The organism is Xanthomonas sp. MLO165, assembly GCF_018831305.1.
Classification (GTDB): domain Bacteria; phylum Pseudomonadota; class Gammaproteobacteria; order Xanthomonadales; family Xanthomonadaceae; genus Xanthomonas; species Xanthomonas arboricola.
The window spans coordinates 4,428,104-4,485,774 of the sequence record NZ_CP029263.1; the positions used below are offsets into that span (position 1 = coordinate 4,428,104).

Here is a 57,671-nt window from a genome sequence, read left to right on the forward strand (position 1 = left end):
GCTGCTGACGGATGATCGGGTCGATCTGGTCGATCACGCCGCGGTAGTGAGTTTCCAGCTGGTCGTCGGCGATCTTGTTGCCCTTGAGCGCACGGATCACCTGTACATAATCGCTGCCCTGCACGCCCTTGGCCTTGGCCACCAGCGGCGCGAGCTGACGCATCGCCGAGCGGGTTTCCATGAATTCCAGCTGCGCGCGCTGGATCAGCTGCTGCGGGGCGATATCGATGCCGACCTGCTTGAGCTGGAAGGCATACAGCGGTTCGGGCAGGCGGGTGTCCTTGCGTGCCTTCGGCAATACTGTGGTGCGGGTCCAGTTGGCGTAATCCTTCAACTGGGTGGACATCGCCTTGAGCGCTTCGTCACCGCCGGCGATCTTGTACTTGGCGAACAACTCGCCGATGCCGGCGACGTAGGTGTCCACGTTCGCTAGCGCCTGCTCCACTTCGCGCTGGGTGGGCTGCAGCAAGGTGGTGTTGCCAAGCTGCTCTTCGTAGCGCTGGCGGGCCAGTGTGGTGGTCGGCGTGCTGCCCGGCACCAGGCCGACGTAACGCTTGAGGCGATCCAGTGCCTTGGCGCGGCGCTCGGGCACGGTCTGGTCAGACAACAATCCGTTGAGGCCACTGAAGACCAGCTGCGGCGCATCGTTCCACGGCAACAGATAGCGCTCGTTGAGTTCGCTGCCTTCGATGTTCTGCTCGGCCGCAGCGATCATGATCTGCAGGTCCTGGCGCACATTGACGTCGCGCTCGGTGGCCAGCTTGGCCTGCAACGCGGCGCGTGCCTTGTTCATCGCATCGCGGTAGCGCGCGGCGTTGTTTGGCCCCAGGTCGATGACCTGGTCGTCGTAGCCGGGCACGCCGAAGAAGCTGGCGTATTCGGGCTGGAATGGCGCCTGCGCGTTCAGCAGGATCTGTGCATAGCCGTTGCTGGTCTGCACCCAGGCCGGCGTGGCAGGTTGGGCCTGCGCGGCTTTACCGGTCTGTGCCTGCAATGGCAGCGAAGCACCGAGCGCCAGCGCAATGGCGAGAACGAGTGGTTTCATGGGGCGGATCCGCAAGTTGAGTAGCGCGACCCTACCCATCCGCGGCGGCTGCGGCAATGCGTCTTAGGTCATGGTCGGCAGGAGTGCGGCGGCGCTTGCGGGTCGGCTACCAGGTTGATTGGATCGGCGGTCTGCTGGCGAATGTCAGCATTTGCTGGCGCCATCGCCCGTGCTTGCGGCTGGCGTCCGCCTGGCGCCGGCTTCCCTCGCCGCGCGGCCCGTGCAGGTCCACGCTACAAGGGGCATCTCCTGCCCGACCGCTCTGGTGAATGTCGCCGATGCCAGGCATCGGCGGTCGTTTACCACTGCAGTTCCGTCTCCCCGGCACCGATTGCCGGCCGCTCAGGGCATCAGGCAGCGCTGGATGAATGCCTCCGCGGTCTTGTAGCGATGCAAGGCAGTGCTGCCGGACAAGCCGTGCTTGGCGCCGGGATAGGTCATCAGCTCGAAGGCGGTGCCACGCGCCTGCAACGCGCTCATCAGCGCGGTGGAGTTGGTGAACAGCACGTTGTCGTCGGCCATGCCGTGGATCAGCAGCAGCTTGGCGCGCAGGCCGTCCAGATGGGTGGCGATGCGTGCGTCGCGGTAGCCGGCGGCGTTGCCGGCCGGCAGGTCCATGTACCGCTCGGTGTAATGAGTGTCGTACAGCCCCCAATCGGTGACCGGTGCACCGGCCACGCCGCAGGCATAGGCCTCACTGTGTTTGGCCAGCAGCATCAGCGTCATGTAGCCGCCGTTGGACCAGCCCTGCACGCCGATGCGGGTGGGATCGACCCAGCGCTGCGCCTTGAGCCAGGCCACGCCTTGCAGCTGGTCGTCCACTTCCACCGTGCCCTGCTTGCCGTACAGCGCGCCACCGAAGGCACGGCCACGCCGCGGGGTGCCGCGGTTATCCAGCGAGAACACCACGTAACCACGTTGCGCAAGATATTGATCGAACAGCGCATCGCCACGGCTTGGCCAGGCGTCGAGCACGGTCTGCGCGGCGGGGCCGCCATACACGTACACCATCACCGGATAGCGCTTGGCCGGGTCGAAGTCGTCCGGTTTGATCAGGCGATACTGCAGCGGCGTGGTGCCGTCGGCGGCGGTGAGCGTGCCGAATTCCACCGGGCGCTGCGCGTCACGGTATCTGGCATACGGGTGCTGCGGATCGGCCAGATCGTTCTTCAACAGTGTGGCGATTTTTTCGCCATTGGCGCGAAACAGCTCGATCTGCGGCGGTGTGGAGGTGTTGGACCAGCTGTCGACATACACGCTGGCGTTGTTGGCGAAGCTGGCGGCGTGCGTGCCGTGGGGTGTCGAACGTTGTTCGATCGCACCGCCGGCCAGCGGCACGGCGTAGATGTGGGCCTGGGTCGGCGACTCCTTGCTGGCGGAAAAATACACCGTGCCGGCTTGCTCATCGACGGCGAGCAGTGCATCGACCACCCAGGCGCCGGAGGTCAGCGGCGTGAGCGTGCAGCCATCTTCCGATGCCACGTACAGATGCTCGTAGCCGCTGCGCTCGGAGTTCCAGATGAAGCGACCGTCCTTGAGAAAACGCAGATCGTTGTGGAGCGGCACCCAGGTCGGCGAGGTCTCGGTGATCAGCACGCGCTGCTTGCCGCTGGCCAGCGTGGCTTCGATCAACTCGAGGGTTTTCTGGTCGCGCGACTGGAGCTGGAAGGTCAGCCGCTGCGCATCGCGCCAATCCACCCGTGCCAGATAGATATCGGGATTGCTGCCCAGCTCGATCCAGCGCGGCGCGGCGTTGGCGCGCGGTGCGATCACACCCAGCCGCACGGCCACGTTGGGCTGGCCAGCCTGCGGATAGCGCTGGCTGATGACCTCGGTATGGTCGGCATAGACCTCCGGGCGCTTTTGCACCGGCACGCCGGATTCGTCGATACGCGCGAAGGCGATCGCCGAGTCGTCCGGCGCCCACCAATAGCCGGTGTGGCGATCCATTTCCTCGTCGGCGACGAACTCGGCCACACCGTTGCCGATGGTCTCGCTGCCGTCGCTGGTGAGCTGCAGCTGCTTGCCGCTGACCAGGTCGATCACCCACAGGTTGCGCTCGCGCACGAAGCTGACGAAGCCGCCCTTGGGCGAGAGCTTGGCGTCGGTGGCGAAGCCTTCGCCGTGGGTGAGCTTGCGCACTGCCGCCGCGCCGGTCTTGCGCAGGTCGTACAGATACAGCTCGCCACCGAGCGGGAACAACAGTGCATGTGCGTCCGGCGCCCATTGGTAATCGACGATGCCGGCGAAGGCAGCGATGCGTTGGCGCTCGCGGCGGGCCTTTTCAACATCGCTGAGCGTTTCGGTGCCGGGCAGCACGATTTTGGAATCCACCAGCAGCCGGGTCTGACCGCTGGCGATGTCGTACTCCCACAGATCCAGCTGATTGCGGTCGCTGTCCTTGCCGCGCAGGAAGCTCACGCGCGAGCCGTCGGGGGCGACCTTGGGTTTCATCAGCGTCGGGCCGGACAACGGCAATGGGCCGGTGATGGCGTCGAGGGTGAGTTTTTCGGCGTGGGCGGTGGTGATCGTGCTGAGCATGAGGGCAAGGGCGGCGAACAGGGCGCGCATCGAAGATCCTGTCTTGAGATAGCACACAGGATGCGGGCGTGTGGGGTGTTTGAGAAGCGCGGCGATGCTGCGCGTGCGCGATGAAGGGCTGCGCGCGGTTCTGCGCGTGTGCTGCAGCATGGTGCTGGGTTGTTGTCGCTCAGTTTTTTAGCGAGCAGAGGTGCGTTTGGGCTGATGGTCGCAATTGGCGGGCTGCGGATGGCACATGCGCGTTTCGTGGTGCGCAGGTTACGGGGGGCGGTGGGTCTGGCTCCACTTGCGTACCTTCACCCCAACCCCTCTCCCGGGGGAGAGGAACTCGGGCGCCGTGTGGAACTGCTGTGCGTGCCGCGCTGTTGCTACTGCGCCCTCAGCGCTTGCCGAACAGATGCTTGCGCTCTTCCTCGCTCAGCGGCTTGCCGGCGTTGGGGTTGACCTGCTCCTTGAGCGCATACGCACGTTGCGTGGCCGGGCGCGCGGCGATGGCGTCGTGCCAGCGCTTCAGATGCGGGAGCTCGGCGTAATCGGGGCGGATGTCGGCGTAGACCTCGATCCACGGATAGCTGGCCATGTCGGCGATGCCGTACTCGGGGCCGGCCAGGAATGCCTGCTCGGCCAGGCGCTTGTCGAGCACGCCATGCAGGCGACGCACCTCGGCGTTGTAGCGTTCGATCGCGTAGGGAATCTTTTCCGGCGCGTAGACGTTGAAGTGGCCCATCTGGCCGCTCATCGGCCCCAGCCCACCCATCTGCCAGAACAGCCATTCCAGCGCGGCGATGCGGCCACGCGCATCGCGCGGCAGGAAACGGCTGGTCTTCTCGGCCAGATACAGCAGGATGGCGCCGGATTCGAACACGCTCTGCGCCGGGCCGCCGTCGGCCGGTGCGTGGTCGACGATCGCGGGCATCTTGTTGTTGGGCGAAATCTGCAGGAAGGCCGGCTCGAACTGCTCACCCTTGCCGATGTTGACCGGCTTGAGCGTGTAGTCCAGCCCGGCCTCTTCCAGGAACAAGGTGACCTTGTGGCCGTTGGGGGTGGGCCAGTAGTACAGGTCGATCATCGTGCGCTCCAGTTCGGCAAGGGGTGGCACGCAGCGCGCGCCTTGGCGATCGATGGTACGACCAAGCCCGCGACCGGTGCGTGCGCGTGCGGTGGTGCTGGCTGGAACGATGTGTGACGCGATTGGCTCGTGGCCGATGCTGCAGTGCAAATTGACTTGGTTAAGCCTGCGCTCACAAATGCACGATTGTGTCATCGACCTTCGCCTGTCCTCTCTGGGGCCGGCTATCTTCATTTGGGGAAGAAATCATTGTGAGAGAGCCACGCACCCTGCCGCGCACGCGGCGTCTGACGTCTGCCCTGCTGTTTGCCCTGTCGACGCCGCTGGCCGCGCAGACCGCGCCGGCACCGCAGTCCGCATCCACCGTCCCCGGCGCGAGCCAGGCCGATCCCGCCACGCTCGATGCGGTGCAGGTCACCGGTATCCGCGGCAGCCTGACCTCGTCGATGAACGTCAAGCGCGATGCGCAAGGCATCGTTGACGGCATCGTGGCCGAGGACATCGGCAAGTTCCCCGATACCAATCTGGCCGAGTCGCTGCAACGTATCAGCGGCGTGTCGATCGACCGTTCGCTGGGCGAAGGCTCGCGCGTCACCGTGCGCGGCGTCGGCCCGGACTTCAACCTGGTGCTGTTGAACGGCCGGCAGATGCCGGGCGCCAGCATCGAGGAATCAAACGCCTCCAATTCGCGCGCGTTCGACTTCGCCAACCTGGCGTCGGAGTCGATCTCCGGCATCGAGGTGTTCAAGACCAGCCGCGCCAGCACGCCCACTGGCGGCATCGGTGCGACCATCAACATCAAGACCAGCCGGCCGCTGGACAACCCGGGCCTGCATGCCAACGTCGGCCTCAAGGGCGTGCACGACAGCTCCAACGAGAATCTGCCCGGACGCCTGCAGGGCGATGCGCTGACCCCGGAAATCTCCGGCATTTTCAGCAACACCTCGGCCGATGGACGCTTCGGCGTATCGCTGAGCGGCAGCTACCAGGAACGTGACTTCGGCTATAGCCAGGTCGGCGTGCCCAACGGCTGGCGTTCGTTCCGCGGCGATTCCACCGCCTACGGCACCATCCCGCAGCCGGGTACACCGGGCTCGGAAAACATCGTCAACCGCCCCGGCCCGAATGACATCTATTCGGTGCCGCAGAACCTCAACTACCGCGTGGTCGGCGTCGAGCGCCAGCGCACCAACGGCCAGTTGACGCTGCAGTACAAGCCGCTGGACAACGTCACCACCACGCTGGATTACACCTATTCGGAAAACAAGATCCAGCAGCAGCGCAACGAGATGTCGGTGTGGTTCAACTATGGGCCGTCGGCCAGCGCCTGGACCAATGGCCCGGTCGCCGGGCCGGTGAGCTATTCGGAAATCGTCAATCCGGCCACCAGCGATCTGGCCACCGCCGGCTCCAATGCGGCCACGCGCAACCAGAACAAGTCGCTGGGCTTTAACGTGGATTGGGCGGTGAACGACCAGTTCAAGCTCAACTTCGACATCCACCGCTCCACCGCAGAAGCCGGTGCGGACAGCCCGTTCGGTTCCAGCAATTCGCTGGGCGTGTCCGGCTTTTACCGCGGCACCTCGGTGGTGGATTTCAGCAAGGATTTCCCGGTGTTGCAGCAGCAGCTGGGCTTTGGCCTGACCGGGCTGGATCCGTCGCGCACCTTGGTCACCGGCTCGGCGTTCCGCAACAGCTACATGAAGTCGGAGATCGACCAGGCCCAGGTCAACGGCGACTTCACCTTCGAAAATTATTCGCAGTTGAAGTTCGGTATCGGCAGCACCGAGGTCAAGAACCGCTCGGCATTCTCCAACGTGCAGCGCGACACCTGGGGCGGTGCCGGCACCGCGGCCGATTATCCGGACGATCTGTGGATCCCCAGTTCGTTTGCGCAGTACTTCGATGCGATCGACGGCAGTGGCAATCCGGCACAGTTCAACCAGCTGTTCCTGTTCGACTTCGAACGTGCCCGCCAGGCGGCCGCGCAGGTGGCCGGCGACGATGCGCTATACCGCACCTCGCCGGTGTTCACCACCGACCGCCGCGTGACCGAAAAATCCAAGAACGCCTACCTGCAGTGGAACAACAGCTGGGACGATCTGCGCGTGCCGATCAGCCTGGCCGCCGGTGTGCGTTACGAAGAAACCAAGGTGGAGGCGCAGGCACTGGTGCCGGTGGCGGTGGGCATCGACTGGGTCGCCAACAACGAGTTGCCGATCCGCCTGGCCGACTCGGCGTTCGCCAGCGGCAGCGGCAAATACGAATACTGGCTGCCCAGCCTGGACCTGAGCTTCAAGCTCACCGAGGATCTGGTGCTGCGCGGCAGCTACGGCGAAACCATCGGCCGGCCCGGCTGGGGCGATATCCAGGGCGGGCAGACGCTCAACCAGATCGCGCGCCTGGAAGGCGGCACCGGCCAGGAAGGCAATCCCGGCCTGAAGCCGCTGCTTTCGCACAACATCGATTTTTCGCTGGAGTGGTACTACAGCGATGCCAGCTACGCCTCGGTGGGCTTCTTCCGCAAGAACATCGACAACTACATCGGCGTGACCACGCGCAACGACACCTCGCTGGGCCTGAATACGCCAGTGGGTGGTGCGTACTGGAACGAAGCGCTGGGCAACGGCTGCGCCTCGGCCGACCTGACCTGCATCCGCAACTACATCTTCCGCAACCGCGGCGGTGCGCCGGGTGTGGCGCGCGGGCCGGACGACTCCAACGGCAACGCCACCGGCGTGATCAGCGGGCAGCCGGGCGATCCGGTGGCCAACTTCGCCATCACCGCGCCGGCCAACCAGCGCTCGGCCTCGCTGGACGGTTGGGAATTCAACCTGCAGCACATGTTCGGCGACAGCGGCTTCGGCGTGTCGGCCAACTACACCAAGGTCGACTCCGGCCTGACTTACGACAACTACGTGATCGGCGAGCAATTCGCGCTGGAAGGGCTGAGCGACTCGGCCAACGTGGTCGGCTTCTACGACAGGGACAAGTGGCAGGTGCGTGCGGCCTACAACTGGCGCGACGAGTTCCTGGCTGCACGTTTCGACGGCAGCGGCCAGCCCAACCCGGTCTACACCGAAGCCTATGGCCAGCTGGACCTGAGCATCGGCTACCAGTGGACCGAGAACCTGTCGCTGAGCCTGGAGGCGATCAACCTCACCGACGAGGTGCAGCGCCAGCACGGCCGTCACCCGAACCAGATCATCTACGCCACCCAGACCGGCCCGCGCTACATGCTGGGCGTGCGTTACAAGTTCTGGTGATGCAGCGCGTTAGTCATGCAGTGATGTTCTTTTAAGCGTTCCCGGCAGCGAGTCTGCCGGGGCGTTTCGCACGGCGCTCTCGTGGCGTTTCCCGGATGTGTCGCATCCGGGACTTGCCATGCCGAAGCAACTGTCCAAGCATGGGCCACGCGCCCCGCGTGATGTGTCTTTCCCCCCATGACCAATGCCGTGTTGTTGAACAACCTCGATCACCGCGACCTGCGCGTGATCACCGTGCACGGCGCCGCCTACGGCGACGACGTGATGTCGGCCGCGACCTTTCCGCAGGAGTTCCGCCAACTGCAGGCGCAGTACCCGATCGTGTTCCATCGCAGCGGCGAGCGCAGTTTTCAGCCGCTGGCATTGCTGGGATTACGCCTGGGCGAGAACCTGTTCCTGGATGGTGCGCGCTGGGATGCGCCGTACGTGCCTCTGGCGATCCAGCGGCAACCGTTTTTGATCGGCGAGCAAGAGGACGGGCCGATGGTGCACGTGGACCTGGACAGCCCGCGCATCAGCCGCAGCGAAGGCGAGGTGCTGTTTCGCGAACACGGCGGTACCACCGAATTTCTCGACCACATCGGCCAGGTGTTGCGCACCTTGCACGATGGCCTGGCCGCGAGCGAGGCGTTCGTCGACCGCTTGCTCGGCTACGACTTGCTCGAACCGTTCGTGTTCGAGGCCACGCTGCAGAACGGCCTGGAATGCCGTCTGACCGGGCTCTATGCCGTGCACGAGGAACGCCTGCGCGCGCTCGACGATGCGGCCCTGCTCAATCTGCACCGGCACGGCGATCTGGAACCGCTGTACATGGCGGTGGCCTCGGTCGCGCAGTTCCGCCATCTGCTCGACCGCATGCAGCGCCGTCATGCTGGCTGAGCCGCGCGCCATCGAAGAACGGCACGGGCTGGACCCGCAGCAGCTGGACCCGGCCGTGCTGCGCTCCACCACGCCGTTGGTATTGCGCGGGCTGGTGCGCGACTGGCCACTGGCGCAGGCCGGCGCCACCTCGGCGCAGGCGGCGGCGGCCTACCTGCGCGGTTTCGATCGCGGCGAAGCGGTGGTGGCACAGGTTGGCCCGCCGGACATCGGCGGGCGCTTCTTCTACAACGCGGACATGAGCGGCTTCAATTTCCGCCCCGAGCGCGTGCCGCTGGGCGTGGTGCTGGAGACCTTGTTGCGCGATCTGCACAACCCGCAGCCACCGGCGATCTACGTCGGCTCCACCACGCTGGACACCTACCTGCCCGGCCTGCGCGCGCATAACCCGATCGCGCTGCCGCAGCGCGAGCCGCTGGCCAGTATCTGGATCGGCAACCGCACCCGCATCGCCGCGCACCAGGACCTGCCCGACAACCTGGCCTGCGTGGTCGCCGGGCGCCGCCGCTTCACCCTGTTTCCGCCGCAGCAACTGGCCAATCTGTATATCGGCCCACTCGATCTCACCCCGGCCGGGCAGCCGGTCAGCCTGGTGGATATCGCCGCGCCGGACCTGCAGCGCTTTCCACGCTATGCGCAGGCGCTGGAACACGCGCTGGTGGCCGAGCTGGAACCGGGCGATGCATTGTTCATTCCCAGCATGTGGTGGCATCACGTCGAAGCGCTGACGCCGTTCAACGTGCTGGTGAACTTCTGGTGGCGGCAGAGCCCGGCCTACATGGATTCGCCGATGAACGCGCTGATGCTGGCGCTGCTCACCCTCCGCGACCTGCCAGCCGAACAACGCGCGATCTGGCAGGACGTGTTCGACCATTACGTGTTCGATGCCGATGCGGACACCGCCGCACACATGCCGGAGTCTGCGCGCGGCGTCCTGGCGCCGATGGACGAGGCCCGTGCCCGCAGCCTGCGCGCGCGGTTGCTGCAACGCCTGAATCGCTGAGGATCTGACGCCATGACCGACACCGCCCCTTCCGACCCACAACAGCGCCCGGTACGCCGCGTCGTCATCGCCGGTGGCGGTACCGCCGGCTGGATGGCCGCCGCCGCGTTATCCAAAGTGCTGGGCCGGCACCTGCAGATCACCCTGGTGGAATCGGACGAGATCGGCACCGTGGGCGTGGGCGAAGCCACCATCCCCAGCCTGGTCACCTTCCACCGCCTGCTGGAGATCGACGAAGCCGCGTTCATGGCCGCCACGCAGGCTACCATCAAGCTGGGCATCGGCTTCGAACACTGGCGCGATGTGGACCGGCACTACATCCACTCCTTCGGCCACACCGGCACCGATCACTGGAGCGCGGGCTTCCAGCATTTCTGGTTGAAGGGCCGGCAGCGTGGCCTGGCGCGCGACTTCGGCGACTACTGCCTGGAACTGCGTGCCGCGCAGGAAGGCCGCTTTGCGCATCTGCCCAATGGCGGCATGAATTACGCCTATCACCTGGATGCCGGCCTGTACGCGCGCTTCCTGCGCCGCTTCAGCGAAGGCTTCGGCGTGCAGCGTATCGAAGGCCGCATCGGCAACGTGGAGACCCACGCGCACAGCGGCTATCTCACCGCGCTGACGCTGGACGACGGCACGCGGGTGGAAGGCGATCTGTTCCTGGATTGCACCGGCTTTGCCGGTCTGCTGATCGGCAAGACGCTGGGCGTGGACACCGACGACTGGTCGCAGTGGCTGTTCGCCGACAGCGCGCTGGCGGTGCAGACCGAATCGGTCGGCGCGCCGGTGGCCTACACCCGCTCGCGCGCCGATCAGGCGGGCTGGATGTGGCGCATTCCGCTGCAGCACCGCGTCGGCAACGGCATCGTGTACTCCAGCCGCTACATGGATCAGGACAGCGCCGCGCAGGTACTGCAGCGCAATCTCAGCGGCCGCGCACTGACCCAGCCGCGCGCACTGCGCTTCACGCCCAATCAGCGGCATCGGGTCTGGGAAAAGAACTGCGTGGCGCTGGGCCTGGCCAGCGGCTTCCTGGAGCCGTTGGAATCGACCAACATCCATCTGATCCAGCGCGGCATCATCCGGCTGATGCAGACCTTTCCGCAGGTCATCAACGATGTCGACATTGCCGAGTACAACCGCCAGGCCGCTGCCGAAATCACCCATATCCGCGATTTCGTGATCCTGCATTACCACGCCACCGACCGCCGCGACACGCCGTTCTGGCGCGATTGCGCGGCGATGGACATCCCCGACACGCTGCGGCACCGGGTGGAGTTGTTCCGCCAGAGCGGGCGGGTGTTCCACCAGGCCAACGAGCTGTTTGCCGAAAATTCCTGGGTGCAGGTGATGCTGGGCCAGGGCATCACGCCGAAGCAGCACCACCCGGTGGCCGACCTGATGGGCGATGCCGAGCTTCGTCATTTCCTGGAAACCATCCGCACACGGGTCGATGCCGCATTGGCGCGGCTGCCTGCGCATGCGGACTTCCTGCACCGCTACTGCCCTGCGCCGCCGCTGCCCGAGCCGGCCACGCGGCTGCCGGCCGACGCCGCACTGGCCACCGGAGCGCGATGAATTTCGCGCCCGGCAGGCGCCCCCCCTTGGCTTAGACCGCCCCAGCAATGCTAGATTGCCGCTTTGCCGTCCATTGCGGGAACAATGGCCGGCCTCGCCGCAGCATCTTTCGCAATCGGGGTAAGGGGGACGCATGTTGGATCTGACACAGGGCCGTATGGCACGCCGGATCGCGCCGGTCATTTTGTTGGTCGGCCTGGCCGCCTGCTCCAAGCAGGACGACAAGGCCGCCGCCACCGCGCCTGCCACCGGCGCCACGCCTGCGGCACCGGCCGCCGCGCCGACGCCGGCCACGGCAGTGTCGCCGCAGGTGCAATCGATGGCCGCCGACCAGTTGCGCGCATCGGCCACCAAGGCCTTGCAGGACAATCGCATGTACGCCCCGGCTGGTGACAACGCGGTGGAGTACTACCTGGCCTTGCGTGAAAAGCAGCCGCAGGACGCCACCGTCAACAGCGCGCTGACCGACCTGCTGCCGTACACGCTGATCGCCGCCGAACAGGGCATCAGCCGCGAAGAATTCCCTGAAGCGCAGCGCCTGATCGCGTTGATCGAAAAGGTCGACCCCAAGGCACCGGCACTGCCGCGCCTGAAGAGCGGCCTGGAGACCGGCATGAAGACCGCCGCCAGCCGCTCCGAGCAGGATGCCGAGCAGGCCAAGAAGCTGGTCGAAGACAAGGCCAAGCAGGCGGCCGAGCAGAAGCGTCTGGCCGAGCAGCAGACCCGCGAGGCGGCCGCTGCGCAGCAGATCGCCGCGCAACAGGAAGCCGCCCGCCAGCAGAGCGCAGAAGCCGAACGCCAGGCCGCCGCGCGCCGTCAGGCCGAGACCCCGACGCCGGCTCCAACTCCGGCCGCCCCGCGCCCGGCCCCGGCGACTGCCGCGGCTGCACCGGCCGCGCAGTCGCTGCGCCCGATCAGCACCCCGGCACCGCGTTATCCCCCCGAGGCGCTGCGCGCCGGCACCTCCGGCGAAGTGCTGGTGGAGATCACCGTCGGCACTGATGGCTCGATCACCGCCTCGCGCGTGCTGCGCGCCACCCCGCCGCGCGTGTTCGACCGCGAAGCGCTCAATGCGGTCAAGCGCTGGCGCTTCGAACCGGTGGCCGCACCGGTGACCACGCGGCGCACGCTGTCGTTCAACCCCGGCGGTTGATTGGTGCGTTGGGCGATCGAGTGCATCTGCATGCGGCTGAGTGAGTGAGTCTGCTGGTTGCTTGATTGATTGCTTGGTTGCTTGGTCGTTGATCGCTTGATTGGTCGATCGTTTGTTGATTGCTGGCTGATGGCCAATGGCTGCCGATGATCGATGCACTGCACTCCCGGCGAATGTCGGGCACCAAACAAAAAGCCCGCAGCGATGCGGGCTTTTTGTTTGCTGGTGACCCGTACCCTCATCCGCCCTGCGGGCACCTTTTCCCGAGGGGGAGGAGGAACATCAGCCGGAAATCGCCAGCCGCTCCTGGTGATAGCGCCGCACTGCCGCGTAGCACAGCACCGCGGCCACACCGAAGCCCGCCAGCAGATACACCGCCCAGGTCTGCGCAGTGATCTGCTCGTGGCGGATCACCTTGAGCAGCATCTGGTTCTGCGCCAGAAACGGCACCGCGAAATGCCAGAGCTGCGTCTTCAACGGATACGCCATCAGCGCATAGCCCGGCAGCATCGGCAGCAGCAACAGCCAGGTCATATGCCCCTGCGCTTCCTTCATGCTCTTGGCGGCGGCGGCCAGATAGGTCAGCAGCGAGGTGCCGATGAATAGCATCGGCACCAGGATGAACAGCATCTGCAGCATCGGCACGAAGCCGACGTTGAGCTGGCGGCCCAGGTTCGAGGTGGACAGCTGCGCACTCAACTTGAAGGCCAGCAAGGTCAGCAACAGCGACACCATGCCGATCACGCAGGCGGCGGCGATCTTGCCGCTGACGATCGCGCTGCGCGGCGCCGGGGTGGCCAGCAAGGGTTCCAGCGACTGGCGTTCGCGCTCGCCGGCGGTGGCATCCAGGATCAGCGAGGCGCCACCCAGGAACGAGGTGATCACCAGCAGCACCGGCAGCAGCATCGCCATCATCTGCCCGCGCTTGGCGTCGGCAGTGGCCAGATCCTGCGCGGCGATTTCCAGCGGCCTGCCCACCTGCGCATCGATGCCGCGCGCCAGCAGCCGCAGTGCACCCACCTGCTGGCTATAGCTGCCGAGTGCGGCCTGCAGGCGCAGGCTCGGCACGTCGGCCTCGCGCCGCGTGCTGTCCTTGATGACCTCCACCAGCGCGGGACGCCCGGCGCGCCAATCGTCGGCGTAGCTGTCGCTGATGCGCAGTGCCACATCCACATCCTGGTTGCGGATCGCGGCGGTCAGATCGGCCGGCGCATCGACCGCATTGAGGCCCTGCGCGGCCAGGAACCGCACCAGATTGGGCGCGTTCTCGCGGCCGAGCATGGGGATCTCCAACGGCTTGTCGATCTGCGTACGCACGCGGCTTTCGCTCAATGCGCCCATGCCCAGGATCAGCACCGGATACAGCAATGGCGACAGCAGCAAGGCCAGTGCGAGCGTGCGGCGATCGCGGCCGATGTCGCGCAACTCCTTGCGCAGCACCGTCCATAGCGTGGACAACAACGATGTGCTGCTCATGCGTGCAGTCCCTCGTCCGAGCCGATCGCCTTGACGAAGGCGTCTTCCAGATTGTCTTCGCCGGTGCTGGCGCGCAGTTCGTCGGCGCTGCCGCAGGCCACCACCGTGCCCTTGGCGACGATGACGATGCGATCGCACAGCGCCGCCACCTCCTGCATGATGTGGCTGGAAAAGATCACGCAACGCCCCTCGGCACGCAGTTGCTGCAGAAAGCCACGCATGGCGCGCGTGGTCATCACATCCAGCCCGTTGGTGGGCTCGTCGAGGATGACGTTGCGCGGGTCGTGCACCAGCGCGCGCGCAATCGCGGTCTTGGTGCGCTGGCCCTGGCTGAAGCCTTCGGTCTGACGGTCGAGAATGTCGTCCATGTCCAGCGCGGCCGACAGCAGGCGCGTGCGCTCGGCGATCCGCGCACGCGACAGGCCATGCAGCTCACCGAAGTAGGCAATGTTCTCGCGCGCGGTCAGCCGCTTGTAGACGCCGCGCGCATCCGGCAACACGCCCAGCGCGCGGCGCACGGTCACCGGGTCGCGGGCGGCATCCACGCCATCCACGGTGACGCTGCCCTGGTCGGGCGACATCAGCGTGTAGAGCATGCGCAAGGTGGTGGTCTTGCCGGCGCCATTGGGACCGAGCAGGCCGGTGATCTGGCCATCGGCAGCACTGAAACTGACCCCATCGACCGCCTTCACCAGCCCGGTCTTGGTCTTGAACGACTTGTGCAGCTTGTCGACGACGATCATGCGTGCGCCTCCGTGGCGTGGTCGGTGCGGCTCATGGTTCCCATCCGTTGAACGAGGTAAACGCGGGCACATTGTTGAGGCTGGCCACGCACTGCGCATCCAGTGCCTTGGCATTGGCGGTCTGCAGGAACTGGCCCAGCACCTTGGGCATGCAGCCCAGTCGAAACACCCCGTGGCCCTGCCCCGGCGCCACCAGGTGACGGCCATTGGGCAGGCCCTGCAGCACACGCTCGGCATAGCGCGGCGGCGTCACCGGGTCCAGCTCGCCCGACAGCAACAACACCGGCAGTTTGGATTTGAACGGTGCGGCGTCGGCAGCCGGGGTCGGCTTGGTCGGCCAGGCCTTGCAGGGCGCAAAGAACATCTGCGCCACTTCCGCTCCCAGCAAGGTGTCGTCCTTGCCGGATGGCGGCGTGTAGCGGCCGGCGTCTTCGCTGCACAGCACCGACCATTGCATCGGGCGATTCATCTGGTCGGACATGTCCGAGGCGCTCATCTGCGCCAACGCCATCAGCGAGGCGTAACGCCCTGCCGCCGCCTCGTCCAGCACCAGCGGCAACAACGAGGCGGTTTGCGGCACATACGAAAACCCGAACGCCAGGCCGACCACGGTATCGGCCGTCACCTGCTCGTGGTGCAGTTCACCGGTGCGCGGGTCGCGGTAATCCACCGCAACCGGCGCCTGACGCAAGCGCTCCACCACCTGCCGTAGCTGCGTGCGCGTGTCCACCGGAAAGCGTTTAGCGCATGCCACGTCCTTGCGGCATTGGGTGGCTTGCAACGCGATCGCATCTTCGAACGTGCGCGCGAACTCACCGCCGATCACCAGATCGTTCGGCGCCACGCCATCGATCACCAGCGTGCGTGTGTGTTGCGGATAGCGCGCCGCATAGTGCTGTGCGACCCGGGTACCATAGGAGCCGCCAATCAGGTTGAGCGTCTGCACGCCCAGTGCGGCGCGCACCGCATCCAGATCGCCAATCGCCTCGCTGGTGGTGAAATAGCGCGGATCGGCATCGTTGCGTAGCCCTTGTGCACATTGGCGTGCGTAATCGGTCAATTGCTCGGCGGTGGCGGCGCTGCTGTTTTCCAGTACGAGCGGCTTGCCGGCGGCATCGCGGCACGCAAGCGGATGCGAACCGCCGGTGCCGCGCTGGTCGACCAGGAAGATGTCGCGCCGTTTGCGGACTTCATGCAGCCCCATGTCCACGATCGCGGCGACCTGGGTGGCCGATTGTCCCGGCCCGCCGGCGATGAAGAACACCGGATCCGGCGTGCTGCCGGCGCCGGCCTCGCTTTCCAGCCAGGCGATCTTCAGATCGATGCTGCGCCCGGTCGGCGCGGCCGGGTTTTCCGGCACGCGCAGGCTGGCGCATTGCGCCTCGATATTGCCGGCCGCGCTGCCGGAACTCAGCGTGCACGGTGCAAATTGCAGCGTGCCGTAACGATTGCCTGCGGCGGTGACGGGCTGCGGCTGCGCGAGGCCGGGCGTGGCTGCGCCCGTCTTGGTCGTGGCAGCCGTGTTTTCAGCTGGCTGGTCCGCAGGCTGGCATCCGGTTGCCAGCAATGCGATCAGCAGCGCCGCCACCAGTGTGGGTTGCTTCACCATGTTCACCATCTCTCCTGATAGTTCCTGTCCCCTGACGCCGCATCCGGTCGGGTGTGACCGGCGCGGCTACTGCCCGTCTTCGTAAAGAAAGACGTGCTCGATCGATTCCCCGAACAGACGCGCGATGCGAAATGCCAACGGCAGACTGGGATCGTACTTGCCGGTTTCCAGCGCATTGATGGTCTGCCGCGATACGCCCAGGCGTTCGCCCAACTCGCCCTGTGACCAGCCGCTGGCCTCGCGCAATTCGCGCACCCGGCTATTCATTCGAACCGTCGGGCATTGATGCTTTTGGTGATGCCGTAGATGGCGCACAACATCGGAAATACCCACAACATCGCCACCGTCGCAGGGATGTCGATCAAGTCGGCAGCCTGCAGGAACCCGCCGGTCATGTACGCGCCGCTGACCAGGCCTGCGGCAATGGCGATCGACTCCAGTTCGATGCGCCGCTGCATTTCGTCCGAGTCGCGCACGTAGCGCGCCACCGCGCGGATCACCAGGGCGACCAGCACGGCCGGCAACAAGGCGATCAGCACGCGTGCCCAGCTTGGATCCACATGCGCAAGCAAATATCTCCAGAACAGCATCACCACCACATACAGGCCCATCGGCACGCCGAATTCGCGGTAATAGCGCCGCGCCAATGCCGGCCGTGTGCTGTCGCGCAGGCTACCGCGCGACAGCAAGAGCAGCAGCGACAGCACCAGGCAGGACACGCCCGCGCCGGCACAGAGCCCGGCAAGGTGGGCACTCAGCGGCAGCAGTTGCCAACGACCGAGCGCGCTGACGGCGAGCAGGCCGGCTCCCAGGCAGAGCGCCAGTAGCGCATTGCGTCTGCAGCGGGTCATGCGCGTTGCCTCGCGCGGTCCGATGGACGCACTGGCAGGTCAGTGCCCTCCATCCCGTTATCGCTGCGCAGCGGTCGCTGCGCCGACCACGCCGGTATGCACTCCCATTGCCGATGCTGCTGACGCATTCCCTTCGCCTGTCAAGTCAACTTGACAGGCACGATGCGCCGGGCGCGGCCAGCTGTCAAGCACCCTTTACACACTCGACCGCGTGCAATCCCTGCCCATCGCCACGCAACGCTGGCAGCAGGAAGACCAAGCACGCCCGTCCGCAGCACCGGGCCGGAGCTGGGTTACGCTCCGCGATCGAACATTGGCGGGAGCGGTGATGCGTCTGAAGATCTGGTTGGCAATTGCACTGAGCGGCTGCATGGCGAGCTCTGCCATGGCGCAGGTCGCCGCACCTCGCACGATCGAGCTGGATCTGGCCAGCGCCGCTGGACCGGTCGACCGGTTCTACGACCTGTCGATCGGCTCGGACTTTCCCGGCACCTTGATCCGCAGCGACAGCCAGGCGCAACTGGTTCCGGCGGTGCAGGAGCTGGGGTTTCGCTATATCCGCTTCCACGACGTGTTCCATGACGTGCTCGGCACGGTGAAAGACGTCGACGGCACGCTCGTCTACGACTGGACCAAACTGGATCAGCTCTACGATGCGCTGCTGGCCAAGCGCATCCGTCCGTTCGTGGAATTGGGCTTTACGCCCGCCGCGATGAAGACCTCCGAACAGACGCTCTTCTACTGGAAGGGCAACACCTCGCATCCGGACCCGGCCAAGTGGACGCAGCTGATCGATGCGTACGTGCGCCACATCCGTGCGCGCTACGGTGCCGACGAAGTGCGGCAGTGGTATTTCGAGGTGTGGAACGAGCCCAACCTCAAGGATTTCTGGGAGAACGCCGACCAGCAGGCCTACTTCGACCTGTATGCGAACACCGCGCGCACGATCAAGGCGATCGATCCGCAGCTGCGCGTCGGCGGCCCCTCCACCGCCGGTGCGGACTGGGTGCCGGAACTGCTGACCTTCGTTGCCAAGCACAAACTGCCGATCGACTTCGTCACCACGCATACCTATGGCGTGGAGGGCGGCTTTCTCGATGAAGATGGCAAGCAGGACGTCAAGCTGTCGGCATCGCCGGATGCCATCGTCGGCGACGTGCGCCGCGTGCGTGCGCAGATCCAGGCCTCGCCATTTCCGGATCTGCCGCTGTACTTCACCGAGTGGAGCAGCAGCTATACGCCGCGCGATTTCGTCCACGACAGCTACATCAACGCTCCCTACATCCTGACCAAGCTCAAGCAGGTGCAAGGCCTGGTGCAGGGCATGAGCTACTGGACCTACACCGATCTGTTCGAAGAACCCGGTCCGCCGCCCACGCCCTTCCACGGCGGCTTCGGGCTGATGAATCGCGAGGGCATCCGCAAGCCGGCGTGGTTTGCCTACAAGTACTTGAACGCGCTCAAGGGCCGCGATGTTCCGCTGCGCGATGCGCACGCATTTGCGGCGGTGGATGGCCAGCGCATCGCCGCGCTGGCCTGGGATTGGCAGCAGCCGGTGCAGGCGGTGAGCAATACCCCGTTCTATACCAAGCAGGTGCCGAGCACCGACAGCGCAGCGCTGGTCTTCCGCCTGGCACACGTGCCGGCCGGCAACTACCGGCTGCAGGTGCGCAAGACCGGCTACCGGCGCAACGATCCGCTGTCGCTGTACATCGACATGGGCATGCCCAAGGACCTGGCGCCACGGCAGCTGGCGCAGTTGCAGCAAGCCACGCGCGACACGCCCGAGCAGGACCGGCGCGTACGCGTCGGCGCCGATGGCATGGTGGAGATCCGCGTGCCGATGCGCAGCAACGATGTGGTGCTGATGACGCTGGAGCCGTCGGCGCGCTGAGCGCCCGGCACGCCGTTGCGCCTGCAATCAGGCGAGGCGTTGGGTGTGGATTGCGTGCGCGCAACGATGCGCGCAGTTCGGCGCGATGTCCCGACCGTGCATCGTTTGCGACATCGGGTGCGTCACGCGTGCGTTGCGGCACGTCGCGCGCATCGCCGCAGGACACTGCAGGCACGACATCATCAAGGTCCAGCGCGCTGGGCCGTCGCTCAGCCCGCGCAGCGCACAAGGTTGAAATCGAATCGGCGTGATCGCTTGGATCCGATGTGCAGGACTTGAAGCGGCAAACAAAACGTAGCGCGCAGTGACCAGCGGGTGCAGACAGCGCGGAGGAACCGTAGTGCACGAGTGGTACATGCCCATTCCAAGCACCGGCCGCGACCACCTGACGGTGAGCGCAGTCGTTTTGATGACCGCTCTTACTTGAGATAGGTCTTGAGAATGGCGGTGATGTCGTCGACCGCCAGTTCGCGCTCGCCCAGCGCCTCCGGTGCCGCGACGTGGTGCTTCAAATGCTCGCTGAGCAGCTCGACCATCAGGCCCTGCGCAGCGCCACGAAACGCCGCCACCTGCGTCAGCAACGCGGTGCAGTCCACGTCCTGCGCCAGGGCTTTCTCCAGCCCCTCCACTTGCCCACGGATCCTGCGCACGCGGGCAAGCAGTTTGGATTTGTCCTGATTCAGATGTGCCATTGCCATATACCCCCCGCGGGTATCTGAGATACCCTTGGGGGGTATCGTAGCCAGAGCCTCTTCCGATGTCGATCACGCACGCCGCGCCGCATTGCGCGCAGTTGCACACATTCGCCAGCGCCAACCCGCTCGCCGAGCGCAGCACCCGCAAGGCCGTCATCCTGACCGTGGTCATGATGCTGGTGGAGATCGTCGGCGGCTGGACGCTCAATTCCATGGCCCTGCTCGCCGATGGCTGGCATATGAGCTCGCACGCACTGGCGCTGGGGCTGGCACTGTTTGCCTACCGTTTCGCGCGGCGCAATGCCAACGACCTGCGTTTCAGCTTCGGCACCTGGAAGGTCGAAGTGCTGGGCGGCTATACCAGCGCCATCCTGCTGTTGGGCGTGGCCGGCCTGATGGCGTTCCAGTCGCTGGAACGGCTGTTCTCGCCCAAGCCCATCCAGTACCAGGAAGCCACCGTCATTGCCGTCATCGGCCTGCTGGTCAACCTGATCTGCGCCTGGTGGTTACGCGACTCGCACGGCCATGCGCATGGCCATCACCACGGTCACGCCCACGCGCATGATGGTCATGGTCATGGTCATGGTCATGGTCATGGTCATGGTCATGGTCATGGTCATGGTCATGGTCATCATGATGCTCATGCCGATCTCAATCTGCGTGCCGCGTATCTGCACGTGGTGGCCGATGCGGCGACCTCGGTCCTGGCGATCGTCGCGCTGCTCGCCGGCATGTACTGGGGCGTGACCTGGCTGGATCCGATCATGGGCATCGTCGGCGCGGTGCTGGTCACCGTATGGGCATGGGGACTGCTGCGCAGCACCGGCCGCGTGCTGCTGGATGCGGAGATGGATGCACCGGTGGTGGAAGAAGTGAAGCAGGTCATCGCCGAGCTGCCGCATGCCATCGACATCGACGACCTGCATGTCTGGCGCGTGGGCAGCGATCGTTATGCCTGTGTCGTCAGTCTGGTCACTGCGGCCGACATCGGTGCGGACCTGGTCCGCGCTGCCTTGCAGATCCACGAAGAACTGGTGCACATCACCGTCGAGCTGCAGCGCCCGCCAGTGGCGCGGGCTGCGGCCTGACGATTCCGCAGGGCGCTGCATCCGGCGCCCTGCAGTAGTGAGCGCGGAAGCGGTCAGCGAAAATGCCAGCCCGAGCAGCAGTGGCTCCAGTTGCACCACGCGCCGGAGCACAGGATGCGACTGCAGCAGCGCACAGTGGGCGGGAGGGATAGCCGGGACAGCATCGCGATGCTGTCGAGCGGCCTTGAACGCGTCGGGACCCGCGCACCGGGCGCGATCGGCGGGTACCGAGCAAGCCAGCCCGGCACCGTGCGACTGGCTCAGGTTTTCGCCGGAGCCGGGCTGACGTATTTCTCGCGGCGGATCTGCGCGTTCGGCAGGCCGGCTGCCTTCAACGCCTCGATGCAGCTGTCCACCATGTCCGGGTTGCCGCACAGGTAGGCGATATCGCCCTGCGCGTCGGGCGCGCATTCGGCTAGCTGCTGCTGCACGTAACCCTGGCGCACATCGGCATGCGGCTGCTCGGGCAGCTCGCGCGAAAAACACGGCACGTAGCGGAACTGCGGATGCGCATCGGCAAACGCGCGGAAGTCGTCGCCATACAACAGCTCGGCCGGCGTGCGCGCGCCCTGCAGCAGCAGCACCTGCACGCCACGGGTGGCGATCGCCTCGGCCAGCAGCGGCAGCATCGAGCGGTACGGGGTGACGCCGGTGCCGGTGGCGATCAGCACATAACGCCGGTTGTGGTCGCCCGGCGGCAGGCAGAAGCGCCCGTAGGGCCCGCTGGCCTGCAACTGGTCGCCAATCTGCAGGCCTTCGAACAGCGCGGTGGCCGAGCCGCCGGGCACGAAGCTCACCGCGATATCCACCGCCTCGCCCGGTCCGAGCGCATGGTCGTGGATGGTCGCCAGCGAATAGCTGCGCTTGGTCGGCGTGCCGTCGGCGGCATCGAAATGGATCTGGATGAACTGCCCGGGCTGGAAATCCAGCGGCTGCCCGTCGTCACGCAGGAACTGGCAGTGGGCCACGGTGGGCGCAATCATGCGCCGGTCGACAAGCTTGAGGGGGAATTGAACGGGCACGAACGTATTTGGGACAGTCTGTGATCGGGGCTTGCCCCCGCGGGCTTCTATAATAACGGCCTGCAACTCGCTGCGCCGTCACGCTGACGCGAAGGAACATCTTGAATTCTCCATCTCCGATCACCGCACCCGCGCTGCGTGTGTGCGATCTGCGCAAGACCTACGACAACGGCACCCAGGCGCTCAAGGGCGTCTCGCTGGACGTGGCGCCAGGCGATTTCTTCGCCCTGCTCGGCCCCAACGGCGCCGGCAAATCCACCCTGATCGGCATTATCAGCTCGCTGGTGAACCTGTCCGCCGGCCAGGTGGAAGTGTTCGGCACCGACCTGGTCGGCCAACGCAGCGATGCGATGCGCCTGATCGGCCTGGTCCCGCAGGAGGTCAACTTCAACCTGTTCGAAAAACCCTTCGACATCCTGGTCAACTACGCCGGCTTCTACGGCATGCCGCGCGAGCAGGCCGCCGCGCTGGCCGAAGCCGAGCTGCGCCGCTCGCACCTGTGGGAAAAGGCCCAGGTGATGAGCCGCACGCTGTCCGGCGGCATGAAGCGCCGGCTGATGATCGCCCGCGCCATGATGACCCAGCCGCGGCTGCTGATCCTGGACGAGCCCACCGCCGGCGTGGACATCGAGATCCGCCGCGACATGTGGCGCGTGCTCAAGGAGATCAACGCCGCCGGCACCACCATCATCCTGACCACGCATTACCTGGAAGAAGCCGAGCACCTGTGCCGCAACCTGGCCATCATCAACCACGGCCAGATCGTCACCCAGGGGCCGATGCGCGAACTGCTGGCCAAGCTGGACGTGGAAGGCTTCCTGTTTGATATCGACGGCGACCTGCCGGCCGAGCTGCCGGTGATCGAAGGCACCACGCTCACCGCCATCGATGGCCACACGCTGGACCTGGACATGCCGCGCGCGATGGACCTCAACCGCGTGTTCGCCACGCTCGGCAGCGCCGGCATCCGGGTGCGCTCGATGCGCACCAAGAGCAACCGGCTGGAAGAGCTGTTCGTGCGCCTGACCGGTGACGCCCCGGTACCGGCCACCGCCCCCACGCCTGTCGCCCCCAACGGCACACCGCCCGCGCAGCCGCGCAGCGGAGGCCAGCCATGAACGAGATCCGCACCGTGACCGAACCCACCAACGCGCGCCGCAACTGGATTGCGCTGGGCACCATCGTGCGCCGCGAAGTGCAGCGCATCCTGCGCATCTGGGGCCAGACCCTGGTGCCGCCGGCCATCACCATGACGCTGTACTTCTTGATCTTCGGCGGGCTGATCGGCTCGCGCGTGGGCGACATGGGCGGCTACTCGTACATGCAGTTCATCGTGCCGGGCCTGGTGATGATGAGCGTGATCCAGAACAGCTACGGCAACATCTCCTCCAGCTTCTTCGGCGCCAAGTTCGGCCGGCATGTGGAAGAGCTGCTGGTCAGCCCGATGCCCAACTGGGTGATCCTGTGGGGCTACGTCTCCGGCGCCGTGCTGCGCGGGGTGATGGTCGGCGCGTTGGTGCTGATCATCGCGATGTTCTTCACCCCGGTGCGCATCCCGCATCCGCTGGTCACGCTGACCACGGTGCTGCTGGGCGCGACCATCTTCTCGCTGGCCGGCTTCGTCAATGCGGTGTACGCCAAGAAGTTCGACGACGTGGCGATCGTGCCGACCTTCATCCTGACCCCGCTGACCTATCTGGGCGGCGTGTTCTATTCGGTGAAGCTGCTGCCGCCGTGGGCCGAAGCGGCCACCCACGCCAACCCGATCTTCTACATGGTCAACGCGTTCCGCTACGGCCTGCTCGGCAGCTCGGACGTGCCGATCTGGGTCGCCTACGCGCTGATGCTGGGCTTTGTCGCGGTGCTCAGCGCGCTGGCACTGTGGCTGCTGCGCCGTGGCGTGGGTTTGCGGAGCTGATGACGATGGCGATGCGTATCCTCATCCTCGGCGCCGGCGGCACCGGCGGTTATTTCGGCGGACGCCTGGCGCAGGCCGGGGTCGATGTGACCTTTCTGGTACGCGCTGCGCGGGCGGCGCAGTTGCAGGCCGATGGCCTGCGCATCCGCAGCCCGCTGGGCGATGCGGATCTGCCGGTGGCGCATGTCACCGCGCAGGACCTGCCGGCCCTGGTAGCGCAGCGGCCGTTCGATCTGGTGATCCTCAGCTGCAAGGCCTACGACCTGGATAGCGCGATCGAGGCGATTGCGCCGGCGGTGGGCGAGCACACGACGGTGCTGCCGATCCTCAACGGCCTGCGGCATTACGCGGCGCTGGACGAAAGTTTCGGTGCCGCACGCGTGCTGGGCGGGCTGTGCTTCATCAGCGCGACCAAGGGCGAGCACGGCGAAATCCTGCACCTGGGCAAGCCGGCGGCGATGACCTTCGGCGAGCGCGATGGCCGCGCCGCGTCGGCACGGGTGCAGGCGCTTGCGGCGGCCTGCGCGCAGGCCGGCATCGATCATGTGGCCAGCGAGCAGATCGCGCAGGAGCAATGGATCAAGTACAGCTTCCTCACCGCGCTGGCGGCGGCCACCTGCCTGATGCGTGCGCCGGTCGGGGCGATCGTGGCCACCGACGACGGCCGCGCGTTGATCAACGGCCTGTACAACGAATGCCTGTGGGCCGCCGATGCGGCCGGGCAGCCGATCCCGGAAGCTGCGCGCGCCAAGGCGCTGCAGACCTTGTTGCAGGTGGATTCGCCGCTGAAGGCCTCGATGCTGCGCGATCTGGAAGCCGGCCAGGACGTGGAAGCGGCGCAGATCGTCGGCGACATGTTGAAGCGGGTGCGCGAGACAGGGCGCAACGCGCCGCTGCTGATGGCGGCGAATGTGCATCTGCAGGCGTATCAGGTGTTGCGGCATAGCTGAGAGTGTTGGGGTGTGCGGGCGGTTGTTGGGCTGCGTGTGAACCGTACCCCCACCCGCCCTGCGGGCACCTTCCCTCGGTGGGGGAAGGGCTGCGGCTTCGGCTGCCGGCTTTTCTTTGGGGCGCGGCTTGCCCCTCGGGTAACGGAGGTCGCAGCTAGTTGGCGCCTTTGTTACGCCGATCGTGGGCGATCTGCGCAAACAGCGGGCCGCTGAGGCCTGCTTCGATCAGGTGCCGACGTCGCACTGGTAACGCATCGCACACCTCACGCGATGCCTCCACAGCGCGATGCCATCGACGTCGATGTTGCCATTGCCTTCGCGCTGCAACGACGCGGTGCACACGATGCTCTGCGTCCCCCTTGCCCGTGTCGCCGCCGATGAAAGCGCTCAGCCACCTGTTCCGTGCCGGTCATTTCGTGATCCTGGCGTTTTTCGTGCTGTGCGCGGCGGGTCTGGTGGCGATGGCCGGGCTGGAGCTGTGGCATGGCTTTACCCCGGGCGGCGACATGGTGGTGCGCGACCGCTTCAACGTGGTGCTGGAGGCGATCGGCCTGCTCACCGTGGCGCTGGTGACGCTGGAGCTGGGCCAGACCATCTTCGAGGAAGAGATCCTGCGCGACGTCAAGGTCAGCGGCCCCACGCGCGTACGCCGCTACCTGTCGCGGTTCTTCGTGGTGATCGTGATTGCGCTGGCGATCGAAACGCTGGTGTCGATCTTCGAGCTGATGCACGACGACCCGGCCAAGCTGCCGTATGCGGCGGCGGTGGGCCTGTGCGCGGCGCTGTTGCTGATCGCCTGGGGCGTATTCGTCAAACTCAATCGCAGCGCCGAAGAGCTGGAGCCCGAGGCGATGGCGGAAACCAAGCGCGAGGACCGCGAGGTCGAGGAATAAGCGCCCTCAGCTGCTGACCGCGGGCAGCGGCGGCACCGTGGTCGGCTTGCCGTCGTCGCCGAGCGCGATCATTACGAAGTGGCCGCGGGTGCACAGCTCGCGTGCGCCGCTGAGCAGGTCTTCGGCGATCAGTTCCACTTCCACCTTGATCGAGCTGCGCCCCACCGAGACCACCCGCGCGATGGTTTCCACCATCTGGCCCTGGCGGATCGGCAGCTTGAAATCCACCTGGTCCGAGCGCGCGGTCACCACCGCACGGCGTGCATAGCGCGAGGCGGCCAGGAAGGCGGCCTTGTCCATCCACGCCAGCGCCTGCCCACCGAACAGTGTGCCCATGTGGTTGGTGTGGTTGGGGAACACGATCTCGGCCATGCGGGCCTCGGTCGGTGCAACGGTGGTGGAGCTGCTCATGAAGGCGGTACCGGAAGAAGGAAGGAAAGCCAGCCAGATCAGCTGCGCAGCGTCGGCAGGAAGCTCAGGTCCATGTGGTAGCGCGCCGGGCGTCGTGGATCGACCAGGACCCGCAGCGGTTGCCCGTCGACCAGAAACGGCTGCGGATCGATCCACAGGTTGTCGCTGCGATACTCAGTCAGGGTGTTGTGCGTGCGGTCTTGGCGATGGGCAAGGATACGGAACGGGTGCACGCCGTTGACCTGCAAGGACGCATTGCGTTCGACGCACACGAAGCGGGCTTCCACCACCGTGCCATACCGGCGCAACCACGCAGCACGCCGCGCATGCCAGACGCGATAACCGAGGATGCCGCCCCCCACGCCGCCGAACGCCACACCCAGCAGCAACAGGATCCAGCGCGCCTGATCGGGCAACAGCGCCGCACCGGTCAACAACCCCAGCCCCGCCAGCAGGAAGCTCCAGGCGACGATGGTGACGGTGGCGTTCATCGCCGGAAGCCTGCGCGGTTGCGATGGACTTCCGGCGCGCTCACAGCCCGCTGCGGACCGCCGCTTCGACCTGCGCCGGCGACTGGAAACCTGGGAGACGTGTCACTTCCGCGCCGTCCTTGAACAAGGCCAACGTCGGCGTCTGCCGCAGGCCCAGACTGCGAAAGAACTCCTCGCCAACCACTTCCAGCTTCACCTTGAGCAGTGCGACGCCTGCGGCGTCCTCGCTCGCGGCAAACTTGGTCAGCGACATGTCGAGCATCTTGCAGCCCGGGCAATTGTCCTTGTAGTAGTCGACCAGCAGGCGCGGATGCGCAGCCAGGGCGGCGGTGTAGTGCTCAGGCGACGTGACGGTAATGGTCTGCATCATGGGGATCGTTCTTGCATTGGGCCAGGACCTCGTCGGTCCAGGCGGCGATGGCCTGCGCGTCGCGCTGGCCGTGGGGCATCTGTTCGATGGTCAAACGTGGAAACGGGCTGGCGAAGAACTGGGCGATGCGATGCACCGCGCCGCAAAAATAGTCCTCGCCCCATTGCGTTTCGCCGGTGCCGAACACCGCCACCCGCGGCGGCTTGCCCAGCGTCTCGACCAACTCGACGATGAAGCGTTTCATCTCTGCCGGCGTACGGCCGCCGTTGTCGGTCCAGCTACCGAGCAGAAACAGTTCGTACTGCCCCGGCGCATGCGGCACCTGCGCCAGCGTCTGCACATCGGTTTCCACCCAGGTCACCGCATGCCCGGCCGCTTCGCAGCGCAGTGCAACACTGCGCGCGACATCGCGCGTGTTGCCGCTCAACGAGGCCAGTGCGAGCAGGATGTTCATGAGGCGGGGATTCGGGAGTCGTGATTAGGGATTCGTCTAAAGCAGGGATTGGAGAGTCGAAGTGGAGATTCGTCAAAGCCCATCAAGTTGCTGTTGCAAATCCCGCCTACCCACTCTCCAATCCCGGATCTTGATGATTCGTAAAGCGCATCGATGCGGCTGCGACGAATCCCAAATCCCGAATACCTAATCCCGGATCCTCAGAGATCGTCGAAGCCGTTATCCGAGTTGGTCTTCTTGTACGAGGCATTCCGCATCTCGAAGAAGTCGGTCTTGGTTTCGGTGAAGTTGTCGGCGTAGGCCTTGATCCACGGCATCACGTTGTCGTTGGCGCCTTCGTACAGCTTCTCGATGCCGAGCATGCCGGCCATCTTGTTGGCGCGGTACTTCACGTAGCGGATCATCTCGTCGACATCGATGCCGTCGATGCCGTCCAGCACTTCGGCGGTCCACTGGGTTTCCAGGTCGATCGCGTGCTCGAACGCCTTGTGGACGTAATCGGTGAGCTGGTCGCCCTGCAGCGCCTGGTTCTCGCCGATGATGGCGCGAATCAGCTCGCTGATGAACTTGGAGTGGGCCAGCTCGTCGCGGTTGATGAAGCTGATGATCTTGCCGGTGCCGGTCATGCGGTTCTGGCGGACCAGATTGTAGAAATACGCAAAGCCGGAATAGAAGTTGATGCCTTCCAGGATCGAGGACTGGATCAGCGCGCGGATCAGCGTTTCGGCCGTCTTGTCGCGCATGAAGTCTTCGTAGGCGCCCATGATCGGCGCATTGCGCTTGATGATGGTCGGATGCGTGCGCGCGATCTCGAACACGCGGTTCTGATCGGCCAGGCCGGTGATCGAGGCCAGCACGTAGCTGTAGCTCTCGTTATGGATCACTTCCTGCTGGCCGATGATCGCGGCATTGGCATGCGCGGCCGGGTCGGTGATGTATTCGGCAACGTTGTAGATGAAGCGCGTCTGCGGCGAATCCAGCGTGGCCAACAGGCCGATGATCGAGTCGTAGGCGTTCTTTTCGCGCGCCGACAGCTCGTTGTACTGGCGCGCGTCGCCCTTCATGTCCACTTCGTCGGGGATCCAGAAGTTGGTCGACAGCTCCTTGTAAGCCCGATAGAAGGACGGGTACGGGATGTCGTTCCAGTTGAGGATGCCGGATGTCTGGCCATTGATGATGGCGGTGGAGCGGTTCGGGTGACGCGGCTCCAGGATCTTGATGCGCTCAAGCGATGTTGCGGACATGGGTTTCTACTCGTGTTTCAGGCGTCGCGCGTACGGCGGCGCAACAAATCAATCTGGAGGAAAGCCCCCTGAGTCAGGGGGCGCGCCGAGGGCGCGGGGGTGTGGGAGCTGATGAAGCAGGGTCCACGGTTCGCAACGCGAACCGTGGAAGCGAAGCGCGAATGCGCTTAGCTACTGCATGCGCTTTAGCTCGAACACCACTCGCATTCGCTGATGTCGATGTCGTTGGAGCGCACGTAGTACGTGGTCTTCAGGCCTTCGCGCCAGGCGGTCATGTGCAGGTCCAGCAAGGTGCTCGCACGGATGGTGCTGGGCACGTAGAAGTTGAAGCTGATCGACTGGTCGACGTGCCGCTGGCGACGCGCGTTCTGGCGCACGCTGGCGAACTGGTCGACCTTGTAGGCGCCCTTTTCGTAGTACGGCCAGGTTTCCAGCGACAGGCCAGGTGCGGCGACCGGACGACGGAAGTCCTTCTTTTCTTCGTAGTAGAACGCGCTGTAGATCGGGTCGATCGAGGCGGTGGAACCGGCGATCTGCGCGGTACTCATGTTTGGCGCAACCGCCAGCATCCAGGCATTGCGCACGCCGTTGACGGCTACCTGCGCGGACAGCTCCAGCCACTGCGGGCTGTTGTAGTCGCGCGCACGGAAGTACTCGCCGGTGTGCCAGTCGCTGCCGCGGAACACGCTGTAGGTGCCCTTTTCCTTGGCCAGCTCCATGCTCGCCTGGACGGTCAGATAGTTGATGCGCTCGTACAGCTCGTCGCTGTAGTCCTCGGCTTCCTTGGCATTCCAGTGGATGGACTTCTGCGCCAGCAGATGGTGCCAGCCGAAGGTGCCCAGGCCGATGGCACGGTACTTCTGGTTGGTGATGGTGGCCTGCGGCACCGGCAACTGGTTCAGATCGATCACGTTGTCGAGCATGCGCACCTGGATCGGAATCAAGCGCTCCAGCACGTCGGCGCCCAGCAGATCGGCCTGGTCTGCCTGCACGGTGATCGCGCGGCCCAGGTTGATCGAGGACAGGTTGCACACGACGAAGTCGCCGGCCTTCTTGGTGGTGACGATCTGATTGCCGCTGATGATCTCCTGCATCATCCGCGTCGGGCTCATGTTCTGCAGGATCTCGGTGCACAGGTTGGACGAATAGACCATGCCCTCGTGCTTGTTCGGGTTCTTGCGATTGACTTCATCGCGATAGAACATGAACGGGTTGCCGGTTTCCAGCTGGCTGACCATGATCCGCTTGAAGATCTCGATCGCCTTGACCGTCTTGCGGGTGATGCGCTCGTCGGCAACCACTTCCTCGTACTTGCGACGGAAGCTGCTGTTGGCGTCGCCCTTCTTCTCGTCGTAGAAGTCCTGCAGGTACCAGCCCTTGATCCGCTTCACTTCGTGCGGATCGAACAGGTACCAGTCGCCGCGACGCTCGACCGCTTCCATGAACAGGTCGGGGATGCACACCGAGGTGAACACGTCGTGCGCACGCAGACGCTGGTCGCCGTTGTTCAGGCGCAGATCCAGGAACGCCTCGATGTCGCGGTGGAAGATGTCCAGGTAGACCGCGATGGCGCCCTTGCGCTGGCCCAGCTGATCCACCGACACCGCAGTGTTGTTGAGCTGCTTGATCCACGGCACCACGCCGCCGGAGGAATTGGACACGCCGCGGATCGCCGAACCGGACGAACGCACATAGCCCAGGTACGCGCCCACGCCGCCGCCGTGCTTGGACACGCGCGCCACGTCGGTATTGGAGTCGTAGATACCCTGCAGGCTGTCGTCGACGGTGTCGATGAAGCAGCTCGACAGCTGGCCGCCGACCTTGCCGGCATTGGCCAGGGTCGGGGTGGCCACGGTCATGTACAGGTTGGACAGCGCCCAGTAGGCCTCGCCGACCAACTGCATGCGGCGCTCGCGGCTGCCCTTGCCGTTGCCGATCTCGTCCTGCATCAGGTACAGCGCGATGGTCAGCCAACGCTCCTGCGGCAGCTCGAACACGCCGCGCGAGTTGTCGGTGGCCAGGTAACGCGTGGCCAGCAGGTACAGGCCGTTGTAGGCGAACAGCTTGTCGCGCTCAGGCTCGATCATCTTGCCGGCTTCGATCAGCTCGTCCTTGGAATAGCGGCGCAGGATGTCGTTGGAATAGACATTGCGGTCGGCCAGGCTCTCCTGCAGGCCGACGAACGAGCCGTACTTCTGGCTGGCGTCGTAGAAACGGTTGCGGCTGGCGCGCTTGTACAGGCGGCGCAGGTACAGGCGCGCGGCAAAGTGCTCCCACTCCGGGGTGGTCAGATCGACGCGGGCCTCGGCCTCGCGGATCAGGTGGTCGACCAGGTCGTCAGCGTTGACGCTGTCCTTGCGGTCGACGAAGCCAAACACCGAGCGCTTGTAGTCGGCCACGTCCAGCTGCGGGAATTCGGCATGGATCTGGTCGATGGCGCGCTCCAGGCGCTCCGGCTCGAACGGAATCCGACGGTTGCCGGCTTCCTTGGTGATCCAGGTGGCGACGGCTTGTTCTTCGATGGTCTGTGCGTGCATTGCAATGGCTTGGCGGGGAGGCGGCACGATGTCCGACGGGTCGGTCAATTCCGGCGCGCCGCAACCGGGCGCGCTGACACTGGCAGGAACGCTGGTGGGTGTTGCGGTACCGGTGGCGATCGCGGCAAGGGTGTCGTTGGTGGTCATGCGTCCTCCATGCGTAGGCACACGAACCCGGCTGGGGACGGGTTGCGGCCGGATCCGGACTCCCTGGATAGCGATGGCGGTGCGCGACGACCAGCACGCAAGACCCACGGTCTGCGGCGGCATCGCCTTCACCAGCCATCTCCTTCCCGGAGATTCCACGGCCGCCACCGCGCGGTGTGCTGTCGCGCAGTGGTCGGTGGCGAAACAACCGCGGCGCAACGAGACCACGCCGCCCGCTCCAGGCGACGCCCGGATGGCTGTGATCGTTCGTTGCTGCCGCCGCGGAGAGGCGTTTGATTGGCAACCTGCTGCAAATCATGCTCTCACTGGTCCGGACGCCTTGGGGCGACCAACCACCGACTCCCCCAAGATAGTGGGGTCCCCCGGAGGGGTCAACACCAAATGTAGGAAAATCCCGAAAACCCTTACAGCACAAAGCACTGTCTGACGAACGGTCGGCGCAAGGCTACGAACCCGTCCAATTGGACTGCGCAGTCAAGGCCCAAACCGGTAATTCTGTCGATCAGTTGGGTCCGGTTAGGTTGGCTGCGACACCCATCGAGACTGAAGCCGGTCACGGTTGGCCGTGACTGTCTCAGGTGGCACCGCACGCCTGGGGGGCCTGCCCTGACACCGGCAATGGGAGGAACTCGCCGCTGCCGACGTCGGGTCGAGGGCGCGGCGCCCTCACCGCAGCAGAAAGATGGCTGCCCGCTTTGTTGAAAACCGTGCACACCGACCATCTCGACTGGTCCTTGTCCGCTCACCGTCGCGGGACCTTACGCGGCATGGATGCCGCGTAAGAGCCTACATGGACGTACTTGCGGCGTGTCCCGCGGGGGTGGGCGGGCAAGGGCCCTGCAGCAAACCCACAGCGTCAAGGGCGCGGCGAGTCAGTCGGTTGCCTTATCGAAAACCACGCACACCGACCAGCTCGACAGGTCCTTGTCCGCTCACCGTCGCGGGACCTTACGCGGCATGGATGCCGCGTAAGAGCCTACATGGACGTACTTGCGGCGTGTCCCGCGATGGTGGGCGGGCAAGGGCCCTGCAGCAAACTCACAGCGTAGAGGGCGCGGCGAGGACACCGCACCGATTGCCGGTTGCTTTGTCGAAAACCACGCGCGCCGGCCAACTCAACTGGTCCTTGTCCGCCCACCGTCGCGGGACCTTACGCGGCATGGATGCCGCGTAAGAGCCTACAAGGACGTACTTGCGGCGTGTCCCACGATGGTGGGCGGGCAAGGGCCCTGCAGCAAACCCACAGCGTCGAGGTTGGGCGTGCAAAGGCACTGCAGCCAAGCCACAGAACTAGCGACGCCCGCCCGATGGCCATGAAGACGCTGTCAGCCGCTATCAAGTGAACTGCATTACGCCCTGAGCGCGGCCATGCGCGAGATCAGATCTCGGTCGGGCCGATGTGGTGGCGCTTGCGGTAGCGGATCGACGACCACACCGAGGCGGCGATGAAGGCCACGCCGATCAGGCCGGTGAGTACTTCCGGCACGTGGTACACGGTGCCGACCAGCATGATGATCGCCAGCACGCCGATGGCGTAATGGGCGCCGTGCTCCAGGAACACGAACTCGTCCAGCGTGCCCTTGTGCACCAGATAGACCGTCATCGAACGCACGAACATCGCACCGATCGCCAGGCCCAGCATGATGATGACCACATCGCGGGTGATCGCGAACGCGCCGATCACCCCGTCGAACGAGAACGAGGCGTCCAGCACTTCCAGGTACAGGAAGGCAGCAATGCCCGAGCGCTTGGCCGGGCCCATGCCGTCTTCGCTCTCTTCGGACTCGAACAAGGCATCCACGCTGCCGACCAGCAGGTACAGCAGGATGCCGCCCAGGCCGGCGAACAGCACGCTCTGAAAAATGGCATTGGGCAGGAACAGCTTGGTGCACAGCAGCACCGTCACCGCCACGATCACCGACATCGCATCGGCCTTGCCCAGCTTGCCGACCAGCCGTTCCACCGGGCCGAGCCAGTGCAGCTTGCGCTCCTGGTCGAACAGGAAGTTCAGGAATACCAGCAACAGGAACATGCCACCGAAGGCGGCAATGGACGGGTAGTTGTCGGTCAGCACCTGGCTGTAGCGGTCCGGCTCCTTCAGCGCCATCTGCATCACTGGTACCAGGCCCATGCCGGTGGCCACCGACACGATCACGATCGGAAACACCAGGCGCATGCCGAACACCGCGATCAGGATGCCGACGGTGAGGAACAGCTTCTGCCAGAACGCGTTCATGTGCTTGAGCACGCCGGCGTTGACCACCGCGTTGTCGAACGACAACGACACCTCCAGCACGCTCAGCACCAGGCACAGCCACAGCGCCTGCCACAGTCCCATTGCGGTGGTGTGGCCCCACCAGGCGGCAACGCCCAGGCAGACGGCGGCGACTAACAACGACATTCTGAACTCGCGGAACATTGACACTCCCAGGCGGGCCGAGACGACAGCCGAAGCAACCGGCCAGGGTGAGGCCCGGCAGATCCGGCATGCGGTGGAGGATGGGGGACCGCGGCGTGACGTGAGGTCAGGCCGGGCGTGGCTCGCCCATTATAGGGAGTGTCACCGCCATCAGGGTCGCATCGTCCGGATCCGGGCGGACCCCGAAGCCCAGGCTCTGGCACATTGCCAGCATGGTGCGGTTCTCGCGCAGCACCTGGCCTTCGATCTGCTTCAGGCCCAGCCAGCGCGCGTACTCGATCATGATGCGCATCAGCTGCCAGCCGATGCCGTGGCCCTTGAGGTCGGAGCGGATCAGGATGCCGTATTCGCCGCGCTCGTAGTCGGCGTCGGCATGCAGCCGTACCGCGCCGAGCATGTCGCCGGTCTTGGGGTCGATGGCCACCAGCGCGATCGAGCGCGCGTAATCGAGCTGGGTCAGCCGCGCGATGAATTCGTGGCTGAAATGCTTGACCGACTGGAAGAAGCGCAGCCGCAGGTCTTCGTCGGTGACCCGTGCGAAGAACGCGCGGAACAGCGCGTCGTCCTCCGGGCGCACCGGGCGCACCAGCGCATGCGTGCCATCGCCCAGCCCGATCTGGCGCTCCCATTCCTTCGGGTACGGAAAGATCGCAAAACGCGGATGGCCGCGGCCCTTGTGCAGCTTGCGCGCGGGCGCCACCGCCACGCGCGCGTCCAGCGCGATCACGCCATCGCGGTCGGCCAGCAGCGGGTTGATGTCCAGCTCGGTGATCTCGGGGATGTCGGCGGCCAGCTGCGCCAGCTTGACCAGCACCAGCGCCACCGCGCGCTCGTCGGCGGCCGGCACATCGCGGTAGGCCTTGAGGATACGCGACACCCGGGTGCGCCCGATCAGCTCGTGGGCCAGGCGCAGATCCAGCGGCGGCAACGCCAGCTCGCGGTCGTTGATCACTTCCACCGCGGTGCCGCCGCGGCCGAACACGATCGCCGGGCCGAACACCGGGTCGTCGGCGATCCCGGCGATCAGTTCGCGCGCCTTGGGCCGCAGCACGGTGGGCTGCACGATCACTCCTTCGATCAACGCATTGGGGTGCGCGGCGCGCGCACGCGCCAGGATGCCGGTCGCCGCTTCGCGCACCGCCGCCACGCTGGACAGGTTCAGGCGCACGCCATCCACATCGGACTTGTGCGCGATGTCGCTGGACAGCACCTTCAAGGTCACCGTGCGGCCGACGGCCAGTAACGGGTCGGCCAGCAATGCGGCCTCGTTGGCGGTGGCGGCCACCTGCAGCGGCACGATCGGGATGCCGTAGGCGGCCAGCAGGCGGTTGGTGGCCACCGGGTCCAGCCAGCGCCGACCGGCGGCCAGGGCGTCGTCGACCACCGCCCGGGCGATGCCGGCATCCACCACGAAATCTTCCGGCAGGCTGGGCGGGGTCTCCATCAACGCCGCCTGCGCCTCGCGGTAGCGCACCAGGTGGGTGAAGCCGCGCACCGCGTCCGACTCGGTGGCATAGGTGGGCACGCGCGCGGCATTGAGCGCGGCGATCGCCGCATCGTCCTGGCCCAGCCATACGGCAAACACCGGCTTTTCGCGCTGGTAGCGGTTGCGTTGGTCCAGCGCGCGGGTCAGCGCCTTGGCCGCATCGGCCGAGGAGGTGAACGCGGTGGGCACGTTGACCACCAGCAGCGCGTCGTTCTCCGGGTCGTCCAGCAGGGCTTCGATCGCCGCCGCATAACGCGGCCCGTCGGCATCGACGATGATGTCGACCGGATTGCTGCGCGACCAGCCCTGCGGCAGCGACTGATCCAGCCGCTCCAGCGTCTTGGCCGACAGCTCGGCCAGGGTGCCGCCGCGCAGCACCAGCTGGTCCACCGCCAGTTGCCCCACCCCGCCGCCGTTGCTGAGAATGGCCAGCCGCCGGCCGGGAAAACTGCCGAGCCGGCCCAGGGTTTCGGCGGCGGCGAACAATTCGTCCAGCGCGCCCACCCGCAGCAGGCCGGCACGTGCGAATGCCGCGCCATACACCGCGTCCGAGCCGGCCAGCGCCTGCGCGTGGGTGTCGGCATTGGGGTTGATGCGGAACTGACGCCCGGACTTGACCACCACCACCGGCTTGGCGCGCGCGGCGGCGCGTGCGGCCGACATGAACTTGCGCGCATCGCCGATGCGTTCGACATACAGCAGGATCGCGCGGGTACGGTAGTCGGTGGCGAAGTAGTCGAGCAGATCGCCGAAATCCACATCCAGCGTATCGCCCAGCGACACCACCGCCGAGAACCCGACCGAGCGCGCCACACCCCATTCCACCAGCGCGGCGGCAATCGCGCTGGACTCGGAGATCAGCGCCAGGTCGCCGGCCTGCGGGCAATGCGCGGCGATGCTGGCATTGAGCCGCGCATGCGGGGCGATCACGCCAAGGCAGTGCGGGCCGAGGATGCGCATGCCCTTGGCGCGCGCGGCCGCCTCCATGCGTGCGGCCGGCGAGCCGGGGCCGCTGCCCAGCCCGGCGGTGAGGATGATCGCCGCGGCCACCCCGCGCCGCGCCGCGATCGACACGATGCGCGGCACGATGCGCGCTGGCGCGGTGATCACCACCAGGTCCGGCACCCAGGGCAGATCGGTCAGCCGCGCCACCGTGCGCACGCCATCGATCTCGCTGTAGCGCGGGCTCACCCAGCCGATCTGCCCGGGAAACCCGGCCGCGCGCAGGTTGCGCACCACCGCCCGCCCGGCCGAGCGATCGCGCGGACTGCCGCCGACCACCGCCACGGTGGTGGGACGAAAGACCTGCTGCAGGTGGTAGGTACTCATCGTGCGGAAGAGAACAATGCCATCGCGCTACGGTACACGCACTGATGGATCCAGGCATCGGCGCGCTGTGCACCATGAGTGTGTCACGCCGGGGTCACCACCCCCAACCGGGGGTGCAGAGGCATCGCTAGAGTCGGCGATGCACCAGGCCGATGCACCTGATGCGCCAAGGACGCAGGCACTCACCCTTCCGGTCAGTCGAGACACGTCCGGCATGGATAGAGGCCTGGCGACTGCTCGCCAGGCCTCCAAGGCAACCGATTACAACAGCGTGCCACTCAAGATCGCCGCGGCAATGCTGAAATAGATCACCAGCCCGGTGACATCCACCAGCGTGGCCACGAACGGCGCCGAGGCGCTGGCCGGGTCGAAGCCGAGCCGTTGCAGCACGAACGGCAGCATCGAGCCGGACAGCGAGCCGAAGGTGACGATGCCGATCAGCGCCGCGCCGATGGTCAGCGCCACCATCTGCCAGTGCGGGCCGTAGTCGTACAGGCCGGCGGTCTGCCAGATGGTGATGCGCACGATCGCCAGGATGCCCAGGATGGTGCCCAGGGTGAGCCCGGTCGGCAGCTCGCGCAGCGCCACCTTCCACCAGTCGCCCAGGCGCAGCTCGCGCAGTGCCAGCGAGCGGATCAGCAGCGAGGTGGCCTGCGAGCCGGAGTTGCCGCCCGAGCTCATGATCAGCGGAATGAACAGGGTCAGCACCACCGCCTTGGACAGCTCGTCCTCGAAGTGCTGCATCGCGCTGGCGGTGAGCATTTCGCCCAGGAACAGCACGCTCAGCCAACCGGCGCGCTTCTTGATCATCTGGCCGAAGCCGATCTGCATGTAGGGCTTGTCCAGCGCTTCCATGCCGCCGAACTTGTGCACGTCCTCGGTGGATTCGGCGATCAATGCGTCCAGCACGTCGTCCACGGTGACGATGCCGAGCACATGGCCATGCGCATCCACCACCGGGATCGCCAGCAGGTCGTGGCGGCGGATCAGGCGGGCGACTTCTTCCTGGTCCAGTGCCGGGTCCACCGTGACCGGCGGATTGACCTGCGCCACCTCCAGGATCGGCGCCTCCGGCGCGCCGGTGATCAGCCGGCGCATGGTGACCACCTGGGTCAGCACGCGGCTGTGCGGGTCGAGCAGATAGATCGCATAGACCGTCTCGCGGCTGCGCTCCACCTCGCGGATGTGCTGCAGCGTGCGGCCCACCGTCCAGTCGGCCGGCACCGCCACGAACTCGGTGGTCATCAGCGCGCCGGCGGTATTGGGCGGGTAGCGCATCAACGCCTGGATCGACAGCCGCGCCTCGGCACTGAGCAGCCACAGCAGCGGCTGGCGCTGCTCGGCATCCAGGCCATGGAAGATGTCGGTGGCGCGGTCGTCGGCCATCTGCCCGAGCAGGGAGGCGGCCTGCTCGGCCGGCAGCAACGCGACCAGCGCGCTGGCGGCATGCAGCTCGGGCTGTTCGAGCAATTTCACCGCACGCGGCTGCGGCAGCGCGGCCAGCACCTGTGCGGCCTCGTCGCGGTCGAGGGTGTTGAGGTATTCCACCGCATCGGCCGTGTTGAAGTCGGCGATGGGTGCGATCAAGGCATCGACGCCTTGGGCAAGGCGCAGGGTTTCGTTGTACATGGTGGTTCGCCTGGTGACGACCGTCGTCGATGACAGCCGGCGAACCTGAGCCTCAGGCGTGCGCCAGCTGGGTCATCGACCCGGGTCTAGGGTGACTGTCGCTGGACATGAGTAAGGGCTCCGAAGGGTGCGTACCGACCGGTGATCCGGGCGGCAGCGCGGCGCAGTCTGCGCGCCTGCGCCCGCTTGGTCAATGCCCTGCGCAGGCCATGCTCAGCGGGCGTCCAGGCGGACGCCACAACGCCGGGCCTGTCATGTCGACAAGCGACTGCACTGCACCCGACGACCGGCCGTGCGCGACCGACCAGGACCGTGGGTCATTGCCTGCAACGGCGGCTGCGTGCACGCATGCAATGCGGAACGACCTGGCGACATGCGGCTCAGTCATGCGGACGACGTGGCGCATTGCTGCCCGCGATGTGGTGCTGCCGGCTTGCATCACCGGACCAGAGCACACCGCCAATCCACACAGTTGCACGCAGCGCACGCCGATCCAGGCCAGCAGCCGACCGCGGGCGGCATAATGCGAACCTCAACGGAGAACGTGCATGCATAGCGGTGGTCTGGAACTGGCTCTGGTGCTGATGCTGGCCGCCATCGTGGCGGTGCCGGTGTTCAAGCGCTTCGGCCTGGGCGCGGTGTTGGCCTATCTGGTCGCCGGTGTGGTGCTTGGGCCCGATGGCGTGGGCGTGGTGCAGGATGCCGAGCGCATCAGCGGCGCGGCCGAGATCGGCGTGGTGATGCTGCTGTTCGTGATCGGCCTGGAACTGTCGCCGGCCCGCCTGAAGGTGATGCGTCATTCGGTGTTCGGTGCCGGCGCCACCCAGGTGGTGGTGACCACGCTGATCCTGGGTGGCCTGCTGATGCTCGGCAACCTGGGCTGGAAGAGCGCGTTGATCGTCGGCGTGGCGCTGGCGTTGTCGTCCACCGCGGTGGGCCTGCAGCTGCTGGCCGAGCGCAAGGCGCTCAATAGCGACTACGGGCGCCTGGCGTTCGCCATCCTGCTGTTCCAGGATCTGATCGCCATTCCGTTGCTGGCGGCCATTCCGCTGCTCGGCGGCAGCAAGAACGCCACGCTGGCATGGCCGGACGTGGCCAAGGCGGTCGCGGCACTGGCGCTGGTGATCCTGTGCGGGCGCTTCGTGCTGCGCCATCTGTTCAACGTGGTGGCGCGCACGCGCATGCCGGAAGTGTTCACCGCCAGCGCCCTGCTGGTGGTGCTGGGCACCGCCTGGATCATGCAGGAAGCCGGGTTGAGCGCCAGCCTGGGCGCCTTCATCGCCGGCGTGCTGCTGGCCGATTCGGAATTCCGCCATGAGCTCGAATCGCAGATCGAGCCGTTCGAAGGATTGCTGCTGGGGCTGTTCTTCATCTCGGTCGGCATGGGCATCGATCTGAACCGGGTGGTCGCCGAGCCAGGCCTGATCGCCGGCGGCGTGGCGATCCTGCTGGTGGTCAAGTTCTCGCTGCTGGTCGGCATCGGCAGCGTGGCGAAGTTGCCGCTGCGCAGCAGCCTGATGCTGGGCAGCGTGTTGTGGCTGGGTGGCGAATTCGCCTTCGTGGTGTTCAACGAGGCCGATCGGGTCGGCTTGCTGGAGCGCGCCAACCACGACCGGCTGGTGGCCGTCGTCGGCGTGTCGATGGCGCTGACCCCGCTGTTGCTGCTGGGCATGCAGCGCATCCTCAACGGGCCGCTGCGGCTGCATGCGCCCAAGTCCGACCGCCCGTTCGACACCATCGATGCGCAGACGCCCAAGGTGCTGGTCGCCGGCATGGGCCGCTTCGGTCAGGTGGTCGCGCGCCTGCTGACCGCGCGGCATGTGCCGTTCGTGGCGCTGGAACACAACCCGGACACCGTGGAAGATCTGCGCCGCTTCGGCAGCCAGCTGTACTATGGCGACCCCACGCGACCGGAACTGCTGCGCGCCGCTGGCGCCGACCGCATCAAGGTATTCGTGATCGCGGTGGACGACCCGGACACCAACATCAAGACGGTGCGGCTGATCCGCCGGCTGTATCCACAGGCCACGGTGCTGGCGCGCGCACGCAATCGCCAGCACGCCTGGAAACTGATGGACCTGGGCGCCGAACCGTTCCGCGAGGTGTTCGCCTCCAGCCTGGAACTGAGCGAACGCGTGCTGACCTCGCTCGGCCTGGGCGAGGCGGTCGCCAAGGATCACGTCAAACGCTTCCGCCAGCACGACGAAGAGTTGCTGCATCGCCAGCACCTGGTCTACGACGACGAAGCCAAGGTGATCCAGACCTCGCGCGACGCACGCGCCGACCTGATGAATCTGTTCGAAGCCGACATCAAGGCCGATGTGGACGGCGAGCCCGCGCCTACCACACAGGATCGCTGAGCCCTTCGTAGGAGCGTGCCTGCGCGCGACCGGGCGTTACCGATAAAGCCCGTCGCGCGCAGGCACGCTCCTACGTGGATGTGGTGCATCGTTCGTCAGCGGTAACGGCGCCGTCGCTGCCTCGGCGACGACCTGCACGCGAGCGGCCGATTGCGTCCAAGTCATGCGCCGATGTGATGGCGAGCCCCCACCAACCACCCACAATCACTTCGCCCTTCGTAGGAGCGTGCCTGCGCGCGACCGGGCGTTACCGATAAAGCCCGCCGCGCGCAGGCACGCTCCTACGTGGATGTGGTGCATCGTTCGTCAGCGGTAACGGCGCCGTCGTTGCCTAGGCGACAACCTGCACGCGAGCGGCCGATTGCGTACAAGTCATACGCCAATGTGATGGCGAGCCCCCACCAGCAACCCACAATCACTTCGCCGTTCGTAGGAGCGTGCCTGCGCGCGACCGGGCGTTACCGATAAAGCCTCGTCGCGCGCAGGCACGCTCCTACGTGGAGCTGCGGCGGCTGCCTCCGTCAGCGGCGTGGCGCGCGCACCGCGGTCTTGCTGGCCGACTTCTTCGCTGCGCTCTTGCCTGCCGCGGTTTTGCCGGCGGTCTTTGCGACCTTGCCGGTTGCGCGTTTGCCCGCGGCTTTCTTTGCCGCACTGCCCGGCGACGTAGCCGCATCCTGCGATGGTCTTGCTGCAGCCGCGGATGCGCGTTTGGCTGGCGCCTTGGTGACCTTTTCGGCTGCCGCCTTGGTGATCTTCCTGGCCGGCGCCTTGGCAGCCTTCTTGACCGTCTTCCCGGTGGCTTTCTTGATCGGCGTGGTGGCGCTGCTGCGCGCTTCCGGTGCGCGGCGCGGCGGTGGCTTGCGGCCGGGGGTGAGCGCGCGCCAGGCGTGTCCACCGTTCATCGCCAGCAAGGCGTCGGCGGCCGAGGGTCCGGCGCTACCGGCGGCGTAATTGGGGAAATCGCTGGGCGGTTGCTTCCAGGCATCCAGGATCGGTTGCACGATGCGCCAGGCACCTTCCACCATTGCCGCATCCTGGAACAGGCCGGCCTCGCCGTTCATGCAGTCCTGCAGCAGGCGCTCGTAGCCCACCGTGTATTCCTTGGGGAACCAGTCGCGGTAGCGGAAGTCCATGCGCACCGGTGCCAGGCTGACCTGCGCGCCGGGGCGTTTGACGTCGAACTGCAGCGAGATGCCTTCGTCGGGCTGGATGTGCAGCACCAGCCAGTCGGGGCCATAGCCGCCCACTTCGGTGCTGCGGAACGGCGCCAGCGGCGCGGGCTTGAAGCGGATCGCGATCTCGGTGGTGCGCTCGCGCAGACGCTTGCCGGTGCGCAGGTAGAACGGCACGCCGGCCCAGCGCCAGGTGTCGACCTGCAGCTTCATCGCCACATAAGTTTCGGTTTCCGAATCGTCCGGCACCGTGTCTTCTTCGCGATAGCCGGGTACGGCGCTGCGGTTGACCGCACCGGAGGCGTACTGGCCACGCACCACGTCTTCGGGCCTGATCGGGCGCACCGCCTCGATCACTTCGGCGCGGCGGCGATGCATCGCTTCGGTGGTGAATGCAGCCGGCGGCTCCATCGCAATCATCGCCAGCAACTGGAACAGGTGATTGGGCACCATGTCGCGCAGGCAGCCGGTGGGGTCGTAGAAGCGCCCGCGCCCTTCCACGCCGATGGTTTCGGCGGCGGTGATCTGCACATGATCGATGCGGTCGCGGTTCCACACCGGCTCGAACAGGCCATTGGCGAAGCGGAACGCCAGGATGTTCTGCACGGTTTCCTTGCCGAGGAAGTGGTCGATGCGGAACACCTGGTCCTCATGCAGCACCTTGGCGACGGTGGCGTTGAGCGCGACGGCGCTGGGCAGGTCGTGGCCGAAGGGTTTTTCCACGATCACCCGACGCCAGCCCTCGCCCTCGCGTTGCTTGACCAGCCCGGCTTCGCCCAGGTTGAGCAATACCGGCTCGAAGAAGCGTGCGGCGGTGGCCAGGTAAAACAGCACGTTGCCCTGGGTGCCGTAGCGCTTGTGCAGCTTCTCCAGCGCGCCCCCCAGGGTTTGATAGGCACCCAGGTCGGTGAAATCGCCGCGCAGATAATGCATGCGCTCGCGCAGCCACTCCCAGGTGTCGGTGTCGAACTCGTCGGTCTGGAATTCGGCATCACGGCTGCTGAGCAGCTGGGTCATCGACTGGCCCATCATGGTGCGCCACGAACGCTCGCTGATATCGCCGTGATCCATGCCGACGATGGCGAACTGCTCGCCCAGTGCGCCGGAGCGGCGCAGGTTGTACAGCGCCGGCATCACCAGGCGCTTGGTCAGATCGCCGCGTGCACCGAACACCACGATGATGCACGGCGGGGTGGTGGCTTGTTCGTTCATGGATGTGTTTCCTCTTTGCCCATGCGTCCGTGCAGGCGCAATGCCGCATTGACCAGAGCCACGTGGGAATACCCTTGCGGGAAGTTGCCAAGCATGCGCTTGCTGCGCGGGTCGTACTCTTCGGCAAGCAGGCCCACGTCGTTGCACAGCCCGAGCAGGCGCTCGAGCAGCACGCGTGCCTGCTCGGTGCGCCCGAGCAGGGCGTAGTTTTCCACCAGCCAGAAGCTGCAGGCAAGAAAGGTGCCCTCGCCGGCCGGCAAGCCGTCGGCGCTGTCGTCGGCGCGATAGCGCTCGACCAATCCGTCGATGGTCAGATCGCGTGCGATCGCATCGGCGGTCGCGGCGATGCGCGGATCATCGGCCGGCAGGAACCCCACGATCGGGATCAGCAACAACGCCGCATCCAGACGATCGGAGCCGTAGCTCTGCACGAAGTGCCCATCCGGGTGCACGCCTTTTTCCAGCACTTCGGCGCGGATGTCCTCGGCAATGCGGCCCCAGTGCGCGCGCTTGGCCGCATCGGCATTGGTGATGCCATCGCGCGCGCCGCAATCGAACGCCAGCCAGGCCATCACCTTGGAATGCACGAAATGACGGCGCTCGTCGCGGATTTCCCAGATGCCTTCGTCGGGCAGGCGCCACAGTGTTTCCAGCGTCTCCAGCACCTTTTCCAGCAACGATGCCGACGAGCCACCGTCATCGGACGGCGGCGCCACGCCCTTTTCGCGCGCGTAATGGAACGCGCCGATCAACTCGCCGTAGACGTCGAGCTGGAACTGGTCCACCGCGCCGTTGCCGATCCGCACCGGCCCGGAATTTTCATAGCCGGGCAGCCAGTGCGCCTCCCACTCCTGCAGACGGCGCTCGCCGGCGATGCCGTAGAGCGCCTGCAACTGATCCGGCGAACCGGCGATGGCGCGTTGCACCCAGTCGCGAAAAGCTTCTGCTTCGTCGCGATAGCCGGCCTGCAGCAAGGCGATCAGGGTGAACACCGAGTCGCGCAGCCAGCAGTAGCGGTAATCCCAATTGCGGCTGCCGCCCAGGTGCTCGGGCAGCGAGGCAGTCGGCGCGGCGACGATGCCGCCAGTGGGCAGATAGCTGAGCCCTTTCAGCACCACCAGCGAGCGGCGCACCTGCGCGGTCCAGGGGCCGACATCGGTGCAGCGCCGCGCCCAGCCATGCCAGAACGCAGTCGTGCGTTGCAGCGCCTGTTCCGGATCGATCGCCGTCGGCGTGGGCTGATGCGACAGGCCGTGGCTGAGCACAAACCAGGCGCTCTCGCCCTGCCGCAGCGTGAAGTCGGTTTCGGTGCCCATGTCCTCGCCGTGCAGCGCCTGCGGCGAGCGCAGTGCAAGCTGGTCGGGGCCGGCAATGGCGCGGATGCCACCGTCGATGCGCGTCACCCATGGCACGGTGCGGCCATAGTTGAAGCGGAAGGTCAGGCGCATGTGCATCGGCACCTGGCCCTGCACGCAACGCACGATCCGCACCAGGTGCTGGTGGCCGTCGCCTTCATCGCTGGCGACCATGAAGTCGACCAGTTCCACCGTGCCGGTGTCGGTGTGCATGCGCGTGCACAACACCAGGCTGTCGTCTTCGTAGGCACGCTCGCTGCGAAAGTCGCCGGCCGGCGACAACGCCCATTGCCCGTGCTGCTCATCGCCCAGCAGGGACGCGAAAAACGCATCGGAATCGAAACGTGGCAGACACAGCCAGTCGATGGTGCCGCGGTGGTCGACCAGGGCCGCGCTGTGGCAATTGCCCAGCATGGCGTGGTCCTCGATACGCACGCTCATCGTAGAGGCGCTTCCTTCGTGCGAGGGAGGGCCAAGTTTTGCATGCGCGGTGTCGGGATCAGGTTACGACTGCACCGGCAAACGCAGCAGCGGTGGCACCGTGTGTTCCAGGCGACGGATCAGTGCCGGATCCATGTACGCGTAATCGTCGGGAATCTGCAGGCAGATCACCCGGCAATGGCGCAGATGCGCGGCGAAGCGCTTGCGCAGCAACTGCAGATGACGACGCTCCATCACCAGCACCAGCTGCGCTTCGTGCAACAGCTCCGGGGTGAGCTGTACCTCCGCATCGGCGGCCAGCCCGGCCGATTGCGTCTGCACGCCCGGCCAGTCGGCGAACACGCGCTCGGCAGTGGGGCTGCGCAGGCGGTTGCGGCTGCACACGAACAGCACCCGCAGCGGTGCGCCACCGCGCTGGCTCAGCGGCCTTCGCGCAGGAAGCGCGCCATCGAGGACACCCCCGGCAAGGCGGGTTCGAACTGGCCGGCCACATCGATGAAGCCGCGCATGATCGCGATCTCGCGCGGGGTGCGGTTGAGCGCGTCGCGGCGGTCGGCATCGGCGCCGGCACGCAGCAGGCGCTGCACCAGCAACGGCAGGCCGTGCAGTGCGGCCAGGTGCAGCGGGCCGAAACCGCGTTGATCGGCCACGTCCAGCGAGACGTCTTCGTCGAGCAGGCGTTCGACGCCGGCCAGCACCACCTGCTCGTCGCAGGCGGTGCCCGGTTCGGCGCGCGCGCCCAGCACCAGCAGCAAGGGGCTGACCCGGCCGCCGGCCAGGTAGCCCGGGTCGGCACCGGCCAGCAGCAAGGTATCCAGCAAGGCCAGCAGGCGGCTCTTGTCGCGCGCGGTGAAGCCGTACAGCGCGGCGCAATGCAGCGGCGCCAGGCCTTGATCGTCGTTGGCGTGCACATCGGCCGCCGCGGTGAGCAGGCGCGCCACGATATCCGGCAGGCCCAGCGCGCAGGCCAGCATCAGCACGGTGACGCCGCCGGGCAGGCGGTGCTCGATCTGCGCGCCGGCCTGCAGCAACGCGGCCACGATCTCGGTCTGACGCATGCTCACCGCCGCCGACAACGGCGTGGCGCCGCTATTGGCCGCGCGTTGCGGGTCGGCGCCGCGACCGAGCAGATGCGCCACCACGCCCAGATGGCCGCCACCGGCGGCACGCAGCAACGCGGTGCAGCCCTGGGCATCGATCGCATCGACCGGCAGGCCCAGATCGATCAGCCGACGCACCGCATCGGTGTCGCCGACCATCGCGGCGGCCGGCACATCCGCTTCGCGCAGGCTGCGCTGCGGCAGCGACCAGATGCGCCAGTCCAGCCAGTCGGCCAGGTCGCGGCGGCCGATCGACAGCGCCACCCCCAGCGGGGTCTGCCCGTCGGCAGCGCGCGCTTCCGGCGAGGCGCCCTGCTTGACCAGCAATTTCAGCGACGCCTCGCGGCCCAGCGCGGTGGCCAGATGCAACGCGGTCATGCCATGGCTGTCGCGCGCTTCGCGGTCCACGCCGTGTTCCAGCAACCACTGCTGCAGGCGCAGCCAGCCCAGCCGCACCGCCAGCGACAACGGCGGATCGCCGGCGGCCGACGCGGCGAACGGGTCGGCGCCGCGTTCGAGCAGTTCCAGCGCGAACTGTTCCAGCCCGCGCGATGCCGCATCGTGCTGCACGCAGGCGCTGAGCAGCCGCGTCAGGCCGCCGGCCCCGGCCGGCGACACGCCATGGCGCAGCAGCGCCTGCAGCGCCGGCACCGCCTCCACGCCCCGCGACAGCAGCGCGAACATCGGCACATCGCCGCAGGCATCGCGCACTTCGGCATCGGCCCCGTGGCGCAGCAGCCAGTCCACCGCATCGGCGTTCAAGGCCAGATGCGCGTCGTGCAGCAGGCCGCCGAGTTCTTCCGGGCCGCACAGGCGGGCCAGTGCGATCAGACCATCGCGCTGGCCGAACTGCAGGCCTTCGCGCAGCAGCACCAGTGGCGGGCGATCGGGCAGCACCGTCACGCCGGGGCTCTCGCCGTGCGCGTCACTGACCGCCGCCGGCAAGGGGTAGCCGGGATCGAGCAACTGCACGATCGCCCAGCGCCCGGCTTCGGCGGCCACATCCACCGCGCGACGGCCGTGCGCGTCGATGCTGTCGGCCGGCACCTGCAGCTCGAGCAGGCGCCGGATCAGCGCCGGCGACACGCTGTCGGCGGCGCAGGCCAGCATCACCGCATTGCGGCCCTCGCCGTCGATGGCCAGCACATCGGCCTTGCGCGCGACCAGGCGTTCGAGCACGCCGCTGCGCGCCTGCCGCGCCGCATCCAGCCACGGCGTGCGGCCGAGCAGGTCACGCGCTTCCAGGTTGGCGCCGGCTGCCAGCAGCGCCTCGACGATGTCGCCGTGTCCAGCCAACGCCGCTTCGTGCAGGGCGCTGCGGCGTTGGCGGTCGCGCGCATCCACGCGCGCCTTGTGCTTGAGCAGCAGTTGCACGCCGGCCGGGTCGTCTTCCTCGGTGCCGGCCGCCGCCAGCAGCACCGGCGCGCCACCCTCCGGTTCGGAGTGCGCGCCGCGTTCCAGCAGGAACTTGGCCAGCCGCCAGTTGCCGACCTGGCAGGCCATCGCCAGCGGCGAGTGGCCTTCGTTGTTGAGCGCATCGAGTTCGGCGGCGGCATCGCGCAGCAGCGCGGCCACGCCCGGGTCGGAACTGCGCACCGCGTGGTGCAGCGGCGTGTTGCCGTCGTTGTCGCTGGCGCGCGGGTCGGCCCCGTTGGCCAGCAGCGTCATCACCGCGTCCGGGCGGCCGTGCCAGCTGTCGCGGGTGGCGGCCAGCAATGGGGTCATGCCGCGGTGCGGCTGGTTGACGTCGACGCGGCGCACGATCAGCTCGCGCAGCAGGCGCAGATCCGGCAGTACCGCGGCCAGCGCGGGCAGGCTGCGTTGGTCGCGCCACTCCGGCAGCGGCATCGCCTGCGGGTCGGCGCCGGCGTCGAGCAACTGCAGCGCGCGGTCCACGCGTCCGCTGCGCGCGGCCTCGAACAGCTCCGGCACCAGTTGGTGCTGGGCCACCGGCTCCAGCGGACGCGGCTCGGCCGCCGCTTCGGAAAAGAAATCGGCCGCCTGCAAGGCCGCCGGGGCATCGCTGCGCGCCGGGGCGGCGGTGCGTTGCAACAGCAAGTGAGCGGCGGGCAGCAGCACGCTGGCCGCGATCGCCAGACTCCAGCGCAGGCTGCTCGACAACCAGCCCGGCCAGGCCAGCGCCACCACCAGCGTGCACATCGCCAGCACCAGGGCAGCAGCCAGCAGGCCGCGCCAGGCGTGCAACTCCTGCGTCGCCAGCGCATGCCAGCGCGGGGCCAGGGCGCCGCCATCGCGTTCGACCTCGCCCCACAGCGGCCAGGTCCGCCACAACCCGAGCAACGCGGCGCTGACCGCCACACTCAAGGCCAATGCGGCGGCCAGGCTGCCGCTGTCGCGCAGGGCGGTCAGCGGCCAGCTAATCAGGGCGGCCAGCGCCAGCAGGCCCACACCCCAGATCGTCAGCAACGGCGGCAAGGCCTGCGCAACCGCGCGCGGCCGGCTGGGCAATGCGCGGCTACCGCGCGCCCACGACACCGCCAGCGCGAACGCCGGCTGCGCCAGCCACAGCGTCACCGCGGCGACACCGCCGCCGATGCCGCCCAGCAACGACAACGCCACGCCGGCCAGGCCGGCCAGCGCTGCGGCCCGCAAGCGTGCGGCCCGTGCGGCCTCAGTCATAGTCGCACTCGCCCGCCAGCACCACCGTCTTGGGCAGTTGCAGATAGAAGCCGTGCCTGGCGAGCGCTTCGCGCACCGTGGCCACGTCGGCCTGCGCCAGACGGCGCTCCGGCGTCAACGCCACCTCCAGCACGAACGCGAACGGCGCCAGCTGCGCGTGCACGGCGGCGGGAAGACCGGAGAAGTCGTCGCGCGTGGCGAGATAGACGAAGGTGTCCTGCTTGCGTTGGCTTTTATAGACGTAGGCGTGCATGCGCGCGTGGTCGCGCTCGATCGGCAAGTGTGTCGCAGGATTGTGTCCCAATTGCGCCGATGGCGAAAGCGCGGCAACGCGCGAAAACTCCAGCCCCGTCAGCGACATGACCGGCACGTTCAGTTGCGCCATCGACGGGAGGCGCACCCGCCATCGATATACTGAGCCCACTTTTTGCCAGCCAGACCACCGTGAGCCAAGCGCAGCATTCGTCCCAGATGGCCCCGGTCGCCGTCACCGCTTTTACGTCCACCACCGCGCTCGGCGCCGGGCTCGATGCCCAGGCCGCCGCCCTGACTGCTCGCCGCAGCGGCATGCGTCGCAACGATTTCGGCCCGCAGCCGCTGGCGTGCTGGATCGGCCGCGTCGACGGCGTGGAAGACATCGTGTTGCCGGAGGCCCTGCAAGGCTGGGACTGCCGCAACAATCGCCTGGCCTGGCTGGCCCTGCAGCAGGACGGCATGGCCGAGGCGGTGCAGGCCGCCGCGCAGCGCTACGGCGCCGAGCGCGTGGCGGTGATCATCGGCACTTCCACCTCCAGCATCGGCGCCAGCGAAGAGGCCTACACGCGGCTGGTCGAAGACGCCGACGGCGCGCGCTTCCCCGACGACCTGGATCGCCCGATCGTGCACACCCCGCACTCGCTGGGCGACTTCGTGCAGCACGCCACCGGCCTGCGCGGCCCGAGCGTGACCGTGGCCACCGCCTGTTCGTCCAGCGCCAAGGTGTTTGCCCAGGCCGCGCGCCTGATCGATGCCGGGGTGGTGGATGCCGCCCTGGTCGGCGGCGTGGATACCTTGTGCGGCAGCGTGCTGTTCGGCTTCAACTCGCTGCAGGTGGTGGCGCCGGAGCTGTGCCAGCCGTTCGATGCGCGCCGGGTCGGCCTGAGCCTGGGCGAGGCCGGCGGCTTTGCCATGCTCGAACGCACCGCCGCCGCGCCGGACGCAACGCTGTGGCTGTACGGCTATGGCGAATCTAGCGATGCGCACCATATGTCCGCCCCGCATCCGCAGGGCCTGGGCGCGCAGCTGGCGATGCGCGGCGCGCTCGAACGCGCCGGCCTGGAGCCGGCCGCGGTGGGCTACCTGAACCTGCACGGCACTGCCACCCCCGCCAACGACAGCGTCGAAGCCGCCGCAGTGGCGGCGATCTTCCCGGCCACCCTGCACGCAAGCTCGACCAAGGCCTGGACCGGCCACACCCTGGGCGCCGCCGGCATCGTCGAGTCGGTGATCGCGCTGCTGGCGCTGCGCGACGGCGTGCTGCCGGGCACGCTCAACAGCGAAGTGCCCGACCCCGCCTGCGGCCCGCAGATCCGTTTCGACAATGCCCATTCCAAGATCGATTACGCAATGAACAACTCCTTCGGTTTTGGCGGCAACAACTGCTCGCTGCTGTTCGGGCAGGCCCGCTGATGCTGGCTGCCACCATCGAGGGGATCGGCTTCTGGACCCAGGGCCTGCCGAGCTGGGACGCCGCTGCGGCGTTCGTGCGCGGCGGCGCGCTGCAGGACACCGGCGCGCGCCCGGCGCCGCAGCTGCTGGCCGCCAACGAGCGCCGTCGCGCACCGGACACGGTGGCGGTCTCGCTGGAGGCCGCGCTGGCCGCCTGCACCGCCGCCGGCCGCGAGCCGGCCAGCCTGCCGTCGATCTTCACTTCCACGTACGGCGACCTGGCCATCTCCGACTACATGTGCACCACCCTGGCCAGCGACCCCACGGCGATCTCGCCGACCAAGTTCCACAACTCGGTGCACAACGCCGCGGCCGGCTACTGGACCATCGGCGCCGGGGCGATGACCCCGGCCACCGCGATCAGCGCCAGCCTGGGCAGCTTCGCGCAAGGCTTGCTGGAGGCGCTGGTCCAACGTGCCGCCGGCATGGACGCAGTGCTGCTGGCCGGCTACGACGCCCGCTCGGTCGGGCCGCTGGGTCGGGTCGCCCCCAGCCAGGGGCTGCTCGGTGGCGCGCTGGTGCTAGGTGCGCCAGGCCAGGCCGGCAAGCCGCAGCTGCGGGCGTGGCTGGACGACGGCACGCCGACGCCGGGCGCCGGCCCGCTGGCGCGGCATGTCGCCGCCAATGCGATGGCGCCGATGCTGCCGTTGTTCGACCTGATCGCCACTGCCGGCGAACGCGTGGCGCTGTACGCCGGCCCGGGCCGGGTGTTGCGCGTGGAGCTCCAGCAGTGAGCCGGCAGCCACTGACCCGCGAGGACACCGCGATCCTGGTGCCGGCGCTGAACGAATCGCTGCGCATCCGCGAAGTGGTCAACGATGCGCTGACCTATTGTTCCAACGTGATCGTGATCGACGACGGCTCCGATGACGGCACTGCCGACTGCATCGCCGGCCTGCCGATCACCTTGATCCGGCACCCGCAGCGCAAGGGCAAGGGCGCCGCGTTGCGCAGCGGGTTTGCACAGGCGCAGCGGATGGGCATGCGCGCGGTGATGACCATGGACGGCGACGGCCAGCACAAGGCCGCCGATTTCCCGCGCCTGTTGGCGGCGGCCAACCGCCACCCCGGCTGCGTCATCGTCGGCGCCCGCATGCGCAAGCGCGCCACCCAGCCCACCATCCGCCGCATCGGCAACGATTTCGGCGACTGGGGCATCGCCTGGGCCTGCGGCTTCCAGCTGGTCGACAGCCAGAGCGGCCAGCGCCTGTATCCGGCCTCGGTGTTCACCCTGCCCGACGTGCCCGGCGAAGGCTTCGTGTTCGAGGCGCAGCTGCTGATTTCCGCCGCACGCCAGGCCGGCGCGCGCGTGGTCGCGGTGCCGATCGAAACCCGCTACGCCGGCACCTCGCCGGGCACGTTCCGCAAGAGCCATTTCCGCCTGGTACGCGATCTGTGGGAAATCACCTCGCATGTGGTGGTCCAGGCCTGGAGCTACGGGCATATCTGGCGCGAGTACCGCCGCGTGCGCGCCAACCCGGTGCTGATCGACGACGCTGACGGCGAATTTGCTACTGTGCCGGCGGTTACCAAGAGCAAGCCATCCCCATGAATGCACAGCGTGCCGATGTCGTTATCACCGGTGGTGGCCTGGCCGGCCTGAGTCTGGCCCTGCAGCTGCGCCAACGCGACCCCGAACTGGCGATCACTGTGCTGGAGCGGCGTGCGCACCCGGTGCGCGAGGCGGCGTTCAAGGTGGGCGAGTCCACGGTGGAGATCGGCGCGCACTACTTCGCCGAGGTCTTGGGCCTGCGCGAGCATCTGGAGACCGAGCAGATCCGCAAGTTCGGGTTCCGCTTCTTCTTCTCCGACAAGCGCGAGGACATCGACCGCTGCACCGAGCTGGGCGTCAGCCAGATCCTGCCGACGCCGTCGTGGCAAATCGACCGTGGCCGCTTCGAAAATTTCCTCGGCGAGCGCGCCCGCGCGCAGGGCATCACGTTTGTCGACAACTGCAGCGTCAAGGGCGTGGACCTGTCCGATGACCAGGCCGACCACGCCGTGCGCTACGAGCGCGCGGGCGAGGCCGGCACACTGAGCGCACGCTGGGTGGTGGATGCCAGCGGCCGCGCCGGCCTGCTCAAGCGCAAGCTCGGCCTGGCGCAGGACAATGCACACGACGCCAATGCGGTGTGGTGGCGTGTGGAAGGCCTGATCGACCCCAATGGCTGGTCGCAGGACAGCAACTGGCTGCAGCGCTGCACGCCGCCGGACCGCTGGCGCTCGACCAACCACATGTGCGGACCGGGCTACTGGTTCTGGCTGATTCCGCTGTCGTCCGGCGCGCATTCGCTGGGCATCGTCTGCGATGCGTCGATGCACCCGCTGGACACGATGAACACCCACGACAAGGCGATGACCTGGCTGCGCACGCATCAGCCGCAGGTCGCCGCCACGCTCGACAAGGCCGACTACCGGCTGCAGGACTTCCTGTTCCTGCGCAACTTCTCCTATGGCTGCAAGCAGGTGTTCTCGCCGCAGCGCTGGGCGCTGACCGGCGAGGCGGGCTTGTTCCTGGACCCGTTCTATTCGCCCGGCAGCGACTTCATCGCGATTTCCAATACCTACATCTGCGAACTGATCGGCCGCGACCGCGCCGGCAGATCGCTCAGCCCGTATGTGGAGCTGTATCAGCAGCTGTATTTCTCGTTCTACGAAAATACCCTGACCCTGTATCAGGACCAGTACGCGCTGTTCGGCGACGCGCAGGTGATGCCGGTCAAGGTGATCTGGGATTACACCTACTACTGGTCGCTGCTGGCGCCGCTGTTCTTCAGCGGACGCATCGCCGACCTCAGCCTGCTCTCGCGCATGAAGTCCGATTTCTTCTATGCGCGCGACATGAATCTGGCCATGCAGCGTGTGCTGCACGACTGGGGCCAGCACAACACTGCACAGGGCCTGGCCACCGACGATGGGCGCCTGCTCGATCAATACCTGATCGGCTGGTTCAACGAACTCAATGGCGCCTTGAACGACACCCTCGACGACGATGCCTTTGCCGCACGCATCCACAGCAACGTGGCGCAGATGGCGGTGCTGGCACGCGAGATCCTGCAGCAGGCACGCCAGCGCCATGCCGCACTGCCGGACCACGGACTGGACGCCTTGACCGCCAACGCCATCGGCGAGCCGATCCTCACCGCCGCCTGGTACGCCGACGCGGCGTGAGTTTGAAAACCGCGCCGGCAACGGCGCGTTTTTTCTTGATTTGCGCTAGCTTGCCCCGCGCGTGTGATGCACCACGGCGACACCGGCGGCCAGCCCGAGCCTACATGGACGTACTTGCAGCCTGTCCCGCAACGGTCCCTGCGGCCAAGCCGCAGCTCCTCCGCTCTACAGCCGACGCATCTGCACGGGTCAATCGCTCTCACGCCAAACAAGGGGCTGAGCTTCAGCGTCGTTACGACATCCCAAAGCAGGGCTGGTCGGGGGGCGTGCCCATCAGGTGGCGAACACGGTCGTTTTCGTTAGCCGCCCTCAGCCCATCCCACCATTGATGCCGATGACCTGGCCGTTGATGTAGCCGGCTGACTCCGAACACAGAAACGCCACCAACGCGGCCACTTCGTCGGGCTTGCCGACCCGGCCGGCCGGTACCAGTTGCTTGATCACTTCCGGCGCGAAGCTTTCGCCGACCATCTCGCTTTCGATCACGCCTGGCGCGACCACGTTGACGGCGATGCCGCGGCTGGCCATCTCGCGCGACAGCGATTTGCTGGCGCCGTGCAAGGCGGCCTTGGCCGCGGCATAGTTGGTCTGCCCGCGATTGCCCAGCACCGCCGCCACCGACGACACGCTGACGATGCGGCCCCAGCGCGTACGCGCCATCGGCAGCAGCAGCGGCTGGGTGACATTGAAGAACCCGTGCAGCGATACGTCGATGACCCGATGCCACTGTTCGGCGTTCATGCCCGCCATCGGCGCATCGTCGTGGATGCCGGCGTTGTTGACCACAATCTGGATCGGGCCGCCCTCCAGCAGGCCTGCCAGCGCCACCGCACTGGCCTGCGCATCGGCCACATCGAACGCCACCGCCTCGGCGCTGCCACCGTCGGCTACGATCGCTGCGACCACGTCATCGGCGCGGGCGATATTGCGATTGGCATGCACGATCACATGGCGCCCCTGCGCCGCCAGCTGACGGCAGATCGCACCACCAAGATCGCCGCTGCCGCCGGTGACGAGTGCGCGGCGCTGTGGAATGGAAGTGCTCATGGAAGCCTCGATGAAAGCCGCAGACACGACGGCGGAAAGAGCCTCATCCTAACGACTCGCAGCAGGCGCAGGAATAGATCCAGCATTGATCGCCTACATCTTGTAGGAGCGCGCTTGCGCGCGATGCGGCGTCAGCGGTAAGGCCATCGCGCGCAAGCGCGCTCCTACGGGGCTTGGGTGGCCTGCGCGGCGCCCAGCATCACCGTGGCGCGCCCTTCGGCGAGCAACTGGTCGCCGTGGCTCAGGCGAAAACTGTATTGCTGGCTGTCCTCGCCCTGCATCAACACCTGTGCGTCGCAGACGATCGCATCGGGCAGGTCGTCCAGATACGCGACGTGCAAGTCCACTGCGCGCAACGCCACCAGCATGCCCGGGCGCACCGGCTTGCCCGATTCCCGGCCGAGCAAGCCGCCATGCACGGCCATGGCCTGCGCGCCGTATTCGCATAGATGCAGCGCGCGCAGGCGGCCATTGCAACGCAGCGGATGCGTGTCGCTGCGATGGGCATCACTGCGCAACACGATGCGCTGCGCATCCCATTCCAGCACTGCTTCCCACAGGCACATGCTGCCCTGGTGCGGAATCAGCGCGGCAATTGCCTCACGTCCCTGCATGTACATCTCCGTGTCTTGCGCGCTCCAGCGCCGGCTCGCGCGACACCAGCAAGGCGAGGATGAAATTGAACAATACCCCCAGCGCCACCGTGCTGCCGATCGCACGCAACACCGGGATGCTGGAGGCAGCCAACAACGCGAACACCAGCAGCGTCATCAGGCTGCACACGATCAGCGCATGCAGCGTGCGCAGCTGGTCGGCGTGATCGTCGCCGGCATGGTCGAAGAACAATGCGTAATCCAGGCCCAGGCCTGCCGCCAGGATCAGCGCGATCAGATGGAACAGGTTGAGCTCCACCCCCATGCCGCGCAGGATCGCCAGGATCAGCACCGTGGTCAGCGCCATCGGCAGCAATACGCGCACGATCCGGCGCGGACTGCGCAACGCGATCGCCACCGTCACCGCCAGCAGCAGCGCGGCCAGCACCAGCGCGCCGAGCACACGTCCGCGATACGCGGCCACCAGGGACTCTGACGCGTCCTTCAGATCCAGCAACTGCGCGCCGCTGCCTTTCACGGCGGCAGCCAGTACCGACGGATCGCGCAGGCCGGTCAACGACACCAACGCAGTGCTGCGATCGCCGCGACCCAGCAGCAGCCCGCCGACCGACGTTGCCAGCGGCGAGCCGGCCAGGTCCTTCGGCAACAGCGGGGCGGCGCGCTTGGCAGCGTCCAGGTCCTGCAGGAACGGCGCGAACGCGTCACTGCGAAACGGTGTGGCGGCCACCGCAGTGTCGGTCAATGCGCGCGCTTGCGCAGCATCCGGCAACGCAGCCTGACGCGCATGCTGGGTCTTGATGCTGGGCAGATAGCGCGCGGCCATGTCGTAACCGGTCAATGCGCCGTCGCGCACCAGGGCATCCAGGCGCGGGCGCAACTGCTCGCTGGCCTGCAGCGCGGCCTCGTCGTTGGCGGCAGACAGCGCGAGCACGTAACGCACGTCGGGGGCGCCCAGTTCCTGGCGCAGATGCGTGTCCTGCGCCAGGGCCTTGGGCGGCACCGGGGTCAATTTCGACAGATCGTTCTGCCAGAACTGCCCCGGCGCGAACGCGATCACCGCGATGCCGATCAGCGCAATCACCGCCAGGCTGATGCGCGGCCGTGGCAGGCGCGCGATACCGCGCCACAGCGCGGAGAGCATGCGTGAATCGGCGTAGTCGCGCGGTGCCGGGTCGATCAACGACGGCAACAGCCACCGCGTGGTGATCGCGGCGGTCGCCAGCCCAGCGATGGTGAACACCGCCAGCTGCCGCAAGCCGTCCACACCGGAAAACAGGAAGGTCACATAGGCAATGCAGGTGGACACCACGCCGGTGGCCAGCGTCGGCCATAGATGACGCGCGTTGTCGCGTGGATCCAGACCCGGGCGCTGATGACTGAACAGGTGGATCGGGTAATCCTGCACCACGCCGATCAGGGTAAAGCCGAAGGCCACGGTGATGCCATGCACGCCATCGAACAGCAGGGCCACCGCAGCCAGACCGGCCAGGCCGGCGCTGGCCAATGGCAGCACGCCGAGCACCGGAATCTTCCAGCTGCGATAGGCGACCAGCAGCAACAACACCAGTCCCACCGTATCCAGCGTCCCGATCCATTGCGCCTCGCCCTGCGTGCGCGCGGTGATTTCCACGGCGAATGCACCGGGGCCGGTCAAGGTAAGCCGGGTCGTGCTGCCCTTGCTGACCTTGGCGAAGGCCGCCTGCACCGCGTCGTAGGCCAGTTGCTGACCGGTGGGATCGAAGCCGGCTGCGCGCGTCTGCACGACCAGCAAGGCCGAGGTGCCGGCACGGTCGAACCACACCGCGTTGCGCGTCTGCGGCGCCGCGGCCGGCTGCAGGGTTTCGGCCAGATGCAGCACTTCCAGCGTGGGGTCGCGCGGCAGCAACGGCTCCACCAGCGCCGCCGCCGGCGACCCCAGATCCTGCACGCGCGACTGCAATGCCGCTTGCAGGGTGTGCGCATCCAGCGGCGTGGTGTCGAAGCTGTCGCTGAGCAGATAGCGATACGGCAGCAGGCGCTCGGGGATCGCATCCAGCCCCGCAGTGCCGCCGTTGCCGACCAGCTCGAACAGTTCCGGTTGTGCGGCCAGGGCCTGCTGCAGGGCCTGCGACTGCGCGGCCAGCGTGGCCGGGTCGCTGTTGGACAACGCCATCAGCAACAGGCGCGAGCCGGGGCCTTCGCCCAGCTCTTCGATCAGCAGTTTCTGCGCCGGCGTGCGCGGGGCGGGCATGAATTTGCGCAGATCACCGGTGACCTTGAGCGTCTCGCTCAACCAGAACCCGGCCACCGCCAGCAACGCCAGCCACAGCAACGCCAGGCCGATGCGGCGGTTTGCGTTCAACTTAAACGCCATGCGCAAGCCTCGCTGTGCCAGCGGAACGTCCACCGGCCGCGCGCGCGGCATCGGGCTGTGCGGGCGCCTTTGCGTTGCTGCGGGCGGGCATGAATTTGCGCAGATCGCCGGTGACTTTCAGCGTCTCGCTCAACCAGAGCCCGGCCACCGCAAGCAACGCCAGCCACAGCAGCGCCAGGCCGATGCGGCGGTTTGCGTTCAACTTAAATGCCATGCGCAAGCCTCGCTATGCCAGCGGAACGTTCACCGGCCGCGCGCGCGGCATGGGATCGTGCGAGCGGCTTGCTT

At 66.8% G+C, this 57,671-nt stretch carries 44 protein-coding genes and 1 other RNA gene (1 of these 45 cut by a window edge); 16 read left to right on the forward strand and 29 right to left on the reverse strand.

The features are described 5' to 3' along the window. From DGN21_RS18655 to DGN21_RS18665, 3 genes are all read right to left on the reverse strand, one after another. A protein-coding gene (locus DGN21_RS18655; protein WP_184577844.1) for a DUF885 domain-containing protein crosses the window boundary here: on the reverse strand, nucleotides 1-1,045 show its 5' portion. Its footprint begins 740 nt before the window's first position; only the first 1,045 of its 1,785 coding nucleotides appear in the window; it begins with the start codon at nucleotides 1,043-1,045; its stop codon lies beyond the left edge, outside the window. A gap of 342 nt (nucleotides 1,046-1,387) precedes the next feature. Then, a complete protein-coding gene (locus DGN21_RS18660) occupies nucleotides 1,388-3,616 on the reverse strand; it encodes a S9 family peptidase (RefSeq protein ID WP_184577847.1) in 2,229 nt (742 codons plus the stop codon). 349 nt (nucleotides 3,617-3,965) lie between these two features. Further along, entirely contained in the window at nucleotides 3,966-4,655 is a 690-nt protein-coding gene (locus tag DGN21_RS18665) for a glutathione binding-like protein (protein ID WP_104553141.1), read from the reverse strand. A gap of 251 nt (nucleotides 4,656-4,906) precedes the next feature. On the opposite strand from DGN21_RS18665, the gene DGN21_RS18670 reads away from it, so the two are divergent. From DGN21_RS18670 to DGN21_RS18690, 5 genes are all read left to right on the forward strand, one after another. After that, complete coding sequence (locus DGN21_RS18670) at nucleotides 4,907-7,921, forward strand: TonB-dependent receptor (protein ID WP_184577850.1); 3,015 nt, start codon at nucleotides 4,907-4,909, stop codon at nucleotides 7,919-7,921. A 177-nt stretch (nucleotides 7,922-8,098) separates the two neighbouring features. Further along, entirely contained in the window at nucleotides 8,099-8,800 is a 702-nt protein-coding gene (locus DGN21_RS18675) for a SapC family protein (RefSeq protein ID WP_184577853.1), read from the forward strand. Then, nucleotides 8,790-9,803, forward strand: coding sequence for a cupin-like domain-containing protein (locus DGN21_RS18680; RefSeq protein ID WP_065033441.1), 1,014 nt, complete (start codon nucleotides 8,790-8,792; stop codon nucleotides 9,801-9,803). The genes DGN21_RS18675 and DGN21_RS18680 overlap by 11 nt, the downstream gene beginning before the upstream one ends. A gap of 12 nt (nucleotides 9,804-9,815) precedes the next feature. Further along, complete coding sequence (locus DGN21_RS18685; RefSeq protein ID WP_184577856.1) at nucleotides 9,816-11,381, forward strand: tryptophan halogenase family protein; 1,566 nt, start codon at nucleotides 9,816-9,818, stop codon at nucleotides 11,379-11,381. A 133-nt stretch (nucleotides 11,382-11,514) separates the two neighbouring features. Continuing rightward, nucleotides 11,515-12,534 (forward strand): energy transducer TonB, encoded by a 1,020-nt coding sequence (locus tag DGN21_RS18690; protein WP_047127581.1) that lies wholly within the window; start codon nucleotides 11,515-11,517, stop codon nucleotides 12,532-12,534. 282 nt (nucleotides 12,535-12,816) lie between these two features. Here DGN21_RS18690 and DGN21_RS18695 read toward each other — a convergent pair whose 3' ends face one another. Genes DGN21_RS18695 through DGN21_RS18715 form a run of 5 tightly spaced genes read right to left on the reverse strand, consistent with a single transcriptional unit; the run spans nucleotide 12,817 to nucleotide 17,213 of the window. Then, the gene (locus tag DGN21_RS18695; protein ID WP_184577859.1) at nucleotides 12,817-14,010 is read right to left on the reverse strand and encodes an ABC transporter permease; all 1,194 of its coding nucleotides are present in this window, start codon (nucleotides 14,008-14,010) and stop codon (nucleotides 12,817-12,819) included. Beyond that, nucleotides 14,007-14,753 (reverse strand): ATP-binding cassette domain-containing protein, encoded by a 747-nt coding sequence (locus DGN21_RS18700; protein WP_024940732.1) that lies wholly within the window; start codon nucleotides 14,751-14,753, stop codon nucleotides 14,007-14,009. Before DGN21_RS18700 ends, DGN21_RS18695 begins: the two co-directional genes overlap by 4 nt. Nucleotides 14,754-14,784: 31 nt before the next feature. Then, entirely contained in the window at nucleotides 14,785-16,368 is a 1,584-nt protein-coding gene (locus DGN21_RS18705; RefSeq protein ID WP_184577862.1) for an alpha/beta hydrolase, read from the reverse strand. Between the two features lie 60 nt (nucleotides 16,369-16,428). Further along, the gene (locus tag DGN21_RS18710; RefSeq protein WP_016903655.1) at nucleotides 16,429-16,629 is read right to left on the reverse strand and encodes a helix-turn-helix transcriptional regulator; all 201 of its coding nucleotides are present in this window, start codon (nucleotides 16,627-16,629) and stop codon (nucleotides 16,429-16,431) included. Then, complete coding sequence (locus DGN21_RS18715; protein WP_184577865.1) at nucleotides 16,626-17,213, reverse strand: hypothetical protein; 588 nt, start codon at nucleotides 17,211-17,213, stop codon at nucleotides 16,626-16,628. Before DGN21_RS18715 ends, DGN21_RS18710 begins: the two co-directional genes overlap by 4 nt. 328 nt (nucleotides 17,214-17,541) lie before the next feature. On the opposite strand from DGN21_RS18715, the gene DGN21_RS18720 reads away from it, so the two are divergent. Next, nucleotides 17,542-19,107, forward strand: coding sequence for a beta-xylosidase (locus DGN21_RS18720; RefSeq protein ID WP_126966427.1), 1,566 nt, complete (start codon nucleotides 17,542-17,544; stop codon nucleotides 19,105-19,107). A 282-nt stretch (nucleotides 19,108-19,389) separates the two neighbouring features. Here DGN21_RS18720 and DGN21_RS18725 read toward each other — a convergent pair. Continuing rightward, nucleotides 19,390-19,464: non-coding RNA, sX9 sRNA (locus DGN21_RS18725), on the reverse strand. A 62-nt stretch (nucleotides 19,465-19,526) separates the two neighbouring features. After that, nucleotides 19,527-19,799, reverse strand: coding sequence for a metal/formaldehyde-sensitive transcriptional repressor (locus DGN21_RS18730; RefSeq protein WP_039514053.1), 273 nt, complete (start codon nucleotides 19,797-19,799; stop codon nucleotides 19,527-19,529). Nucleotides 19,800-19,864: 65 nt separating this feature from the next. Here DGN21_RS18730 and dmeF point away from each other — a divergent pair, with 65 nt between their 5' ends. After that, a complete protein-coding gene (gene dmeF / locus DGN21_RS18735) occupies nucleotides 19,865-20,890 on the forward strand; it encodes a CDF family Co(II)/Ni(II) efflux transporter DmeF (protein WP_215825024.1) in 1,026 nt (341 codons plus the stop codon). A gap of 260 nt (nucleotides 20,891-21,150) precedes the next feature. Here the strand turns inward: dmeF and DGN21_RS18740 are convergent, their stop codons facing one another. Then, nucleotides 21,151-21,978 (reverse strand): ferredoxin--NADP reductase, encoded by an 828-nt coding sequence (locus DGN21_RS18740; protein ID WP_024940738.1) that lies wholly within the window; start codon nucleotides 21,976-21,978, stop codon nucleotides 21,151-21,153. Between the two features lie 35 nt (nucleotides 21,979-22,013). Between DGN21_RS18740 and DGN21_RS18745 the strand changes: the two genes are divergently transcribed. The 4 genes from DGN21_RS18745 to DGN21_RS18760 all read left to right on the forward strand — a co-directional run bounded on the left by DGN21_RS18745 (nucleotide 22,014) and on the right by DGN21_RS18760 (nucleotide 25,673). After that, nucleotides 22,014-23,030, forward strand: coding sequence for an ABC transporter ATP-binding protein (locus DGN21_RS18745; RefSeq protein ID WP_126966424.1), 1,017 nt, complete (start codon nucleotides 22,014-22,016; stop codon nucleotides 23,028-23,030). Further along, nucleotides 23,027-23,830: an ABC transporter permease gene (locus tag DGN21_RS18750; RefSeq protein ID WP_016903649.1), complete on the forward strand. Its 804-nt coding sequence runs from the start codon at nucleotides 23,027-23,029 to the stop codon at nucleotides 23,828-23,830. Before DGN21_RS18745 ends, DGN21_RS18750 begins: the two co-directional genes overlap by 4 nt. Before the next feature lie 5 nt (nucleotides 23,831-23,835). Further along, nucleotides 23,836-24,780, forward strand: a complete 945-nt coding sequence (gene panE / locus DGN21_RS18755) for a 2-dehydropantoate 2-reductase (RefSeq protein ID WP_184429183.1) — start codon at nucleotides 23,836-23,838, stop codon at nucleotides 24,778-24,780. A gap of 377 nt (nucleotides 24,781-25,157) precedes the next feature. Further along, nucleotides 25,158-25,673 carry a hypothetical protein gene (locus DGN21_RS18760; protein ID WP_024940686.1) on the forward strand — a complete coding sequence of 172 codons (516 nt, stop codon included), beginning with the start codon at nucleotides 25,158-25,160 and terminating at the stop codon, nucleotides 25,671-25,673. A gap of 6 nt (nucleotides 25,674-25,679) precedes the next feature. Here the strand turns inward: DGN21_RS18760 and DGN21_RS18765 are convergent, their stop codons facing one another. From DGN21_RS18765 to mgtE, 9 genes are all read right to left on the reverse strand, one after another. Beyond that, a complete protein-coding gene (locus DGN21_RS18765; protein ID WP_054591206.1) occupies nucleotides 25,680-26,084 on the reverse strand; it encodes an acyl-CoA thioesterase in 405 nt (134 codons plus the stop codon). Between the two features lie 38 nt (nucleotides 26,085-26,122). Next, a complete protein-coding gene (locus DGN21_RS18770) occupies nucleotides 26,123-26,575 on the reverse strand; it encodes a hypothetical protein (protein ID WP_126966423.1) in 453 nt (150 codons plus the stop codon). Nucleotides 26,576-26,615: 40 nt separating this feature from the next. Next, on the reverse strand, nucleotides 26,616-26,942 hold the full coding sequence (locus DGN21_RS18775; RefSeq protein ID WP_024940689.1) for a thioredoxin family protein: 327 nt from the start codon (nucleotides 26,940-26,942) through the stop codon (nucleotides 26,616-26,618). Then, a complete protein-coding gene (locus DGN21_RS18780) occupies nucleotides 26,914-27,399 on the reverse strand; it encodes a flavodoxin (RefSeq protein WP_039521114.1) in 486 nt (161 codons plus the stop codon). The genes DGN21_RS18775 and DGN21_RS18780 overlap by 29 nt, the downstream gene beginning before the upstream one ends. 200 nt (nucleotides 27,400-27,599) lie before the next feature. After that, nucleotides 27,600-28,643 (reverse strand): ribonucleotide-diphosphate reductase subunit beta, encoded by a 1,044-nt coding sequence (locus tag DGN21_RS18785; RefSeq protein WP_046345022.1) that lies wholly within the window; start codon nucleotides 28,641-28,643, stop codon nucleotides 27,600-27,602. 185 nt (nucleotides 28,644-28,828) lie between these two features. Continuing rightward, nucleotides 28,829-31,327, reverse strand: coding sequence for a ribonucleoside-diphosphate reductase subunit alpha (locus DGN21_RS18790; RefSeq protein WP_046345023.1), 2,499 nt, complete (start codon nucleotides 31,325-31,327; stop codon nucleotides 28,829-28,831). A 1,399-nt stretch (nucleotides 31,328-32,726) separates the two neighbouring features. Then, nucleotides 32,727-33,767, reverse strand: coding sequence for a DUF475 domain-containing protein (locus DGN21_RS18795; protein WP_046345024.1), 1,041 nt, complete (start codon nucleotides 33,765-33,767; stop codon nucleotides 32,727-32,729). Nucleotides 33,768-33,873: 106 nt separating this feature from the next. Further along, on the reverse strand, nucleotides 33,874-36,582 hold the full coding sequence (locus tag DGN21_RS18800) for a bifunctional acetate--CoA ligase family protein/GNAT family N-acetyltransferase (protein ID WP_039521122.1): 2,709 nt from the start codon (nucleotides 36,580-36,582) through the stop codon (nucleotides 33,874-33,876). 261 nt (nucleotides 36,583-36,843) lie between these two features. Next, complete coding sequence (gene mgtE / locus DGN21_RS18805) at nucleotides 36,844-38,211, reverse strand: magnesium transporter (protein WP_039521126.1); 1,368 nt, start codon at nucleotides 38,209-38,211, stop codon at nucleotides 36,844-36,846. Between the two features lie 548 nt (nucleotides 38,212-38,759). Here mgtE and DGN21_RS18810 point away from each other — a divergent pair. Then, nucleotides 38,760-40,571, forward strand: a complete 1,812-nt coding sequence (locus DGN21_RS18810; protein ID WP_054591201.1) for a monovalent cation:proton antiporter-2 (CPA2) family protein — start codon at nucleotides 38,760-38,762, stop codon at nucleotides 40,569-40,571. A 521-nt stretch (nucleotides 40,572-41,092) separates the two neighbouring features. Here DGN21_RS18810 and zwf read toward each other — a convergent pair. The 5 genes from zwf to DGN21_RS18835 all read right to left on the reverse strand — a co-directional run bounded on the left by zwf (nucleotide 41,093) and on the right by DGN21_RS18835 (nucleotide 48,744). Beyond that, nucleotides 41,093-42,955 (reverse strand): glucose-6-phosphate dehydrogenase, encoded by a 1,863-nt coding sequence (zwf, locus tag DGN21_RS18815; RefSeq protein WP_160954440.1) that lies wholly within the window; start codon nucleotides 42,953-42,955, stop codon nucleotides 41,093-41,095. Beyond that, complete coding sequence (locus DGN21_RS18820; protein WP_215825025.1) at nucleotides 42,952-44,751, reverse strand: glycoside hydrolase family 15 protein; 1,800 nt, start codon at nucleotides 44,749-44,751, stop codon at nucleotides 42,952-42,954. The genes zwf and DGN21_RS18820 overlap by 4 nt, the downstream gene beginning before the upstream one ends. A 63-nt stretch (nucleotides 44,752-44,814) precedes the next feature. Then, the gene (locus DGN21_RS18825; RefSeq protein WP_081280688.1) at nucleotides 44,815-45,144 is read right to left on the reverse strand and encodes a phosphotyrosine protein phosphatase; all 330 of its coding nucleotides are present in this window, start codon (nucleotides 45,142-45,144) and stop codon (nucleotides 44,815-44,817) included. 26 nt (nucleotides 45,145-45,170) lie between these two features. Then, the gene (locus DGN21_RS18830; RefSeq protein ID WP_215825026.1) at nucleotides 45,171-48,491 is read right to left on the reverse strand and encodes an ankyrin repeat domain-containing protein; all 3,321 of its coding nucleotides are present in this window, start codon (nucleotides 48,489-48,491) and stop codon (nucleotides 45,171-45,173) included. Continuing rightward, nucleotides 48,484-48,744 (reverse strand): YcgL domain-containing protein, encoded by a 261-nt coding sequence (locus tag DGN21_RS18835; protein WP_039529613.1) that lies wholly within the window; start codon nucleotides 48,742-48,744, stop codon nucleotides 48,484-48,486. Before DGN21_RS18835 ends, DGN21_RS18830 begins: the two co-directional genes overlap by 8 nt. Nucleotides 48,745-48,962: 218 nt before the next feature. Between DGN21_RS18835 and DGN21_RS18840 the strand changes: the two genes are divergently transcribed. Genes DGN21_RS18840 through DGN21_RS18855 form a run of 4 tightly spaced genes read left to right on the forward strand, consistent with a single transcriptional unit; the run spans nucleotide 48,963 to nucleotide 53,369 of the window. Further along, the gene (locus tag DGN21_RS18840; RefSeq protein ID WP_024940579.1) at nucleotides 48,963-50,159 is read left to right on the forward strand and encodes a beta-ketoacyl-[acyl-carrier-protein] synthase family protein; all 1,197 of its coding nucleotides are present in this window, start codon (nucleotides 48,963-48,965) and stop codon (nucleotides 50,157-50,159) included. Next, nucleotides 50,159-50,932, forward strand: coding sequence for a beta-ketoacyl synthase chain length factor (locus tag DGN21_RS18845; RefSeq protein WP_126966190.1), 774 nt, complete (start codon nucleotides 50,159-50,161; stop codon nucleotides 50,930-50,932). Before DGN21_RS18840 ends, DGN21_RS18845 begins: the two co-directional genes overlap by 1 nt. After that, the gene (locus DGN21_RS18850; RefSeq protein WP_046345039.1) at nucleotides 50,929-51,750 is read left to right on the forward strand and encodes a glycosyltransferase family 2 protein; all 822 of its coding nucleotides are present in this window, start codon (nucleotides 50,929-50,931) and stop codon (nucleotides 51,748-51,750) included. The genes DGN21_RS18845 and DGN21_RS18850 overlap by 4 nt, the downstream gene beginning before the upstream one ends. Continuing rightward, nucleotides 51,747-53,369 (forward strand): NAD(P)/FAD-dependent oxidoreductase, encoded by a 1,623-nt coding sequence (locus DGN21_RS18855; RefSeq protein ID WP_126966191.1) that lies wholly within the window; start codon nucleotides 51,747-51,749, stop codon nucleotides 53,367-53,369. Before DGN21_RS18850 ends, DGN21_RS18855 begins: the two co-directional genes overlap by 4 nt. 309 nt (nucleotides 53,370-53,678) lie before the next feature. Here the strand turns inward: DGN21_RS18855 and fabG are convergent, their stop codons facing one another. The 4 genes from fabG to DGN21_RS18875 all read right to left on the reverse strand — a co-directional run bounded on the left by fabG (nucleotide 53,679) and on the right by DGN21_RS18875 (nucleotide 57,597). Next, on the reverse strand, nucleotides 53,679-54,416 hold the full coding sequence (gene fabG, locus DGN21_RS18860) for a 3-oxoacyl-ACP reductase FabG (protein WP_039524640.1): 738 nt from the start codon (nucleotides 54,414-54,416) through the stop codon (nucleotides 53,679-53,681). Nucleotides 54,417-54,580: 164 nt separating this feature from the next. Then, the gene (locus DGN21_RS18865; protein WP_126966192.1) at nucleotides 54,581-55,030 is read right to left on the reverse strand and encodes a phosphotransferase; all 450 of its coding nucleotides are present in this window, start codon (nucleotides 55,028-55,030) and stop codon (nucleotides 54,581-54,583) included. After that, nucleotides 55,017-57,383: an MMPL family transporter gene (locus tag DGN21_RS18870; RefSeq protein WP_126966193.1), complete on the reverse strand. Its 2,367-nt coding sequence runs from the start codon at nucleotides 57,381-57,383 to the stop codon at nucleotides 55,017-55,019. Before DGN21_RS18870 ends, DGN21_RS18865 begins: the two co-directional genes overlap by 14 nt. Further along, nucleotides 57,373-57,597 carry a hypothetical protein gene (locus tag DGN21_RS18875; protein WP_215825027.1) on the reverse strand — a complete coding sequence of 75 codons (225 nt, stop codon included), beginning with the start codon at nucleotides 57,595-57,597 and terminating at the stop codon, nucleotides 57,373-57,375. Before DGN21_RS18875 ends, DGN21_RS18870 begins: the two co-directional genes overlap by 11 nt. Nucleotides 57,598-57,671 lie beyond the last annotated feature (74 nt).

Excerpts from the sequence above, each read along its gene's own strand:
- panE (WP_184429183.1), top strand. The coding sequence starts at position 23,836 with ATGGCGATGCGTATCCTCATCCTCGGCGCCGGCGGCACCGGCGGTTAT.
- DGN21_RS18780 (WP_039521114.1), bottom strand. The coding sequence starts at position 27,399 with ATGAACATCCTGCTCGCACTGGCCTCGTTGAGCGGCAACACGCGCGAT.
- DGN21_RS18810 (WP_054591201.1), top strand. The coding sequence starts at position 38,760 with ATGCATAGCGGTGGTCTGGAACTGGCTCTGGTGCTGATGCTGGCCGCC.
- DGN21_RS18680 (WP_065033441.1), top strand. The coding sequence starts at position 8,790 with ATGCTGGCTGAGCCGCGCGCCATCGAAGAACGGCACGGGCTGGACCCG.
- zwf (WP_160954440.1), bottom strand. The coding sequence starts at position 42,955 with ATGAACGAACAAGCCACCACCCCGCCGTGCATCATCGTGGTGTTCGGT.
- DGN21_RS18875 (WP_215825027.1), bottom strand. The coding sequence starts at position 57,597 with ATGGCATTTAAGTTGAACGCAAACCGCCGCATCGGCCTGGCGCTGCTG.
- DGN21_RS18750 (WP_016903649.1), top strand. The coding sequence starts at position 23,027 with ATGAACGAGATCCGCACCGTGACCGAACCCACCAACGCGCGCCGCAAC.
- DGN21_RS18845 (WP_126966190.1), top strand. The coding sequence starts at position 50,159 with ATGCTGGCTGCCACCATCGAGGGGATCGGCTTCTGGACCCAGGGCCTG.
- DGN21_RS18660 (WP_184577847.1), bottom strand. The coding sequence starts at position 3,616 with ATGCGCGCCCTGTTCGCCGCCCTTGCCCTCATGCTCAGCACGATCACC.
- dmeF (WP_215825024.1), top strand. The coding sequence starts at position 19,865 with ATGTCGATCACGCACGCCGCGCCGCATTGCGCGCAGTTGCACACATTC.
- DGN21_RS18760 (WP_024940686.1), top strand. The coding sequence starts at position 25,158 with ATGAAAGCGCTCAGCCACCTGTTCCGTGCCGGTCATTTCGTGATCCTG.
- DGN21_RS18720 (WP_126966427.1), top strand. The coding sequence starts at position 17,542 with ATGCGTCTGAAGATCTGGTTGGCAATTGCACTGAGCGGCTGCATGGCG.
- DGN21_RS18855 (WP_126966191.1), top strand. The coding sequence starts at position 51,747 with ATGAATGCACAGCGTGCCGATGTCGTTATCACCGGTGGTGGCCTGGCC.
- DGN21_RS18795 (WP_046345024.1), bottom strand. The coding sequence starts at position 33,767 with ATGTTCCGCGAGTTCAGAATGTCGTTGTTAGTCGCCGCCGTCTGCCTG.
- DGN21_RS18775 (WP_024940689.1), bottom strand. The coding sequence starts at position 26,942 with ATGCAGACCATTACCGTCACGTCGCCTGAGCACTACACCGCCGCCCTG.
- DGN21_RS18830 (WP_215825026.1), bottom strand. The coding sequence starts at position 48,491 with ATGACTGAGGCCGCACGGGCCGCACGCTTGCGGGCCGCAGCGCTGGCC.
- DGN21_RS18800 (WP_039521122.1), bottom strand. The coding sequence starts at position 36,582 with ATGAGTACCTACCACCTGCAGCAGGTCTTTCGTCCCACCACCGTGGCG.
- DGN21_RS18695 (WP_184577859.1), bottom strand. The coding sequence starts at position 14,010 with ATGAGCAGCACATCGTTGTTGTCCACGCTATGGACGGTGCTGCGCAAG.
- DGN21_RS18870 (WP_126966193.1), bottom strand. The coding sequence starts at position 57,383 with ATGGCGTTTAAGTTGAACGCAAACCGCCGCATCGGCCTGGCGTTGCTG.
- DGN21_RS18700 (WP_024940732.1), bottom strand. The coding sequence starts at position 14,753 with ATGATCGTCGTCGACAAGCTGCACAAGTCGTTCAAGACCAAGACCGGG.
- DGN21_RS18710 (WP_016903655.1), bottom strand. The coding sequence starts at position 16,629 with ATGAATAGCCGGGTGCGCGAATTGCGCGAGGCCAGCGGCTGGTCACAG.
- DGN21_RS18730 (WP_039514053.1), bottom strand. The coding sequence starts at position 19,799 with ATGGCACATCTGAATCAGGACAAATCCAAACTGCTTGCCCGCGTGCGC.
- fabG (WP_039524640.1), bottom strand. The coding sequence starts at position 54,416 with ATGAGCACTTCCATTCCACAGCGCCGCGCACTCGTCACCGGCGGCAGC.
- DGN21_RS18865 (WP_126966192.1), bottom strand. The coding sequence starts at position 55,030 with ATGCAGGGACGTGAGGCAATTGCCGCGCTGATTCCGCACCAGGGCAGC.
- DGN21_RS18840 (WP_024940579.1), top strand. The coding sequence starts at position 48,963 with ATGGCCCCGGTCGCCGTCACCGCTTTTACGTCCACCACCGCGCTCGGC.
- DGN21_RS18820 (WP_215825025.1), bottom strand. The coding sequence starts at position 44,751 with ATGAGCGTGCGTATCGAGGACCACGCCATGCTGGGCAATTGCCACAGC.
- DGN21_RS18675 (WP_184577853.1), top strand. The coding sequence starts at position 8,099 with ATGACCAATGCCGTGTTGTTGAACAACCTCGATCACCGCGACCTGCGC.
- DGN21_RS18835 (WP_039529613.1), bottom strand. The coding sequence starts at position 48,744 with ATGCACGCCTACGTCTATAAAAGCCAACGCAAGCAGGACACCTTCGTC.
- DGN21_RS18765 (WP_054591206.1), bottom strand. The coding sequence starts at position 26,084 with ATGAGCAGCTCCACCACCGTTGCACCGACCGAGGCCCGCATGGCCGAG.
- DGN21_RS18685 (WP_184577856.1), top strand. The coding sequence starts at position 9,816 with ATGACCGACACCGCCCCTTCCGACCCACAACAGCGCCCGGTACGCCGC.
- DGN21_RS18715 (WP_184577865.1), bottom strand. The coding sequence starts at position 17,213 with ATGACCCGCTGCAGACGCAATGCGCTACTGGCGCTCTGCCTGGGAGCC.
- DGN21_RS18790 (WP_046345023.1), bottom strand. The coding sequence starts at position 31,327 with ATGACCACCAACGACACCCTTGCCGCGATCGCCACCGGTACCGCAACA.
- DGN21_RS18665 (WP_104553141.1), bottom strand. The coding sequence starts at position 4,655 with ATGATCGACCTGTACTACTGGCCCACCCCCAACGGCCACAAGGTCACC.
- mgtE (WP_039521126.1), bottom strand. The coding sequence starts at position 38,211 with ATGTACAACGAAACCCTGCGCCTTGCCCAAGGCGTCGATGCCTTGATC.
- DGN21_RS18690 (WP_047127581.1), top strand. The coding sequence starts at position 11,515 with ATGTTGGATCTGACACAGGGCCGTATGGCACGCCGGATCGCGCCGGTC.
- DGN21_RS18770 (WP_126966423.1), bottom strand. The coding sequence starts at position 26,575 with ATGAACGCCACCGTCACCATCGTCGCCTGGAGCTTCCTGCTGGCGGGG.
- DGN21_RS18785 (WP_046345022.1), bottom strand. The coding sequence starts at position 28,643 with ATGTCCGCAACATCGCTTGAGCGCATCAAGATCCTGGAGCCGCGTCAC.